The organism is Enterobacter cloacae complex sp. SHL021 (genome assembly GCF_049237765.1).
GTDB classification, from domain to species: Bacteria; Pseudomonadota; Gammaproteobacteria; order Enterobacterales; family Enterobacteriaceae; genus Enterobacter; species Enterobacter cloacae.
Genome location: NZ_JBMKJG010000030.1, coordinates 1 through 56,467 on the forward strand (window position 1 = coordinate 1; position 56,467 = coordinate 56,467).

At 54.5% G+C, this 56,467-nt stretch carries 56 protein-coding genes and 1 pseudogene (1 of these 57 cut by a window edge); 27 read left to right on the forward strand and 30 right to left on the reverse strand.

Translation table 11 applies throughout. The annotated features are described in order from the left end of the window. Positions 1 to 457: 457 nt before the first annotated feature. Positions 458 to 757 (forward strand): helix-turn-helix domain-containing protein, encoded by a 300-nt coding sequence (locus ACOTZF_RS22620; protein ID WP_001097216.1) that lies wholly within the window; start codon positions 458 to 460, stop codon positions 755 to 757. A 563-nt stretch (positions 758 to 1,320) separates the two neighbouring features. Next, complete coding sequence (locus ACOTZF_RS22625) at positions 1,321 to 3,147, forward strand: AAA family ATPase (protein ID WP_001239419.1); 1,827 nt, start codon at positions 1,321 to 1,323, stop codon at positions 3,145 to 3,147. Positions 3,148 to 3,315: 168 nt separating this feature from the next. Here the strand turns inward: ACOTZF_RS22625 and copM are convergent, their stop codons facing one another. The 4 genes from copM to silR all read right to left on the reverse strand — a co-directional run bounded on the left by copM (position 3,316) and on the right by silR (position 6,644). Continuing rightward, the gene (gene copM, locus ACOTZF_RS22630) at positions 3,316 to 3,666 is read right to left on the reverse strand and encodes a CopM family metallochaperone (RefSeq protein ID WP_000647571.1); all 351 of its coding nucleotides are present in this window, start codon (positions 3,664 to 3,666) and stop codon (positions 3,316 to 3,318) included. 147 nt (positions 3,667 to 3,813) lie between these two features. Beyond that, positions 3,814 to 4,245, reverse strand: coding sequence for a silver-binding protein SilE (gene silE, locus ACOTZF_RS22635; protein ID WP_000790485.1), 432 nt, complete (start codon positions 4,243 to 4,245; stop codon positions 3,814 to 3,816). 244 nt (positions 4,246 to 4,489) lie between these two features. Then, entirely contained in the window at positions 4,490 to 5,971 is a 1,482-nt protein-coding gene (gene silS, locus ACOTZF_RS22640) for a copper/silver sensor histidine kinase SilS (protein ID WP_000555736.1), read from the reverse strand. After that, complete coding sequence (gene silR, locus ACOTZF_RS22645; protein ID WP_000697968.1) at positions 5,964 to 6,644, reverse strand: copper/silver response regulator transcription factor SilR; 681 nt, start codon at positions 6,642 to 6,644, stop codon at positions 5,964 to 5,966. The genes silS and silR overlap by 8 nt, the downstream gene beginning before the upstream one ends. 189 nt (positions 6,645 to 6,833) lie before the next feature. Between silR and silC the strand changes: the two genes are divergently transcribed. From silC to ACOTZF_RS22680, 7 genes are all read left to right on the forward strand, one after another. Continuing rightward, entirely contained in the window at positions 6,834 to 8,219 is a 1,386-nt protein-coding gene (gene silC / locus ACOTZF_RS22650) for a Cu(+)/Ag(+) efflux RND transporter outer membrane channel SilC (protein WP_000475506.1), read from the forward strand. 27 nt (positions 8,220 to 8,246) lie between these two features. Further along, the gene (gene cusF, locus ACOTZF_RS22655; RefSeq protein ID WP_001246155.1) at positions 8,247 to 8,600 is read left to right on the forward strand and encodes a cation efflux system protein CusF; all 354 of its coding nucleotides are present in this window, start codon (positions 8,247 to 8,249) and stop codon (positions 8,598 to 8,600) included. Positions 8,601 to 8,713: 113 nt separating this feature from the next. Continuing rightward, positions 8,714 to 10,006, forward strand: coding sequence for a Cu(+)/Ag(+) efflux RND transporter periplasmic adaptor subunit SilB (silB, locus tag ACOTZF_RS22660; protein ID WP_000157620.1), 1,293 nt, complete (start codon positions 8,714 to 8,716; stop codon positions 10,004 to 10,006). Positions 10,007 to 10,016: 10 nt separating this feature from the next. Next, positions 10,017 to 13,163 carry a Cu(+)/Ag(+) efflux RND transporter permease subunit SilA gene (gene silA / locus ACOTZF_RS22665; protein WP_000574029.1) on the forward strand — a complete coding sequence of 1,049 codons (3,147 nt, stop codon included), beginning with the start codon at positions 10,017 to 10,019 and terminating at the stop codon, positions 13,161 to 13,163. Positions 13,164 to 13,249: 86 nt separating this feature from the next. After that, positions 13,250 to 13,690 carry a DUF411 domain-containing protein gene (locus tag ACOTZF_RS22670; protein ID WP_000758225.1) on the forward strand — a complete coding sequence of 147 codons (441 nt, stop codon included), beginning with the start codon at positions 13,250 to 13,252 and terminating at the stop codon, positions 13,688 to 13,690. 126 nt (positions 13,691 to 13,816) lie between these two features. After that, entirely contained in the window at positions 13,817 to 16,264 is a 2,448-nt protein-coding gene (gene silP, locus ACOTZF_RS22675) for an Ag(+)-translocating P-type ATPase SilP (protein WP_001353604.1), read from the forward strand. Between the two features lie 40 nt (positions 16,265 to 16,304). Further along, the gene (locus ACOTZF_RS22680) at positions 16,305 to 16,502 is read left to right on the forward strand and encodes a DUF2933 domain-containing protein (RefSeq protein WP_000843494.1); all 198 of its coding nucleotides are present in this window, start codon (positions 16,305 to 16,307) and stop codon (positions 16,500 to 16,502) included. A gap of 33 nt (positions 16,503 to 16,535) precedes the next feature. Here the strand turns inward: ACOTZF_RS22680 and ACOTZF_RS22685 are convergent, their stop codons facing one another. Together ACOTZF_RS22685 and ACOTZF_RS22690 are read right to left on the reverse strand one after the other, a co-directional pair. After that, positions 16,536 to 17,273, reverse strand: coding sequence for a peptidoglycan DD-metalloendopeptidase family protein (locus tag ACOTZF_RS22685; protein ID WP_000287501.1), 738 nt, complete (start codon positions 17,271 to 17,273; stop codon positions 16,536 to 16,538). Positions 17,274 to 17,561: 288 nt separating this feature from the next. Beyond that, complete coding sequence (locus ACOTZF_RS22690) at positions 17,562 to 18,011, reverse strand: copper resistance protein (protein WP_001023257.1); 450 nt, start codon at positions 18,009 to 18,011, stop codon at positions 17,562 to 17,564. A gap of 234 nt (positions 18,012 to 18,245) precedes the next feature. Between ACOTZF_RS22690 and pcoA the strand changes: the two genes are divergently transcribed. From pcoA to ACOTZF_RS22730, 8 genes are all read left to right on the forward strand, one after another. Further along, on the forward strand, positions 18,246 to 20,063 hold the full coding sequence (pcoA, locus tag ACOTZF_RS22695; RefSeq protein WP_000925240.1) for a multicopper oxidase PcoA: 1,818 nt from the start codon (positions 18,246 to 18,248) through the stop codon (positions 20,061 to 20,063). 5 nt (positions 20,064 to 20,068) lie between these two features. Then, positions 20,069 to 20,959 (forward strand): copper resistance outer membrane transporter PcoB, encoded by an 891-nt coding sequence (gene pcoB / locus ACOTZF_RS22700; protein ID WP_001378118.1) that lies wholly within the window; start codon positions 20,069 to 20,071, stop codon positions 20,957 to 20,959. A gap of 39 nt (positions 20,960 to 20,998) precedes the next feature. Continuing rightward, positions 20,999 to 21,379: a copper resistance system metallochaperone PcoC gene (pcoC, locus tag ACOTZF_RS22705; protein ID WP_000025662.1), complete on the forward strand. Its 381-nt coding sequence runs from the start codon at positions 20,999 to 21,001 to the stop codon at positions 21,377 to 21,379. Positions 21,380 to 21,434: 55 nt separating this feature from the next. After that, positions 21,435 to 22,313 carry a copper resistance inner membrane protein PcoD gene (gene pcoD / locus ACOTZF_RS22710; RefSeq protein ID WP_229692861.1) on the forward strand — a complete coding sequence of 293 codons (879 nt, stop codon included), beginning with the start codon at positions 21,435 to 21,437 and terminating at the stop codon, positions 22,311 to 22,313. Between the two features lie 54 nt (positions 22,314 to 22,367). Beyond that, a complete protein-coding gene (gene pcoR, locus ACOTZF_RS22715) occupies positions 22,368 to 23,048 on the forward strand; it encodes a copper response regulator transcription factor PcoR (protein ID WP_421636204.1) in 681 nt (226 codons plus the stop codon). Further along, positions 23,045 to 24,445, forward strand: coding sequence for a copper resistance membrane spanning protein PcoS (gene pcoS / locus ACOTZF_RS22720; protein WP_129317868.1), 1,401 nt, complete (start codon positions 23,045 to 23,047; stop codon positions 24,443 to 24,445). The genes pcoR and pcoS overlap by 4 nt, the downstream gene beginning before the upstream one ends. 217 nt (positions 24,446 to 24,662) lie before the next feature. Beyond that, positions 24,663 to 25,097, forward strand: coding sequence for a copper resistance system metallochaperone PcoE (gene pcoE / locus ACOTZF_RS22725; protein WP_000723069.1), 435 nt, complete (start codon positions 24,663 to 24,665; stop codon positions 25,095 to 25,097). A gap of 442 nt (positions 25,098 to 25,539) precedes the next feature. Continuing rightward, a complete protein-coding gene (locus ACOTZF_RS22730) occupies positions 25,540 to 26,565 on the forward strand; it encodes a TerC/Alx family metal homeostasis membrane protein (RefSeq protein ID WP_058678241.1) in 1,026 nt (341 codons plus the stop codon). A 55-nt stretch (positions 26,566 to 26,620) separates the two neighbouring features. Here ACOTZF_RS22730 and ACOTZF_RS22735 read toward each other — a convergent pair whose 3' ends face one another. From ACOTZF_RS22735 to ACOTZF_RS22745, 3 genes are all read right to left on the reverse strand, one after another. Further along, a complete protein-coding gene (locus ACOTZF_RS22735; protein WP_013099181.1) occupies positions 26,621 to 27,283 on the reverse strand; it encodes an HAD family hydrolase in 663 nt (220 codons plus the stop codon). A 106-nt stretch (positions 27,284 to 27,389) separates the two neighbouring features. Then, positions 27,390 to 28,184, reverse strand: coding sequence for an SDR family NAD(P)-dependent oxidoreductase (locus tag ACOTZF_RS22740; RefSeq protein WP_020687718.1), 795 nt, complete (start codon positions 28,182 to 28,184; stop codon positions 27,390 to 27,392). A gap of 32 nt (positions 28,185 to 28,216) precedes the next feature. Continuing rightward, positions 28,217 to 29,098 (reverse strand): LysR family transcriptional regulator, encoded by an 882-nt coding sequence (locus tag ACOTZF_RS22745; protein ID WP_045294878.1) that lies wholly within the window; start codon positions 29,096 to 29,098, stop codon positions 28,217 to 28,219. Positions 29,099 to 29,197: 99 nt separating this feature from the next. On the opposite strand from ACOTZF_RS22745, the gene ACOTZF_RS22750 reads away from it, so the two are divergent. The 8 genes from ACOTZF_RS22750 to arnF all read left to right on the forward strand — a co-directional run bounded on the left by ACOTZF_RS22750 (position 29,198) and on the right by arnF (position 37,419). Further along, positions 29,198 to 29,704 (forward strand): phenolic acid decarboxylase, encoded by a 507-nt coding sequence (locus tag ACOTZF_RS22750; protein ID WP_058678240.1) that lies wholly within the window; start codon positions 29,198 to 29,200, stop codon positions 29,702 to 29,704. A gap of 324 nt (positions 29,705 to 30,028) precedes the next feature. Further along, positions 30,029 to 31,168 carry a UDP-4-amino-4-deoxy-L-arabinose aminotransferase gene (gene arnB / locus ACOTZF_RS22755; RefSeq protein ID WP_058650531.1) on the forward strand — a complete coding sequence of 380 codons (1,140 nt, stop codon included), beginning with the start codon at positions 30,029 to 30,031 and terminating at the stop codon, positions 31,166 to 31,168. Between the two features lies 1 nt (position 31,169). Then, a complete protein-coding gene (gene arnC / locus ACOTZF_RS22760; protein WP_013099176.1) occupies positions 31,170 to 32,153 on the forward strand; it encodes an undecaprenyl-phosphate 4-deoxy-4-formamido-L-arabinose transferase in 984 nt (327 codons plus the stop codon). Further along, the gene (arnA, locus tag ACOTZF_RS22765) at positions 32,150 to 34,132 is read left to right on the forward strand and encodes a bifunctional UDP-4-amino-4-deoxy-L-arabinose formyltransferase/UDP-glucuronic acid oxidase ArnA (protein WP_062935253.1); all 1,983 of its coding nucleotides are present in this window, start codon (positions 32,150 to 32,152) and stop codon (positions 34,130 to 34,132) included. The genes arnC and arnA overlap by 4 nt, the downstream gene beginning before the upstream one ends. Beyond that, complete coding sequence (gene arnD / locus ACOTZF_RS22770) at positions 34,129 to 35,031, forward strand: 4-deoxy-4-formamido-L-arabinose-phosphoundecaprenol deformylase (protein WP_062935252.1); 903 nt, start codon at positions 34,129 to 34,131, stop codon at positions 35,029 to 35,031. The genes arnA and arnD overlap by 4 nt, the downstream gene beginning before the upstream one ends. Continuing rightward, entirely contained in the window at positions 35,028 to 36,683 is a 1,656-nt protein-coding gene (gene arnT / locus ACOTZF_RS22775; RefSeq protein WP_062935251.1) for a lipid IV(A) 4-amino-4-deoxy-L-arabinosyltransferase, read from the forward strand. The genes arnD and arnT overlap by 4 nt, the downstream gene beginning before the upstream one ends. Further along, entirely contained in the window at positions 36,680 to 37,018 is a 339-nt protein-coding gene (gene arnE / locus ACOTZF_RS22780; protein WP_062935250.1) for a 4-amino-4-deoxy-L-arabinose-phosphoundecaprenol flippase subunit ArnE, read from the forward strand. Before arnT ends, arnE begins: the two co-directional genes overlap by 4 nt. Then, a complete protein-coding gene (gene arnF, locus ACOTZF_RS22785) occupies positions 37,015 to 37,419 on the forward strand; it encodes a 4-amino-4-deoxy-L-arabinose-phosphoundecaprenol flippase subunit ArnF (protein WP_013099171.1) in 405 nt (134 codons plus the stop codon). The genes arnE and arnF overlap by 4 nt, the downstream gene beginning before the upstream one ends. On the opposite strand, the gene acpT is transcribed toward arnF, so the two are convergent. The 18 genes from acpT to ACOTZF_RS22875 all read right to left on the reverse strand — a co-directional run bounded on the left by acpT (position 37,352) and on the right by ACOTZF_RS22875 (position 52,631). Next, entirely contained in the window at positions 37,352 to 37,969 is a 618-nt protein-coding gene (gene acpT, locus ACOTZF_RS22790; RefSeq protein WP_029883618.1) for a 4'-phosphopantetheinyl transferase AcpT, read from the reverse strand. The two genes, arnF and acpT, sit on opposite strands and share 68 nt — an antisense overlap. 2 nt (positions 37,970 to 37,971) lie before the next feature. Continuing rightward, a complete protein-coding gene (locus ACOTZF_RS22795) occupies positions 37,972 to 39,201 on the reverse strand; it encodes a beta-ketoacyl-ACP synthase (protein WP_129318033.1) in 1,230 nt (409 codons plus the stop codon). Continuing rightward, the gene (locus ACOTZF_RS22800; RefSeq protein ID WP_013099168.1) at positions 39,198 to 39,929 is read right to left on the reverse strand and encodes a 3-ketoacyl-ACP reductase FabG2; all 732 of its coding nucleotides are present in this window, start codon (positions 39,927 to 39,929) and stop codon (positions 39,198 to 39,200) included. Before ACOTZF_RS22800 ends, ACOTZF_RS22795 begins: the two co-directional genes overlap by 4 nt. Continuing rightward, positions 39,926 to 40,399, reverse strand: coding sequence for a 3-hydroxy-fatty acyl-ACP dehydratase (locus ACOTZF_RS22805; RefSeq protein WP_023620062.1), 474 nt, complete (start codon positions 40,397 to 40,399; stop codon positions 39,926 to 39,928). Before ACOTZF_RS22805 ends, ACOTZF_RS22800 begins: the two co-directional genes overlap by 4 nt. Beyond that, positions 40,396 to 41,565 (reverse strand): beta-ketoacyl-[acyl-carrier-protein] synthase family protein, encoded by a 1,170-nt coding sequence (locus ACOTZF_RS22810; protein WP_129252993.1) that lies wholly within the window; start codon positions 41,563 to 41,565, stop codon positions 40,396 to 40,398. The genes ACOTZF_RS22805 and ACOTZF_RS22810 overlap by 4 nt, the downstream gene beginning before the upstream one ends. Position 41,566: 1 nt before the next feature. Then, positions 41,567 to 42,145, reverse strand: coding sequence for a DUF3261 domain-containing protein (locus tag ACOTZF_RS22815; RefSeq protein ID WP_412059310.1), 579 nt, complete (start codon positions 42,143 to 42,145; stop codon positions 41,567 to 41,569). Next, a complete protein-coding gene (locus tag ACOTZF_RS22820; protein WP_129252998.1) occupies positions 42,145 to 44,466 on the reverse strand; it encodes an MMPL family transporter in 2,322 nt (773 codons plus the stop codon). The genes ACOTZF_RS22815 and ACOTZF_RS22820 overlap by 1 nt, the downstream gene beginning before the upstream one ends. Continuing rightward, complete coding sequence (locus ACOTZF_RS22825; RefSeq protein ID WP_094916315.1) at positions 44,435 to 45,040, reverse strand: LolA family protein; 606 nt, start codon at positions 45,038 to 45,040, stop codon at positions 44,435 to 44,437. The genes ACOTZF_RS22820 and ACOTZF_RS22825 overlap by 32 nt, the downstream gene beginning before the upstream one ends. Further along, positions 45,037 to 45,459, reverse strand: coding sequence for an acyl-CoA thioesterase (locus tag ACOTZF_RS22830; protein WP_013099162.1), 423 nt, complete (start codon positions 45,457 to 45,459; stop codon positions 45,037 to 45,039). The genes ACOTZF_RS22825 and ACOTZF_RS22830 overlap by 4 nt, the downstream gene beginning before the upstream one ends. Before the next feature lie 3 nt (positions 45,460 to 45,462). Then, complete coding sequence (locus tag ACOTZF_RS22835) at positions 45,463 to 47,154, reverse strand: glycosyltransferase family 2 protein (RefSeq protein WP_129253001.1); 1,692 nt, start codon at positions 47,152 to 47,154, stop codon at positions 45,463 to 45,465. After that, complete coding sequence (locus tag ACOTZF_RS22840; protein ID WP_129253003.1) at positions 47,145 to 47,498, reverse strand: hydroxymyristoyl-ACP dehydratase; 354 nt, start codon at positions 47,496 to 47,498, stop codon at positions 47,145 to 47,147. The genes ACOTZF_RS22835 and ACOTZF_RS22840 overlap by 10 nt, the downstream gene beginning before the upstream one ends. Continuing rightward, on the reverse strand, positions 47,485 to 48,834 hold the full coding sequence (locus ACOTZF_RS22845; RefSeq protein ID WP_129318034.1) for an AMP-binding protein: 1,350 nt from the start codon (positions 48,832 to 48,834) through the stop codon (positions 47,485 to 47,487). Before ACOTZF_RS22845 ends, ACOTZF_RS22840 begins: the two co-directional genes overlap by 14 nt. After that, the gene (locus ACOTZF_RS22850) at positions 48,827 to 49,423 is read right to left on the reverse strand and encodes a hypothetical protein (RefSeq protein ID WP_032618692.1); all 597 of its coding nucleotides are present in this window, start codon (positions 49,421 to 49,423) and stop codon (positions 48,827 to 48,829) included. The genes ACOTZF_RS22845 and ACOTZF_RS22850 overlap by 8 nt, the downstream gene beginning before the upstream one ends. Beyond that, positions 49,395 to 49,646, reverse strand: a complete 252-nt coding sequence (locus ACOTZF_RS22855; protein ID WP_129253007.1) for an acyl carrier protein — start codon at positions 49,644 to 49,646, stop codon at positions 49,395 to 49,397. The genes ACOTZF_RS22850 and ACOTZF_RS22855 overlap by 29 nt, the downstream gene beginning before the upstream one ends. Before the next feature lie 12 nt (positions 49,647 to 49,658). After that, entirely contained in the window at positions 49,659 to 49,916 is a 258-nt protein-coding gene (locus ACOTZF_RS22860) for a phosphopantetheine-binding protein (protein ID WP_010436544.1), read from the reverse strand. After that, complete coding sequence (locus tag ACOTZF_RS22865) at positions 49,897 to 50,712, reverse strand: lysophospholipid acyltransferase family protein (RefSeq protein WP_129253009.1); 816 nt, start codon at positions 50,710 to 50,712, stop codon at positions 49,897 to 49,899. The genes ACOTZF_RS22860 and ACOTZF_RS22865 overlap by 20 nt, the downstream gene beginning before the upstream one ends. Continuing rightward, complete coding sequence (locus tag ACOTZF_RS22870; protein ID WP_047351937.1) at positions 50,709 to 51,431, reverse strand: beta-ketoacyl synthase chain length factor; 723 nt, start codon at positions 51,429 to 51,431, stop codon at positions 50,709 to 50,711. The genes ACOTZF_RS22865 and ACOTZF_RS22870 overlap by 4 nt, the downstream gene beginning before the upstream one ends. Positions 51,432 to 51,581: 150 nt before the next feature. After that, entirely contained in the window at positions 51,582 to 52,631 is a 1,050-nt protein-coding gene (locus ACOTZF_RS22875) for an AI-2E family transporter (protein ID WP_013099154.1), read from the reverse strand. Between the two features lie 109 nt (positions 52,632 to 52,740). On the opposite strand from ACOTZF_RS22875, the pseudogene ACOTZF_RS22880 reads away from it, so the two are divergent. Then, a pseudogene (locus ACOTZF_RS22880) lies at positions 52,741 to 53,993 on the forward strand (MFS transporter). Positions 53,994 to 53,997: 4 nt separating this feature from the next. On the opposite strand, the gene ACOTZF_RS22885 reads toward ACOTZF_RS22880, so the two are convergent. Next, positions 53,998 to 54,555 carry a DcrB family lipoprotein gene (locus ACOTZF_RS22885; RefSeq protein WP_013099152.1) on the reverse strand — a complete coding sequence of 186 codons (558 nt, stop codon included), beginning with the start codon at positions 54,553 to 54,555 and terminating at the stop codon, positions 53,998 to 54,000. Between the two features lie 72 nt (positions 54,556 to 54,627). Then, entirely contained in the window at positions 54,628 to 55,293 is a 666-nt protein-coding gene (locus ACOTZF_RS22890; RefSeq protein WP_013099151.1) for a 7-cyano-7-deazaguanine/7-aminomethyl-7-deazaguanine transporter, read from the reverse strand. A gap of 167 nt (positions 55,294 to 55,460) precedes the next feature. On the opposite strand from ACOTZF_RS22890, the gene tusA reads away from it, so the two are divergent. Continuing rightward, positions 55,461 to 55,703, forward strand: a complete 243-nt coding sequence (tusA, locus tag ACOTZF_RS22895) for a sulfurtransferase TusA (RefSeq protein ID WP_014833603.1) — start codon at positions 55,461 to 55,463, stop codon at positions 55,701 to 55,703. Between the two features lie 5 nt (positions 55,704 to 55,708). Here the strand turns inward: tusA and ACOTZF_RS22900 are convergent, their stop codons facing one another. Beyond that, positions 55,709 to 56,467 carry the 3' portion of a TRAP transporter large permease gene (locus tag ACOTZF_RS22900; protein ID WP_023621483.1) on the reverse strand. Its footprint extends 528 nt past the window's final position, so only the last 759 of its 1,287 coding nucleotides appear in the window; its start codon lies off the right edge, out of view — the gene reads right to left on this strand; it ends in the stop codon at positions 55,709 to 55,711.

Sequence of the window (56,467 nt, forward strand, 5' to 3'; positions counted from 1 at the left end):
TGAACAGGAGGGACAGCTGATAGAAACAGAAGCCACTGGAGCACCTCAAAAACACCATCATACACTAAATCAGTAAGTTGGCAGCATCACCAACTTCTTCGCTAATTTCACTTCATTTATAAAATACTAAGAAAGCTAGTTAGATAAGGTTTTATATTTTGACTGGGGCAGGAATAAATTATCACTCATAGAGTTTCCCTGGGGGTTACCACCTGTGTATGATGCCGGTTAGCAACAACGTCTAAAAGACCTGCGATCACGTGGGTCCCTCTCCAGCAAAGGGGCAAGGGGTGCTATATAACGGTGTACTGCTTACCCAATACGGCCTTGTATTTGAAAGATGCCGCATCTTGGCAGGATTCGTATTACAGCCTATAGTCTGTTAATGAGCATTACAGCCTATATGCTGTAAATCCCTGCGTTATGCTTGTTAACTCGTCGATACGGAAGGTCACTTATGAACACTCAATACGCTTTGAAGACTTTGAATCAGTTACGTCCTGTTTTAATCGGCTTTCGCAAAGCCAATGGACTGACGCAAAAAGATGTTTCTGAACGTTTGGGTATAACACAGCAAACTTATGCCCGACTAGAGGCCAACCCTGCAAGTGCGGGTTTTGAGCGTTTGTTTAGGGTGTTCAGCGTCCTTGGAGTGGAGATCGTACTTTCATCCAGGGAACCATTGTCAGATGCAAAGCCCGAATACGGAGCTATGCACAATTATTCTTCACTTCCAGCCAGGCGGGAGAAATGGTGACGCCTGGCGCTTCCCGGTCTAATTTTTCTTCAACAAGATTAACCCCTTAGCGGCCTGAAGTATCAGGTTGCGATAGAGCCTTTCATTTCTTCTGTTATGTTAAATACACCATTTTGAGCTATTTCGCTCGGCCTTAAATTATCTCTTCATTCTTCAGTGAAAATTTTATGTCGATCACATTATCGATGAATTTAGGAAATAATCCGTAAATGAAAATCTATCTTCTTTTAAATTCATCAGTGTCAGTAGCAAATATTACGCATAAAAGAATGGTTATTATTATCATTTAAATTATAAAGCTCATGAGTCAATTCCAAAAAATATAATAAGCATTGAAATCATTACCCGTGATTCTGGAGTTTTAACTTTGCCATGTAACCAACCACAAGTTAGTTTCCGGTGTTTTGAGGGGCAGTAAAGTTCTGAAAGCGCGACCAGATCATAATCCCGAAATGTCGTTAAGATATTCTGAATAACGGTTATCCCTGCTTGTTGGCAGGCATTTGAAAATATATTTTGTATTCAGGTTGCAGCAAAACGCTTTCTTACACACAGGACTTCATATGCGGCTCAGAAAATTAAAACTGAAAAACTTCAGAGGCTACAGAAACTCTACTGAAATCATTATTGATGAAAGCATGACGGGTATTGTCGGTCGTAATGACTTTGGGAAATCAACGCTTCTGGAAGCGCTGGCTATTTTTTTTGAAACAGAAGGAATGAAGGCTGACAAGAATGACATGAACTGTTTCAGCCTAAGAGAAGGGGACGGCCGTTTTGAAATAGCCTGTGAATTTGATGACCTGCCCGATTTTATCATGATCGACGACAGGGTGCAGACCACGCTCGCCTCAGAACATCTGCTGAATGAGGACGGCAATTTTGAAATCGTCAAAACGTTTAAAGCAACGACCTCAGGAAAACCGGAGCAGACCTGCATCCGCTGCATCCACCCGGATGAGGAGCCCCTGAGAAATTTACTGGGCATGAAAATTTCTGAGCTCAAGGCGGTGGGAAAAGAAGTTGAAAAAAATGTGGCGGATAAACGCACTGCATCGTTATGGCGTCAGGCCATCAGGGAAGCCGCAGCCCCCTATACCTGTTCGGAAATTATGCTGGATGTCGATAAAGAGTTCGGAACCGACACAAAATCATTATGGGGTAAGATCCTCGATTTGCTGCCCACGTATGCGATTTTCAAAGCCGACAGGGAAAGCAGCGACGGGGATTCCGAAGCTAAAAACCCCTTACAGCAGGCCGTAAAAGACGCTCAGGCTGCGCTGCAGGACAAAATTACAGCGCTGGAAAATGAGATTCAGGACAGCGTCCTGGATGTCGCACAGAGAACGCTGGATAAATTACGTGAAATGGCCCCCGAACTCGCCAGTGAACTGACTCCACGATTTAAGGAGAAACCCAAGTGGACCTTCAATTTCACCCTGGACGGGGAAAATGGCATCCCCATCAATAAGCGCGGCAGCGGGATAAGGAGGCTTATCCTGTTGAATTTTTTTCGGGCTGAGGCTGAAAAGAATGTCGCGGGGACGCCCAGAAATGTGATTTATGCCATAGAGGAGCCTGAAACGTCACAGCATCCGAACTATCAGATGATGCTGATGAAAGCGTTACTGGCACTGGCAGGCCAGCCGCACCGTCAGATTATCGTCACCACCCATGTCCCGGCGCTGGCCGGATTAATCCCTGTCGAAGGCGTACGTTATGTTACCCGAAATGAGGCGGGTGAACCCGTAGTAAAAATGCCGGATGACGCAGTGCTGAAGGAAGCCACTGAAAGCCTGGGGGTGCTGCCAGAGACCGGTATGGAAAGGGCGCAGGGGATTGTTCTGGTAGAGGGAAAGTCGGATGTTACTTTCCTGAGGCATGCGGCCAGTTCATTAAAACAGTCAGGTGCGCTGCCAGCCTCTCTGGAGGACGTGAAAATAGTGCCAGTCCTCATAGGAGGGTGTGGTAGCGTCAAACACTGGGTTACATTGAATCTGGCCAAAGATCTGGGGCTTCCCTGGTGCGTATTTCTGGACTCCGATATTGGGGGAGACCCTGCACAGGTTCTGTCCATCCAGAAGCGTAAAAAAGAAGTAGAGGAGGCCGGTAAGGTATTTTTCGCTACGCGCAAACGTGAGATAGAAAACTATCTGTGCCCGGATCTTATCGAGGAAATTACTGGTGTAGCCGTCACGTTTACGGACACCTGTGACGCTAAAAAAATAATCGGCCGGGCTGTGGGAATGAAACCCGATAATGTACTAGATAAATTCTGGCCTCAGATGACATCAGAAAGAATCATCTCAAGATCAACCTATCATGACGGAACGCAGGAGAGAAGCGAGCTGGTTGAGATCCTGAGCGACATTGTATCCATGACGAGATAATGTATTAAATAAGCATCTCAGGTGCATATATTCCGGTCCTCAACAAAGGACCGGAGTACAGAGTAGTAAAAACCCGAAATTAATCGGGTTTGAATTATATAAAGATTAACCGACTCCCGCGCCCAGGAACGATGTAAAATCACGCTTGTCGTGACATTTCTACAATGTTTACTTTTGACTATCAAGCCATTTATTCATCTGCTCAATTTCACCTTTTTGAGCTTTAATGATGTCCTGCGCGAGCTTTCTCATTTTCGGATCTTTTCCGTATTTGAGCTCGGTCTCAGCCATTGCTATTGCCCCTTCATGGTGCGCTACCATGCCTTTCGCAAAAGCCTTGTCGGGATCGGACTCATTTACGGCAGCCATCATTTTGTCATGCATGTCTTTCATGCCAGCCATATATTCCTGTGACGAAGCCGAGGTAGACATATCAGTCATTTTCATTTCTGAATGTTCTGCTGAAATCGCTGGCAGGGATAACATTAATACTGCAAATAAAGTGTTTCTGGCTTTCATAAAAAATATCCTTTTAGCGTTGATGCCCGTTAACTGTAGCAGAATCTGATAAAAATGCCCCCTGTAGGGGGCAAAGATGTTGCCATATATCCGGTTACGGAAAAATCTATCAAGGAAATAAGGACAGCACAGATACTTCCCTCGCCGTCAGCCTGCACTGAGCATGCGACGATGCGCTTCGGCCATGGCCTGATGTGGGCCAGACTGACCGTTATTCATAAATTCATGGGCAACTGCAGCTCTTTCATGCTCATTCATTGCCGCTAATGACTTCGACGGCCCGGTAGGGGAAACGGTCTGACTTCCCATCATCCTCTGATGACTTTCCACCATTTTCTGGTGCGCATCCGCCGACCCGTTCGTCATGGTTTCATGAGCAATAATGGCCTGTTCATGCTGGTCCATACCGGCCATACGAGGTGCAGTCCCCTGGATCCCGACAGGAGCCGCAGCAGACTGCATCTGGTGAGCAGGTGCCTGTGCATTGTTGACCCGCTCATGGATATTCACGGTTTCAGTGGCCCAGGCCGAAGAAATTAAGCCAAAGCCCAGCAAGGATGCTAATACGATATTTTTCATGATAACTCTCCATTTCTTAATTAGTGATGTCCGGGGGAGTACAACCGGTGTTTTCAGTTCCATAACTGAAACAGGTTCGGAAGTGTTTATTTCTCCGGGAGGGGACTGGATATTCATTTCCTGGCGTCCACTGACGCCGGATATTGATAAAGCAATCCAGCCTTCCTGATAAGTTGCACTAATTATATCGAATGGCTTCTGTTTGCTGCATGACAGGCTAATGACATCTTTGTCATTTAAATCTTTATTCCCAGCACTGGGTGTCCGGAATCATTTTCTCCAGTCTGGGCACGGATAAGATAAAACGCGTTGAGTGTACGTCCGATTCCACCTGCACTCTTCCGTGATGTGCTTCCACGATTGACTTCACAATCGCAAGGCCGATGCCGCTGCCTTCTCCTTTTCGTTGTCTGGACGGATCCACCCGATAAAAACGGTCAAACAACCTTGATAAATGCTCTTCAGGGATTGGTTTCCCCGGATTTTCAATCACAAGGTCAAAAAAGCTCTCCTGCTCTCTTATTGAGACGGTGATTGCCTGTCCCTCCGGGGTATAACGCAGGGCATTGGATAACAGATTATTGATCGCCCTTCTGAACATTTGTGGATCTCCCTCAACCAGGCAGGGCATCCCGTTAAATTTGAGCGTGATATTGCGTTCTTCGGCCCAGGCTTCGAAAAACTCGAAGACTTTCATGACTTCCGCTCTGAGGTCAAACATGACCCTGTCAGGTATCAGCTGATTATTATCTGCCTGTGCCAGGAACAGCATATCGCTGACCATTTTGGTCATCCGGTTATACTCTTCAAGACTGGAATAGAGGACATCCTCAAGTTCCCTCTGTGTTCGATCCTGACTCAGTGCGATTTCAGTCTGCGTCACCAGATTGGTGATGGGCGTTCTGATCTCATGCGCGATATCGGCAGAGAAATTGGCCTGGCGGGTAAAGACATCCTCAATCTTTCCAATCATATGATTGAACGAGATAACCAGTTGCTCCAGCTCAATGGGAACGCGTGTCGGTTCCAGTCGCGCATCAAGATTCTCGGAGGTGATGTTTTTAATGGCATTGCTGACATTACGAAGGGGCAGGTGCCCCTGACGGACAGCGATTCGAATGATCAGAACAATCAACAGGCTTATCACGACGGCAATCGCAATCAGGTTCTTTTTCAGCGCATCGAGGTAATGGAGATGGAAATTAATGGATAGGCCAGTCAGCATGACATAGTTCTGCTGTTTGCCCTGAAATATCGCCTGACCAGAGGAGGCGATAATCCTGTATGTTTCCATCTTCATTTCGGACCCGGTATCCATCGGTCCCGCAGGATCCTCCACCGTCCAGAGAAAGACATCCCGTGCGCGGCTGTGCTCGCTAAAATCTGCTGAATTCACTGCCGGGCGTAGTGCCGCCCCCTGAGCTGAGCTAAAGAGCACTTCCCCCCTGGGATTGAGGAGCAAAAGGGCAACGTTGCGGTAGCTGGCAATTGATTCCTTTATTTTGCTTATTTTTTTATCATCCGGATCCACCGGGGACTGCAGTATACGGTTCAGTGTGGTGCTGATTTGTTGAAGATCGCTGACATCCTGCTCGGCAAAATGATTTTCAACAGAATGCAGCATAAACCAGGTGAATGCGATAAAAGCCAGTATCGTGGACAGGCTGATAAAAAAGGTCAGCCGCAGAGCGAGTGAGAAAGGGCGTCTGGAAGGTTTGCTATGCATCCGGGACCTCCAGCATGTAGCCCACGCCCCGGACTGTCTGGATCAGCTTTGTCTCGTAATCGTTGTCTATTTTAGCGCGGAGTCGCTTTACTGCGACATCGATCGCATTAGTGTCGCTGTCAAAATTCATGTCCCAGACCTGAGAGGCAATCAGGGAGCGGGGAAGAACCTCTCCCTGATGGCGAATGAAGAATTCCAGCAGGCTGAACTCTTTACTGGTGAGCACAATGCGGTTTCCGGCGCGACTGACTTTTCTGGATACGAGATCAATCGAGAGGTCAGCCACCTTAAACTGGCTTTCCGTGATCATCGTGTTTCCCCGCCTCAGAAGGGTTCTCACCCGGGCGAGCAGTTCGGCAAACGCAAAGGGTTTAACCAGATAATCGTCCGCACCCAGTTCCAGTCCTTTGACCCTATGTTCGATCGTGCCGAGGGCTGTCAGCAGTAAGACCGGCATACCCTTTCCGGCAGTGCGCAGCATGCGGATGATATCCCAGCCGTTCACATCAGGTAGCATGATATCCAGAATGACTAAATCATACTCGGCTGTCATGGCGAGATGATATCCGGTAAGACCATTATCAGCGTGATCCACTACGAACCCTGCCTCTGTAAGCCCTTTGCTGAGATATTCACCTGTTTTAATTTCGTCTTCGACGATCAATATTTTCATCTTGCTCCCCGGCTGGCTGCTAATGTCATTCTATTGCGCCCACGATCGTTATCAACGGATTACAGCAAAAATGACAACATTGTCATTATCCTGTCACCCGGCAAACAGAGAGCGTTAGGTAAAGTACCCCTATCAATACTCTGGACTTCATTTGAACCATTTACCAGGTCTGCCTGGACGAGAAGCGTTATGTTCAAATTAAAATTACTCAGCATTAGCACGATATTCATCCTGGCAGGCTGCGTGTCGCTTGCGCCTGAATATCAGCGGCCCGCAGCACCGGTACCCCAGCAGTTTTCACTGTCCCATAACAGCCTGACGCCAGCGGTAAATGGCTATCAGGATACGGGCTGGCGTAACTTTTTTGTCGATCCCCAGGTTACCCGGTTGATCGGTGAAGCTCTGACTAATAACCGTGATTTGAGAATGGCTGCCCTGAAGGTTGAAGAGGCCCGAGCCCAGTTCAACGTCACGGATGCAGATCGTTATCCCCAGCTGAATGCCTCATCCGGGATAACATACAGCGGTGGTCTGAAAGGTGACAAGCCGACCACACAGGAGTACGACGCGAGACTGGAGCTCAGCTATGAGCTCGATTTTTTCGGCAAACTTAAGAACATGAGTGATGCTGATCGCCAGAACTACTTTGCCAGCGAAGAAGCCCGTCGGGCCGTACACATCCTGCTGGTATCCAACGTTTCACAAAGCTATTTCAGCCAGCAACTGGCGTACGAACAACTTCGTATTGCGCGGGAAACGCTGAAAAATTATCAACAGTCCTATGCTTTCGTTGAGCAGCAGCTCGTGACCGGGAGTACGAACGTTCTGGCACTTGAACAGGCGCGAGGACAAATCGAAAGTACCCGCGCCGAAATAGCCAAACGAGAAGGCGATCTGGCTCAGGCAAACAATGCCCTGCAACTGGTGCTGGGAACGTACCGCGCACTTCCGTCAGAAAAAGGGATGAAAGGCGGGGAGATAGCCCCAGTAAAATTGCCACCAAATCTGTCTTCACAAATTTTGCTGCAGCGACCGGATATTATGGAAGCGGAATATCAGCTGAAAGCGGCTGATGCCAATATTGGCGCAGCGCGAGCGGCCTTTTTCCCCTCAATTACCCTGACCAGTGGTCTTTCCGCAAGCAGTACGGAGCTGTCCAGCCTGTTTACGTCAGGAAGTGGAATGTGGAATTTTATCCCTAAAATTGAAATTCCTATATTTAATGCTGGCAGGAATAAAGCCAATCTGAAGCTGGCTGAAATTCGCCAGCAACAGTCGGTGGTTAATTACGAACAAAAAATTCAGTCAGCCTTTAAGGATGTTTCCGACACGCTTGCGCTGCGCGACAGCCTTAGCCAGCAACTTGAGTCACAGCAGCGTTATCTTGATTCACTTCAGATAACTCTCCAGCGTGCCAGAGGATTGTATGCAAGTGGTGCTGTCAGTTACATCGAAGTGCTGGATGCAGAACGTTCCCTCTTCGCTACCCAGCAAACCATTCTCGATCTTACCTATTCCCGGCAGGTTAACGAAATTAATCTGTTTACCGCGCTGGGTGGCGGTTGGGTAGAGTAAATTTATTTAATTAATCAGGAAATTAAAATGCGTAATTCACTTAAAGCCGTTTTATTTGGTGCCTTCTCTGTCATGTTTTCTGCCGGTCTTCATGCTGAAACACATCAGCATGGCGATATGAATACTGCCAGTGATGCTTCGGTACAGCAAGTTATCAAGGGCACCGGTGTCGTTAAAGACATTGATATGAATACTAAGAAAATCACCATTTCGCATGAAGCAATTCCAGCGGTGGGCTGGCCTGCAATGACCATGCGCTTTACTTTTGTTAATGCAGACGATGCTATTAATGCCCTGAAAACAGGCAACCATGTCGATTTCTCGTTTATTCAGCAGGGCAATATCTCCTTACTCAAAAGCATTAACGTGACGCAGTCCTGATTGGCTGTCCGGAGCGATTACATCCTGTGCGCCTGTACATTCACATAGGTATATGTGTGAGTTAACCGTCAGGCGCATATGCCAGGTGTTTTGATTTTTTAGCGGAAAATTGTATGGCTTCTTTAAAGATAAAATATGCTGCAATAATTATCAGCAGCCTCATAGCAGGGGGGCTGATATCGGTTACTGCCTGGCAGTATGTAAACTCAGCACAAAAGACAGAAAAAACAGAACAAAAGGCACCGGAACGAAAGGTGCTTTTCTGGTATGACCCAATGAAACCGGATACCAAATTTGATAAACCCGGAAAATCGCCCTTTATGGATATGGACCTGGTGCCAAAATATGCTGATGACAGTGGCGATAAAAGCAGTGGCGGGATCCGTATCGACCCAACCCAGGTTCAGAATCTGGGATTAAAAACGCAAAAAGTCACGCGAGGAATGCTGAATTATTCTCAGACAATCCCGGCTAATGTCAGCTATAACGAGTATCAGTTTGTTATTGTGCAGGCGCGTTCTGACGGGTTTGTCGAAAAAGTCTACCCCATGACGATTGGCGATCATGTGAAGAAGGGGACGCCACTTATCGATATTACCATTCCGGACTGGGTGGAAGCACAGAGTGAATTCCTTCTGTTATCCAGCACCGGTGGTACTTCCACGCAAATTAAAGGCGTTCTGGAACGGCTTCGCCTGGCAGGTATGCCGGAAGAGGATATTCAGAGACTGCGTTCTACCCGGAGCATTCAGACCCGTTTTACCATTAAAGCACCTATTGATGGTGTCATTACTGCATTTGACCTGCGCACCGGCATGAATATTTCGAAAGATAAGGTGGTGGCTCAGATTCAGGGAATGGACCCGGTCTGGATCAGCGCTGCAGTGCCAGAATCTATCGCCTATCTGCTGAAAGATACGTCGCAGTTTGAAATTTCGGTACCGGCTTATCCGGATAAAACATTCCATGTCGAAAAATGGAATATTCTTCCCAGCGTGGATCAGACAACCCGTACGCTTCAGGTCCGTCTCCAGGTTTCTAATAAGGATGAGTTTCTCAAGCCGGGCATGAATGCCTATCTGAAACTGAATACCAGAAGCCAGGAGATGCTGCTGATACCAAGCCAGGCCGTTATCGATACCGGCAAAGAACAGCGCGTGATTACTGTTGATGATGAAGGCAAGTTTGTGCCGAAACAGATCCACGTTCTGCATGAGTCACAGCAACAGTCCGGCATCGGCTCCGGCCTGAATGAAGGCGATACCGTGGTGGTCAGTGGCCTGTTCCTCATTGACTCTGAAGCCAATATTACGGGCGCACTGGAACGTATGCGCCACCCTGAAAAAACAGAAAGCAGTATGCCAGCAATGTCTGACCAGCCTGTAAATATGCATTCAGGGCACTGAGGAGACGACGATGATTGAATGGATTATCCGGCGCTCTGTCGCCAACCGTTTCCTGGTCATGATGGGGGCCCTGTTTCTCAGCATCTGGGGCACATGGACGATTATTAACACGCCTGTCGATGCCTTGCCTGACCTGTCAGATGTGCAGGTCATTATCAAAACCAGCTATCCCGGCCAGGCCCCGCAGATTGTAGAAAACCAGGTCACCTATCCACTTACCACCACCATGCTGTCCGTGCCTGGCGCAAAAACCGTGCGTGGTTTTTCACAGTTCGGTGATTCGTATGTGTATGTCATTTTTGAAGACGGCACCGATCTGTACTGGGCCCGTTCCCGCGTGCTGGAGTACCTGAACCAGGTACAGGGAAAACTGCCCGCCGGTGTGAGTTCTGAAATCGGTCCGGACGCCACGGGGGTGGGCTGGATATTTGAATATGCCCTTGTCGATCGCAGCGGAAAACACGACCTTTCAGAACTGCGTTCTCTGCAGGACTGGTTCCTGAAATTTGAGCTGAAAACCATCCCGAACGTGGCTGAGGTCGCTTCGGTTGGCGGCGTGGTGAAACAGTACCAGATTCAGGTCAATCCGGTAAAATTGTCTCAGTATGGTATCAGCCTGCCCGAAGTGAAACAGGCCCTTGAATCGTCTAACCAGGAGGCCGGTGGCTCATCCGTTGAAATGGCCGAAGCTGAGTATATGGTCCGTGCCAGCGGTTATCTTCAGAGCATTGATGATTTTAATAACATCGTCCTGAAAACAGGCGAGAACGGCGTGCCGGTTTATCTGCGGGATGTTGCCCGCGTGCAGACCGGGCCTGAAATGCGGCGTGGTATTGCCGAGCTGAACGGCCAGGGCGAAGTCGCTGGCGGCGTGGTGATCCTGCGGTCGGGTAAAAATGCACGCGACGTTATCACGGCAGTGAGGGATAAACTTGAGACGCTGAAGGCCAGCCTGCCGGAAGGCGTTGAAATCGTGACCACCTACGATCGCAGCCAGCTCATCGACCGGGCGATTGATAACCTCAGTTCCAAACTTCTGGAAGAGTTTATCGTGGTGGCCATCGTCTGTGCCCTGTTCCTGTGGCACGTACGTTCTGCCCTGGTGGCGATTATCTCTCTGCCGCTTGGTCTGTGTATCGCCTTTATCGTCATGCACTTCCAGGGACTGAACGCCAATATCATGTCGCTGGGAGGGATAGCGATTGCCGTCGGTGCGATGGTGGATGCCGCCATTGTGATGATTGAGAATGCGCATAAGCGGCTTGAGGAGTGGGATCATCAGCATCCGGGTGAGCAGATTGACAACGCCACCCGCTGGAAGGTGATTACCGATGCCTCCGTTGAAGTGGGACCCGCACTGTTTATCAGCCTGCTGATCATCACCCTGTCCTTTATTCCTATCTTTACCCTGGAAGGTCAGGAAGGACGTCTGTTTGGCCCGCTGGCATTCACGAAAACGTACTCCATGGCGGGCGCGGCCGCGCTGGCCATCATCGTCATTCCGATTCTGATGGGATTCTGGATCCGGGGGAAAATTCCTGCAGAGACCAGTAACCCCCTGAACCGGGTACTGATCAAAGCGTATCATCCATTGCTGTTGCGGGTTCTCCACTGGCCAAAAACAACCCTGCTGGTTGCGGCCTTGTCCATTTTCACCGTTATCTGGCCGCTGAGCCAGGTGGGCGGTGAGTTTCTGCCGAAGATTAACGAGGGCGACCTGTTGTATATGCCGTCGACCCTGCCGGGTGTCTCTCCGGCTGAAGCTGCAGCGCTCCTGCAGACGACGGACAAGTTAATCAAAAGCGTTCCTGAAGTGGCCTCTGTATTTGGCAAGACCGGTAAAGCAGAGACCGCCACGGATTCCGCACCGCTCGAAATGGTTGAAACCACGATCCAGCTCAAACCTGAGGATCAGTGGCGTCCAGGCATGACGATTGACAAGATTATTGAAGAACTCGACAGGACCGTCCGTTTACCGGGGCTGGCAAACCTCTGGGTGCCGCCAATCCGTAACCGTATTGATATGCTCTCAACCGGGATCAAAAGCCCGATAGGTATCAAGGTGTCCGGAACGGTTCTGTCCGATATCGATGCAACGGCGCAGAGTATCGAAGCGGTCGCCAAAACCGTACCCGGCGTAGTGTCTGCTCTCGCAGAGCGACTGGAAGGCGGGCGCTACATTGATGTGGATATCAACCGGGAAAAAGCCTCCCGCTACGGAATGACGGTGGGCGATGTGCAGCTGTTCATCTCATCAGCCATCGGCGGCGCGACGGTAGGGGAAACGGTTGAAGGCGTGGCCCGGTACCCGATTAATATCCGCTATCCGCAGGATTACCGGAACAGCCCGCAGGCCCTGAAACAGATGCCGATCCTGACCCCGATGAAGCAGCAGATCACGCTGGGCGATGTTGCGGATATTAAGGTCGTTTCCGGGCCGACTATGCTGAAAACGGAAAATGCCCGTCCAGCCAGCTGGATTTACATTGACGCGCGCGGCAGGGATATGGTGTCGGTGGTTAATGACATTAAAACGGCGATCAGTCAGAAAGTGAAACTGAGACCGGGTACCAGCGTGTCATTCTCCGGACAGTTTGAACTGCTTGAGCATGCCAACAAGAAACTGAAGCTGATGGTGCCGATGACGGTGATGATCATCTTCATCCTGTTGTATCTGGCATTCCGCCGGGTTGATGAAGCCCTGCTGATCCTGATGAGCCTGCCGTTCGCCCTGGTTGGCGGGATATGGTTCCTGTACTGGCAGGGCTTCCATATGTCTGTCGCAACCGGAACGGGGTTTATCGCTCTGGCCGGGGTGGCAGCAGAGTTTGGCGTGGTCATGCTGATGTATCTGCGTCATGCCATTGAAGCGCACCCGGAATTGTCCCGTAAAGAGACGTTCACACCGGAAGGCCTTGATGAAGCCCTCTATCATGGTGCCGTACTGCGTGTCCGGCCGAAAGCCATGACCGTGGCGGTGATCATTGCGGGTCTGCTGCCAATACTCTGGGGAACCGGTGCAGGTTCAGAAGTCATGAGCCGTATCGCGGCACCCATGATTGGTGGGATGATCACGGCTCCGCTGCTGTCCCTGTTCATTATTCCTGCCGCCTACAAATTAATCTGGCTGCGCAGACATAAAAAAAGCGTGTCCTGAACCTGAAAGGGCACCCCCTGTGGGTGTCCTTCTTTACTGATTCACCCTGACGTCAGGGTTTAAATCGATAATATACAGAGGTGAGTATGAAAAAAGTGGTTCTGATGGCGCTGGCTCTCGGCCTTTCACTGCCCGCGATGGCGAGTGAAAAAGTGATTGATATGTACAAATCTGAAAACTGTGGCTGTTGTTCCCTGTGGGGCAAGGCGATGGAAAAAGACGGGTTTGAAGTACGAACTCACGTCATGAATGATCAGGCGCTGTCAGCCCTGAAAGAAAAGCATGCTATTCCTGCAGGACTGCGAAGTTGTCATTCCGCGGTTGCCGGTAATTTGATCATTGAAGGCCATGTGCCTGCGACAACGATACATAAGGCAATGCAGTCTGGTTCAGGTATATACGGTCTCGCCACCCCCGGTATGCCAGCAGGAAGTCCTGGAATGGAGATGGGAGCCCGAAAAGAGGCTTACGATGTTATCGCATTCTCACCGGATGGAAGTAAAAAAGTCTTCCAGCGAATCGAATAGTCAGCGGAACGGCTGATAACGGGACGCCGGTAGCAGGCACTCCTGTGCCGGCGATATTCGTGGTAATCGCATCCATGACATACCCTGAAGACAGAAGATGCTTCGGTATGCATAAGGAGAGTTACTGTGAAAAATGACAATGCAGTGCAACACAACAACCAGACTGCTTCTGAGCAGACATTATCCCCGGACGAGGGCCACGTATTGCATAAGGTGAGAGATCCCGTGTGCGGGATGGCCATCCTGCCCGACAGGGCGCACAGCAGCATTCGATACCAGGACCATCAACTTTATTTCTGCTCCGCCAGCTGTGAGAGTAAATTTAAAGCCCATCCCGATCGTTATCTTACCGAAGATGCCAGTGAACATTCCCATCACCATCACCACGATCATCACGAAGTCAGCCCTGATCAGATAAAACAGCCTCACCACCAGGCGGAAAAAGAGAATTCTGAAGGTGTGTGGACATGTCCGATGCACCCGGAGATACGCCGCAGTGGTCCCGGAAGCTGTCCTGTCTGTGGAATGGCACTGGAGCCGCTCGTAGCTACGGCATCCACGGGGCCGAGTGATGAACTTCACGACATGACAAGACGCTTCTGGCTGGGGTTGTTGCTGGCGTTTCCGGTTCTGGTACTCGAAATGGGATCTCATCTGTTTCCCGAGTTGAGGAATACAGTACCGCCACAGTACAACACATGGCTGCAGCTGCTTCTGGCCTCCCCTGTCGTGTTGTGGTGTGGCTGGCCATTCTTCGCCCGGGCCGGAATGTCGTTACGTAACCGCTCCCTGAATATGTTTACCCTTGTTGCAATGGGGACCGGCGTAGCCTGGGTTTACAGCGTCATTGCAACCGTCTTCCCCTCCTGGTTTCCTGCATCGTTCAGAAACATGGATGGCCTGGTGGCCGTTTATTTTGAAGCCGCAGCAGTTATTACGGTGCTTGTTCTGCTGGGACAGGTTCTTGAGCTGCGGGCACGGGAACAAACCTCAGGCGCCATTACTGCGCTTCTGAACCTTGCCCCCAAAACCGCCAGACGGCTGGATCATGACGGTCATGAAACGGATATTAATGCGGAAGATGTCCTGCCTGGCGATAAGCTCCGCATCAGACCTGGAGAGAGTATTCCGGTCGACGGTATCGTGATCGAAGGCAAAACAACCGTTGATGAATCGATGGTGACCGGGGAATCTATGCCGGTTACCAAAACGGAGGGTGACCCTGTCATCGGGGGGACCATTAATCAGACAGGGAGTCTCATCATCCGTGCAGAGAAAGTCGGTGATGAAACAATGCTCTCACGAATTGTTCAGATGGTCGCTGATGCACAGCGTTCGCGTGCCCCCATCCAGAGAATGGCTGACAGCGTTTCAGGCTGGTTTGTTCCTCTGGTGATACTTATCGCGGTTGTTGCTTTCGTGATCTGGTCTGTCTGGGGGCCCGAGCCCAGGATGGCGCACGGTCTCATTGCGGCTGTGTCGGTCCTGATTATTGCCTGTCCCTGCGCGCTGGGGCTGGCCACGCCGATGTCGATAATGGTGGGGGTGGGCAAAGGAGCCCAGGCCGGGGTGTTAATCAGGAATGCCGAAGCCCTTGAGCGTCTTGAAAAAGTGGACACGCTGGTTGTCGACAAAACAGGCACGCTCACGGAAGGTTCGCCTACGGTGACAGGGATTATCAGTCTCAATCCGGGTGGGGAAACATCTCTTTTGCGTGTAACAGCCGCAGTGGAAAAAGGCTCGCAGCATCCGCTGGGTATGGCAGTAGTTAAAGCAGCACAGGAAAAGGGGATCGCAATACCCGCAGTCACTCATTTCGATGCACCGTCGGGTAAAGGTGTCTCAGGCGATGTCGAAGGTCAACGGGTTGTTATTGGTAATGAACTGGCTATGCAGGAAAACAGTATAGTTATTGATAATCAAAAGGCCGTTGCGGATACGTTGCGGATGGAAGGCGCTACCGTTATCTATGTGGCCACAGACGGGGACCTTGCAGGCCTGATAGCTATCTCGGATCCCGTGAAAACAACCACGCCGGATGCGCTTAAAGCTTTGCGTCAGGCGGGGATCCGCATCGTTATGCTCACCGGGGATAACCAGCTTACTGCTGAAGCAGTCGCACGGAAACTGGGAATAGATGAGGTTGAAGCCGGAATTCTGCCGGATGGCAAAAAAGCAGTGATAACCCGACTGAAAGAGTCTGGCCATGTGGTTGCGATGGCCGGAGACGGTGTGAATGATGCCCCGGCGCTGGCAGCGGCTGACGTGGGTATAGCCATGGGAACGGGTACAGATGTGGCAATTGAAAGTGCCGGAGTCACCCTTCTCAAAGGCGACTTGATGATACTGAACAGGGCCCGTCATCTGTCAGAGATCACCATGAAAAATATCCGTCAGAATCTGTTTTTTGCATTTATCTACAACGCACTTGGCGTGCCTGTGGCTGCAGGTCTGCTTTATCCTGTGTATGGAATACTGCTGTCGCCAGTTATTGCGGCGGCGGCCATGGCTCTTTCCTCCGTCAGCGTCATTGTGAATGCGTTGCGTCTGAAAAGTGTCAGGCTCGGGAAATAACACTGAGTGAAGGGTCAGTTACGAACAGAAGGAGTCCAGTATGAAAAGTACCACCTATGCGCTTATTGCTGTCGCCGCGATCGCGGCATTTGCCCTCCTGCGCGAACACTGGTCACATGTGGCAGGTTACTGGCCATATCTGTTATTGCTGGTCTGCCCGCTAATGCATCTTTTCCACGGCCACGGAGGGCATGGAGATCATCAACATCACGGAAGTGAAAACGATAAAAAAAATTAATCCGGCAGACGGGGCCGCGTCGCGGTCCCGTTATCAGTCCAGGTATCGTTCGTAGTCTCTGGCATGCGCAAAGGCATGCTGTTCGAGTTTGTTATCAGCGGGTGCCGCTGCCCGGAACGCCAGAGAGTTAACAGGGTTGTTATTGATGACCAGCTCGTAATGCAGATGAGGACCGGATGAACGTCCGCTGTTACCGGATAACGCAATAGCACCTCCCCGTGTAACCCTGGCCCCTTTAGTAACGAGTATTTTATTGAGGTGGAGATAGCGAGTTTTAACACCGGCTTTTCCCGTTACTTCAACAAAATATCCCATGGTACTGTTGTATTCGGCCCGTGTGATTTTTCCGTCGATGACGCTGACTATTTTCGTGTTCATGGGCATGGAATAATCAATGCCATTATGGGGACTCACTTTTCCCGATACCGGGTTAAGTCTTGCAGGATTGAAAGGCGAACTGAGTCTTGCTGTGGCCGGTAACGGATAATCGAGACTGCCTTTCCCGGAAGTATCGGAAAGGTTATAGAACTTTTTATCTGATATACGATACGCCGTGTAATTAAATGAACCGGACGTAAATTTATAGGCCACGACACGTGATTTTCCCGCTTTCTTTTGCAGTACGAGTTTTAATGATTCATTTTTTTTCAAATGCCGCAGATTAAACCGGGAAGGCAAGGAGCGCTGAAGAGTAGCGATCTCGTTCGATTCCAGCCCCGAGCGGGTGGCTGAAAGGTAGGCATTTTCTTTTACGACATCGGTAGAATACATTTACTGGAATTCGCCGTTAGCATGAACACTGCGGCGTATGCTAGGGGTTTTCAGGAGGCGTGTCATCTGTCAGTTAATCGGGAGCACCGTTGATGGTCGTCATTTTTGTAACATATCTTGTTTCCCGTTTGCTCCTGAAGCTCTGGGAACTGTATGACCAGCCCGACGGTGATGATTAACGGGACTGAAACAGGTTACGGCAGAGCAATATGGGGCTCATGTCCTGCTACGTAACCCGTCAGTAAAGCCCTGCTGCGCACCTGACGCTAAGCACTAACCCGCCTGCAGTTACCTGGTCGAATACAGCCCGCGAAGCTTTCTTGCCTGCGTCTGATGTGCTTCCGCACCGGCATTATTGACCTGCTCATGCACGAGAGCGGCTTTTTCTCCGGCATTCAGTTCGTTAAAAGAAGAAGACGAGGTCTTTGAATTTGCATCACTGCCGGACAGCATTTTTTTATGTTCCTCAATCATTTTCTGATGCGCATAGGACGCGCTGTTGTTCATAAATGAATGAGCAACAATGGCCCTTTCATGTTCATTCATTTCAGAGAATGAGGGCGTGTTGTTTTTATTAACCCTGTCCGGTAAGTTTTCATGCGTCGAGGAATTCACATGACTGACGGCTGAGGCATTATTAACAAATCGATGTGCTTCATGGGCAATATCACTGGACTGAGCAAAAGCTGCCCCACAAAATAAAGCTGTAAACGCAGTGGTCGTGATTAATATATTCATGTGTAATTACCTTCTGAGGTACATAAAAGATGTCCTTATGATCATATATAAAAATAATCAACCTGTGGGGAAGATGACGTAAATGTAATACAGCTATGTACATTACACGATTGTAATGAATTTGTTTCTTAAGGTGTGCTAGATTCATTTCATTGTAAGTGGATGAACCAGTAATTTAATTTAAATCGGTTCTCGAATTCTGTCAGTAACCATACTTTAAATAAGGGAATGCGCATGCTGTTGAAAACGTCTCGACGAACTTTCCTGAAGGGGTTAACCCTCTCTGGCGTAGCCGGAAGTCTTGGCGTATGGAGTTTCAATGCGCGTTCCAGTCTGAGCCTGCCAGTTGCCGCATCCCTGCAGGGTACTCAGTTTGACCTGACCATTGGTGAAACGGCCGTCAATATCACGGGCAGTGAGCGTCAGGCCAAAACAATCAATGGAGGCCTGCCGGGGCCCGTTCTTCGCTGGAAAGAAGGTGACACCATTACCCTGAAGGTCAAAAACCGTCTTAATGAACAGACGTCCATTCACTGGCACGGCATTATTCTTCCGGCCAATATGGATGGTGTTCCGGGGCTGAGTTTTATGGGCATAGAGCCTGATGATACCTACGTTTACACCTTTAAGGTTAAGCAGAACGGGACTTACTGGTACCACAGCCATTCCGGTCTGCAGGAACAGGAGGGGGTATACGGTGCCATTATCATCGATGCCGGGGAGCCAGAACCGTTTACTTACGATCGTGAGCATGTGGTCATGTTGTCTGACTGGACCGATGAAAATCCTCACAGCCTGCTGAAAAAATTAAAAAAACAGTCGGATTACTACAATTTCAATAAACCAACCGTTGGCTCTTTTTTCCGCGACGTGAATACCAGGGGGCTGTCAGCCACCATTGCCGATCGGAAAATGTGGGCTGAAATGAAAATGAATCCGACTGACCTCGCGGATGTCAGTGGCTACACCTACACCTATCTCATGAACGGGCAGGCCCCGCTGAAAAACTGGACCGGACTGTTCCGTCCCGGTGAAAAGATACGCTTACGGTTTATCAACGGCTCGGCAATGACCTATTTCGATATCCGTATCCCCGGGCTGAAAATGACGGTCGTGGCTGCAGATGGCCAGTATGTAAACCCGGTTACCGTTGACGAATTCAGGATTGCCGTTGCCGAAACCTATGATGTCATTGTGGAGCCTCAGGGTGAGGCCTATACCATCTTCGCACAATCCATGGACAGGACCGGTTACGCTCGAGGGACACTGGCCACGAGAGAGGGGTTAAGTGCTGCCGTTCCCCCCCTCGATCCCCGTCCTCTGTTGACCATGGAAGATATGGGTATGGGGGGAATGGGACATGATATGGCAGGAATGGACCACAGCCAGATGGGAGGCATGGATAACAGCGGAGAGATGATGTCTATGGACGGTGCTGACCTTCCGGATAGCGGGACATCCTCCGCGCCCATGGATCACAGCAGCATGGCCGGTATGGATCATTCCCGGATGGCCGGAATGCCGGGTATGCAAAGTCATCCTGCGTCAGAAACGGATAACCCACTGGTTGATATGCAGGCGATGAGCGTCTCTCCGAAGTTAAATGATCCGGGTATTGGTCTTCGAAATAACGGAAGAAAGGTTCTCACGTACGCGGATTTGAAAAGCCGCTTTGAGGATCCTGACGGACGTGAACCTGGCCGTACCATAGAACTGCATTTAACCGGCCACATGGAAAAGTTTGCCTGGTCATTTAACGGAATCAAGTTTTCAGATGCCGCACCGGTGCTGCTGAAATACGGTGAGCGGCTCAGGATCACGCTGATCAACGATACCATGATGACTCACCCCATTCACCTGCATGGTATGTGGAGCGATCTGGAAGATGAAAACGGTAATTTCATGGTTCGTAAACACACAATAGATGTTCCCCCTGGTACAAAACGCAGTTACAGAGTGACAGCAGATGCGCTTGGCCGCTGGGCGTATCACTGCCATTTGCTCTATCACATGGAAATGGGAATGTTTCGTGAAGTCCGGGTGGAGGAATGATGCGAATGAAGAGAAATTTGAAGGCCATACCTGTTCTGGTCGCCGGTTTGTTTACCTCACAGCTTTCTATTGCGGCGGGCTCCGTCTCTGCAGATCCCCACGCCGGGCACGACATGTCTGCCATGCAGATGCCAGCAGATGAGAATTTCACTGAGATGACGTCAATGGAGCCCATTGTAACTGAGAGCAGAACGCCAATTCCGCCTGTTACCGATGCCGACCGGAAGGCTGCATTCGGCAATTTACAGGGGCATGCGATTCACGACAGTGCGATTAATTATCTGGTTCTGCTGGATCAACTGGAATGGCAACGGTCGGATAACACCAACAATTTCAGCTGGAGTGTTAACAGCTGGATTGGAGGCGACACAGATCGGATTTGGCTAAAGAGTGAAGGTGAACGAAGCAATGGGGAAACGGAGGCGGCTGAAGCGCAGTTACTCTGGGGACATGCGGTTGGCCCATGGTGGGATTTGGTTGCGGGTGTCAGGCAGGATTTCAGACCTGCTTCTGCCCGGACCTGGGCTGCTGTCGGTTTTCAGGGGCTGGCACTCTATAATTTTGAGTCTGAAATTACGGGTTTTGTCAGTAATGGCGGAAAAGCAGCCCTTCGTCTGGGAGGAGAATACGACGTTTTACTGACTAACCGGCTCATACTCCAGCCATCCTATGAGGTGAATTTCTACAGTCAGGATGATGAATCGCGGGGTCGCGGCAGGGGACTGACTGACACAGAGCTGGGGCTCCGGCTGCGCTATGAAATACGCCGTGAGTTTGCACCCTATATAGGCGTTTCCTGGAATCAACTTTACGGGAAAACATCCGATATGGCGAAAAGAGAAGGTGAGAAAGACCATCAGGTAGTATTCCTGGCGGGAGCCAGAATCTGGTTTTAACGCACTGATATAAAACACTCAACTAAACAGGTAAATAAAATGTCGATTTTAAATAAAGCCATTCTTACAGGTGGCCTCGTTATGGGCGTTGCTTTCTCTGCTATGGCCCATCCGGAATTAAAAAGCTCTGTGCCACAGGCTGATTCAGCCGTAGCGGCCCCGGAAAAGATTCAGCTTAATTTCTCGGAAAATCTGACCGTGAAATTCTCAGGTGCAAAATTAACGATGACGGGTATGAAAGGCATGTCATCACATTCTCCGATGCCGGTCGCGGCAAAAGTGGCGCCAGGCGCTGACCCTAAATCGATGGTCATTATTCCGCGAGAGCCTTTACCCGCTGGCACTTATCGTGTTGACTGGCGCGCGGTTTCTTCAGATACGCACCCTATTACCGGTAATTACACCTTTACAGTGAAGTAATATTATGAACGACCTGATTATGATTGTTATTCGTTTTCTTCTTTATCTGGATTTGATGGTAATATTTGGATTGCCATTTTTTCAGATATATGGAATAAGCGGTGTCAGACATGAAACCTATAACCTGACTAATTTCAGGTCGTTTATAACTTTTGCTGTTGTTACAGGCATCATTCTTACTGGCATTAATATGCTCCTGGTATCTAATGCCATGAGTGGAGTAACTGACCTCAGAGAATTATCCATCCATGTTATCGAGATGGTGATAGAAGAAACTGATGTGGGTATTAGCTGGATTGTCAGGCTCTGTGCCCTGTTTACCACACTCGGTGCTTTGTTCCTTTACACTAATAAGAGAGTATTGTCCTGCCTGCTGATGACGATGAGTGGGGGCGTGGCGCTGGCTACACTTGCCTGGGGAGGACACGCCGTTATGCATGACGGTCTGCATTACTATCTCCATTTACTGAGCGATCTGACCCATCTCGGCGCTGCAGGTGCCTGGACAGGTGCTCTGGTTGCATTTGCTATCCTGCTGATGCGCAGAAACGAGCATAATGCACAGAGCGTCATTGTGATATCTGACTCCCTGGCAAAATTTGCCACGGCAGGAACGGTGATTGTTGTAGCCCTGATCCTGAGTGCGCTGGTCAACTATCTGTATATTGCTGAGGGTAACTTAACTCCCTTATTCAACAGTTCCTGGGGGAGGATATTGCTTGCCAAGACGGCTCTGTTTGTTCTGATGCTTCTTCTGGCTGCAGCAAACCGGTTTCACCTGGGTCCCCGGCTTGAAGTTATGGTCAGGGAAGGGAATTATGATCGCAGCGTTGCCCTGATGCGAAACAGCATCCTGACAGAATTCGTTGTTGCGATTATCATTCTGGGCGCCGTAGCGTGGCTCGGAATGCTTGCTCCGTCTCAGGTCAGCTAGGGGACAGCCAAAGCTCATGCGTGAGATTTTTACTTTCATATCAGCGAGTTGACCATGCAGCGTATTTTAATCGTTGAAGACGAACAAAAAACAGGTCGTTACCTGCAGCAGGGACTGGTTGAGGAAGGCTATCAGGCCGATCTCTTTAATAATGGCCGCGATGGTCTCGGGGCCGCGTCGAAGGGACAGTATGATTTGATAATACTGGACGTGATGCTGCCTTTCCTCGACGGGTGGCAAATCATCAGCGCACTGAGGGAGTCCGGGCACGAAGAACCGGTCCTGTTTTTAACCGCAAAGGACAACGTGCGGGACAAAGTGAAAGGACTGGAGCTTGGCGCAGATGACTACCTGATTAAGCCCTTTGATTTTACGGAGCTGGTTGCACGTGTAAGAACCCTACTGCGCCGGGCACGCTCGCAGGCCGCAACAGTCTGCACCATCGCCGATATGACCGTTGATATGGTGCGCCGGACCGTGATCCGTTCGGGGAAGAAGATCCATCTCACCGGTAAAGAATACGTTCTGCTTGAGTTGCTGCTGCAACGCACCGGAGAAGTGTTACCCAGGAGTTTTATCTCGTCCCTGGTCTGGAACATGAATTTTGACAGTGATACGAATGTGATTGATGTCGCCGTGAGACGTCTGAGAAGTAAAATTGATGATGACTTTGAGCCAAAACTGATCCATACCGTTCGCGGTGCCGGATATGTCCTGGAGATCAGAGAAGAGTGAGGTTCAAAATTTCCCTGACCACACGCCTGAGCCTGATTTTTTCTGCGGTGATGCTTACGGTATGGTGGTTATCAAGTTTTATCCTGATTAGCACCCTTAATGGCTATTTCGATAATCAGGACCGCGATTTTCTGACAGGTAAACTTCAGCTCACCGAAGAGTTTCTTAAAACAGAGACGTTCAGGAACAAAACGGATATTAAGTCATTATCAGAAAAAATAAACGATGCGATGGTGGGGCACAATGGCTTATTCATTTCTATAAAAAACATGGAAAATGAAAAAATTGTTGAACTCTATGCCAAAAATTTTGTTGTTCCAGCGGTCCTGCTTAATAAGTCGGGTGATATTCTCGACTATATGATCCAGACGGAAGAAAATAACACCGTGTACCGCAGTATCTCGCGGCGGGTTGCCGTGACGCCGGAACAGGGTAAAAGCAAACATGTCATCATTACGGTTGCCACGGATACTGGGTATCACACCCTGTTTATGGACAAACTCAGTACCTGGCTGTTCTGGTTCAATATCGGTCTGGTCTTTATTTCTGTTTTTCTGGGCTGGCTGACCACACGTATTGGTCTGAAACCGCTACGGGAAATGACCAGTCTGGCTTCCTCCATGACCGTACACAGCCTGGATCAGCGTCTAAATCCCGATCTGGCTCCGCCGGAAATCTCTGAGACCATGCAGGAGTTCAATAATATGTTTGATCGCCTGGAGGGGGCATTCCGGAAACTGTCAGATTTCTCGTCTGACATCGCGCATGAGCTGCGCACACCAGTCAGTAATCTGATGATGCAGACGCAGTTTGCACTGGCTAAGGAAAGGGATGTTTCGCATTACCGCGAAATTTTATTCGCTAACCTGGAAGAACTGAAAAGGTTGTCACGAATGACCAGTGACATGCTTTTTCTGGCACGTTCAGAGCATGGTCTGCTGCGGCTGGATAAACATGATGTGGATCTGGCAGCCGAACTGAATGAATTACGTGAGTTGTTCGAGCCCCTGGCAGACGAAACAGGAAAGACAATCACGGTTGAAGGAGAGGGCGTTGTTGCCGGAGACAGCGATATGCTCCGACGTGCTTTCAGTAACCTGCTTTCCAATGCAATCAAGTATTCTCCCGATAACACCTGTACAGCGATACACCTTGAGCGTGACAGTGACTGTGTGAACGTGATGATTACGAATACGATGTCCGGCCAGGTTCCCGCTAATCTGGAACGTTTGTTTGACCGGTTCTATCGCGCAGACTCATCAAGGTTCTACAACACGGAAGGCGCGGGGCTGGGATTATCAATTACAAGGTCGATCATTCATGCTCACGGCGGCGAGCTGTCAGCAGAACAGCAGGGGCGTGAAATTGTGTTCAAAGTGCGCCTGTTAATGGATTAATCCCGTTGTTCAGGAGAAACCTGGAAGGTGACAAAATTGTCATCATTCAGTCACGCGATAAACAGAGGCGGTTTTTTATAATTATTCATAAATCAGGAGCAGCGTGATAACACAATCACCTGGTTCCTGGAGTGATGATTAACCCGCCCTGAGATCAACTGCTTTCTCTGTTATAAGCCATTGATTGTTTGGGTATGTAAACACCGGAGACCCAACCATGAAAAAGATTCTCGTATCATTTGTTGCCATTATGGCTGCCGCTTCATCTGCCATGGCTGCAGAGACAATGAACATGCATGACCAGGTAAATAATGCACAGGCACCTGCCCACCAGATGCAGTCATCTGCTGAAAAAAGTGCAATTCAGGGAGACAGCATGACAATGATGGATATGAGCAGTCACGATCAGGCCGCAATGTCCCATGACATGATGCAAAACAGCAATTCTGCTGCCCACCAGGACATGGCTGAAATGCATAAAAAAATGATGAAAGCTAAACCCGGAGCTACCAACGAAACAGCAAAGTCATTTTCTGAAATGAGCGAGCATGAGAAGGCCGCAGCTGTACATGAGAAGGCGAATAATGGTCAGTCTTCCGTTGTTCACCAGCAGCAGGCTGATAAGCATCGCAGTCAGATCACCCAGAATTAACCCGCAGCTCCACTTGTTAGACCCTCATTTGACGCCGAAGTCACTGGCTTACGCTCCCGTCCGGGAGCGTTTTTTTTCCCATATATCAAACTTTAACTCTGAAGAGGTGGAAGTATCTGACCAACACTGTCACGTAACGCCAGATAACTACAAAAACACCTTTTTCCTCCTGTAAATTGCAGTTCCTGCAAGAACATCAAGGCATAATGTTGGAACAGCGTGTGATACACACTTAGCATCATGTTTTGTATGTGTTTTTTTAAAACTTTACAACTTTAAAGTCTTTTTCAGGTTAAAGGATACAACTTTAATGTCTCTACACAGCCGAAAAGAACGTTTAAACTTTTACTTTTCAGAGTGATGTGCCCAGAGCACCACTCTTTTTCTCTGCTGGCATATGCCAGTCTGCATGGTTTTTGTGTTTTGCCTCTAAGGGTTGTGTATGTCTACTGCTCATCTCGGTTTCCCGACGGAAACCGTTGTTGTCTTTGTGGTGATGGCTGTCGGGGCGATGTTTATCGACCTCTTCATGCACCGTCACGATAAGCCTGTCTCGCTGAAAAGTGCCGCAATGTGGTCCGTTTTCTGGTTCTCAATGGCGATGGCGTTTGCCGGGTTCCTGTATGTTCACCACGGTGCCGAGATGGCGAGCCTGTTCCTCACCGGCTACGCGCTGGAAGAGGTACTCTCGGTCGATAACCTGTTTGTGATGATGGCGATTTTCGCCTGGTTCGGCGTGCCGGATAAGTACCGTCACCGCGTACTCTACTGGGGGGTGCTGGGGGCGATTGTCTTCCGCGGTATCTTCGTGGCCATTGGGACCAGCCTGCTGAGTCTGGGGCCGTACGTGGAGGTTATTTTCGCGCTGGTCGTTGGCTGGACGGCGGTAATGATGCTCAGGCGTAACGAAGAGAGCGACGAGGTTGAAGATTACTCCGGTCACCTGGCTTATCGCCTGGTGAAACGCTTCTATCCTGTCTGGCCGAAAATCAGCAGCCACGCCTTTATTCTGACCCAGAAAGAGGTGGATGCGGAACTGGAAAAACCAGAAAACCAGGACGTAATGGTTGGGCGCGTCAAAAAAGCGAAACGTTACGCGACGCCATTATTACTATGCGTGGCGGTCGTGGAGCTGTCTGATGTGATGTTCGCGTTTGACTCCGTACCGGCCATTATCGCCGTCAGCCGCGAGCCGCTGATTATCTACAGCGCCATGATGTTTGCCATCCTCGGCCTGCGTACGCTCTATTTCGTACTGGAAGCGCTGAAGCAGTATCTGGTTCACCTGGAGAAGGCAGTGGTCCTGCTGCTGTTCTTCGTGGCGTTCAAGCTCGGGTTGAATGCAACAGATCACTTCTGGCATCACGGCTACAGCATTGGCGCGACGACAAGTCTGTTCGTGGTATTAGGCGTGCTGGCGCTGGGGATTATTGCGAGCGTGATGTTCCCTGGGAAACGTGAGGCCTGATGCTCTTCTCCCTCTCCCTGTGGGAGAGGGCCGGGGTGAGGGCACCAGACCGCACCTAACCCTTAATCGGTGAGTTGCGGCGCTTGCGCGGTGGGTGGAAGTGCCGCCAGTGTGGATCCTGCGCTGCGGCCAGCAGCTCGTGGTCGCCACGGGTATCCCCCCAGGCGCGCAGGTGGTACTCGTTCAGATTGCCATACACCTTTTCCAGTCTGGCGACTTTCTGGGCGCAGCGGCAGTTGTTGCCGGTAATGCGCCCGGTCAGCTTACCGTCTTTCACTTCCAGTTGTGTGCCAATCAGCTTGATGCCAAGCTTGTCAGCCCACGGCTGGAGCACCAGTGCCGGAGAGGCGGAACAGATGGTCACTTCCGCGCCAGAGTTCACCTCCGCCGCCACCGCCAGCACCCCCTCGGGGCGCATCAGCTTGTTCCAGTATTTTTCGCAAAACGCTTCCGCCTGCTGACGTAACCAGTGTTCATCCACCCCCGTCAGGAACGTTTTGATCAGCACCTCTTTTAGCTCATCACGCGTTAGCTTGCGGCGTACGCAGTGGAGCGTCGGCAATGCCATACGCACCAGTCGTCCCGCGAAGTAACGTTTCCCGAAGGCAAAACGCAGGAAAGGGATGAAGCTGTCGTGGTGTGTTAACGTTCCATCAAAGTCGAAGACAGAGAGCACGTTAGATTTGGCCACGGTCTCGTCGGCAATCATATTGGTCATAAATACGTCTTAGCTGAAATACACATTCTGCTCGTTAGTTTACCTGCTTTGGCGCCACAGTCCTTAAACCTCACGCTTTTTTTCTCATTCTTGCGGCCTGAGCCACTCAGATAATGTCATCCACCACGCCACCGTCGACGCGCAACGCCGCGCCAGACGTGGCGGAGGCCTGCGCTGAGCAGACATAGACCACCATATTGGCGACCTCTTCAACCGTGGCCGCTCGCTGGATCACCGAGCTGGGGCGGTTGGCCATCACAAACTCTTTTGCCAGCTGTTCCAGCGATTTACCGGTCTTCTCGATCTCGTCTTTCATCATCTCTGCGAATCCGTCAGACATCGTCGGCCCCGGCAATACGCTGTTGACCGTCACGCCGCTACCCGCCACGAACTTCGCCAGCCCGCGTGCCAGCGAGAGCTGTGCCGTTTTGGTCACGCCGTAGTGGATCATGTCCGCCGGGATATTGCAGGCCGACTCGGAGGAGATAAATACCACGCGGCCCCAGCCTTTCTTCACCATGCCGGGAAGCAGCGCGCGGGAGAGACGCACGCCGGACATCACGTTGGTCTGCCAGTAACGTTCCCAGGTGTCATCGTCGGTGGCATAGAAATCCTGCGGCCCGTAAATCCCGGCATTGTTGACCAGAATGTCCACGTTGTTCGCCACCTTCAGCAGCGACTCGACCCCTTCCGGCGTGCTGAGATCGGCTATCGCGGCACGCACCTGCACGCCCGGCACCACCTGCTGCAGCTGCTGAATACCTTTATTCACCGACTCGGTACTGCGGCCATTGACGATCACTTCCGCACCGCTTTCTGCCAGCCCTCTGGCAATGGCGAAGCCAATTCCACCCGTTGAGGCGGTGACCAGCGCCACTTTCCCCGTAAAGTCGATTTTCATCATCTGCTCCTTATCGTTTTAACGTTCGGACCTTAAAGCGTAGCAGGTGACGATGACGGCTCCTGGCTAAAAAGGCGCAATAGCGTCTCAACCTGTTCGTCCAGCGGGCTAAGCGAGCGCTTCACAATCAGGTGCAGCGGCGTGGCTCGCCGCACGCCATGGCTGAGCGGCAGCATCTTCAGTACCCCTTGTTCCAGCTGAGTCTGAATGCGCTCCTCCGGCAGCCAGCCGTAACCCACCTGCGACATCACCGCCTCAATGGCCGCGTCAATGGTGGAAAAGGTCCACGAGCCACTGGCGGAGTGCGCCGCGGTCTGGTTGTCCGCAATTTTAATCAGCGGCCACGGGCGGAGCATGTCGTCGTTCAGCGGCGCGTCGAGCTGAAAGAGCGGATGCTGATGATGGGCCACGGCAACAAAGTCGATATTCATCAGCCATTCGCCAAGCCCGGTCATATCCTGGCGGCGGGTTAAGACCATCACATCGGCTTCATCATTGATGGCATCGGCGCGGGTATTTTCCAGCACTTCGGTGAGACGGACCTGAGTCTGCGGATACTGCTGCTGGAACTGACGCAGGATGGCAAACAGACGACGGCGGGGAAAGATATTGTCCACCACCAGATCCAGCCGCGTGCGCATTCCGTTACGCAGGGTAAGCGCGCGTGTCTCAACGTACGCGAAGGCTTTCAGCAGCGGTTTGACCTGGTTGAGCAGCAGTTCCCCGGCAGGGGTCAACACCGCCCGACGGCCTTCCTGCACCAGAAGCGCCACCCCCAGCCGTTCCTGCAGTAGCGCCAGGTTATAGCTGACGGAAGACTGGCTGCGGTGCGTCTCTTCCGCGGCTCTGGCAAAACTGCCCGCATCCACCACCTTCTCCAGCAAGGACCATTGTTCGAGCGTCGTCTTGTGCATAATCAATCTAAAATTTGGATGAATTTGATTCAAACATAGCGTTATTCATTCATTTTTTGAAGGGGTAGGATCGTCTCATCAAAACAAAGGAGACATTATATGAGCACCTTCGACAAACACGACTTAAGTGGCTTCATCGGCAAACATCTGGTTTATACCTACGATAATGGCTGGAACTACGAGATTTATATCAAAAATGAAAATACCATCGACTACCGTATTCACAGCGGCCTGGTGGGGAATCGTTGGGTAAAAGATCAGCAGGTGTATGTTGTTCGCGTAGGTGAGAGTATTTATAAAATTTCCTGGACTGAACCCACCGGCACCGACGTTAGCCTGATTGTGAACCTTGGGGACAAACTGTTCCATGGCACTATCTTCTTCCCGCGTTGGGTCATGAACAACCCGGAAAAAACCGTCTGCTTCCAGAACGATCACATTCCACTGATGAACAGCTATCGCGATGCAGGTCCGGCCTATCCAACAGAAGTGATTGATGAATTTGCCACCATTACCTTCGTGCGCGACTGTGGGGCCAACGATGACAGCGTAATTGCGTGTGCGGCCAATGAATTGCCCGCTGACTTCCCAAATAATTTAAAATAAGCGCGACAATTAACTAAAAAGAAAAGTTCCCGGTTATTTCTGTTTTTAAAGAAATAACCGGGATTTTTTTTGTTTGTTGAGCTTTGGTTTAAACGTTACATTTTGAAAAAATTGAGTGCTGTCACAAAATAAATAATTCATAATTTTATAACTTTATGTTTTTAAAGATATTTATATTCATGTGAAAACATTTTAATTCCCTCTCTTAATTTTTCCCTAAGAAATGAGCGCTACCTTGATATGAGTTTATGAACCGTTGAAATAAACGGTCCGCTAATTGGTTAATATCAAAAGCATGCCATTCTTATTGCAAGGAAATTAATGATGAGTGATTTTTTGCCTTTTTCCCGCCCCTCAATGGGTAATGAGGAAATCGCGGCGTTGCAGGAGGTATTAACCTCTGGCTGGATCACGACCGGGCCGAAAAATCAGGCGCTTGAAGAGGCATTTTGTCAGCTGACCGGGAATCACCACGCCATTGCCGTCAGTTCGGCAACGGCCGGGATGCACGTCACCCTGATGGCGCTGGGTATTGGCCCTGGCGATGACGTCATCACCCCCTCCCTGACCTGGGTCTCCACGCTGAATATGATCGTTCTGCTGGGGGCAAACCCGGTGATGATCGATGTGGACAAAGATACCCTGATGGTCACCCCGGACGCGGTAGACGCCGCGATTACGCCGCGTACCAAAGCGATTATCCCGGTGCATTACGCCGGTGCGCCGTGTGATATCGATGCTATCCGCGCGGTGGGGGAACGTCACGGTATTCCGGTGATCGAAGATGCGGCACACGCCGCGGGCACGTACTACAAAGACCGTCACGTGGGCTGGCAGGGCACGGCAATTTTCTCCTTCCACGCCATTAAAAACATGACCTGCGCCGAGGGCGGTCTGGTGGTGACGGATGACGAACAGCTGGCACAAAAAATCCGCAGCCTGAAATTCCACGGTCTGGGCGTCGATGCCTATGACCGCCAGACCCACGGCCGCGCGCCGCAGGCCGAAGTGATCGCGCCCGGCTTTAAATACAACCTCGCGGATATCAACGCCGCGCTGGCGCTGGTGCAGTTGGGCAAACTGAAACAGGCCAATAAACGCCGTCAGGACATCGCCGAACGCTACCTGCGCGAGCTGGCCGACACGCCGTTCCAGCCGCTCACTATTCCATCATGGCCGCATGTGCACGCCTGGCACCTGTTTATTATTCGCGTGGATGAAGCCCGCTGCGGGATCTCCCGCGATAACCTGATGGCGGCCCTGAAGGAGAAGGGCATCGGCACTGGCCTGCATTTCCGCGCAGCACACACCCAAAAATACTACCGCGAGCGTTTTCCTGATGTATCGCTCCCGCATTCTGAATGGAACAGCGCGCGTATTTGTTCTCTCCCACTTTTCCCGGACATGACTCATGACGACACAACCCGCGTCATTACCGCGCTCCATCAGCTTGCAGGACATTGATATGTTCAGTGCGCCGCCTGTACAAAAAGTTTCTGTGGTGATCCCCGTTTATAACGAGCAGGAGAGCCTGCCCGAACTGATCCGCCGCACCACCGCCGCCTGCGAGACGCTGGGCAAAGCCTACGAAATCCTGCTGGTGGATGATGGCAGCAGCGATAACTCCGCCCTGATGTTGACCGAGGCTGCGCAGGCCGAAGGCAGCCATATCGTCGCGGTGCTGCTTAACCGCAACTATGGCCAGCACTCGGCCATTATGGCCGGGTTCAGCCACGTGACGGGGGATCTGGTCATCACGCTGGATGCCGATCTGCAAAACCCGCCGGAGGAGATCCCCCGGCTGGTCGCCAAAGCCGACGAAGGGTACGACGTGGTGGGTACGGTACGGCAGAATCGTCAGGATAGCCTGTTCCGCAAGCTGGCTTCCCGCACCATCAACCGCCTGATCCAGCGCACCACCGGCAAAGCGATGGGCGATTACGGCTGCATGCTGCGCGCCTATCGCCGCCATATTGTCGACGCCATGCTGCACTGCCATGAACGCAGCACCTTCATTCCGATTCTGGCGAATACCTTTGCCCGTAAGGCGACGGAGATCCCGGTGCTGCACGCCGAGCGTGAGCACGGGGAGTCGAAGTACAGCTTTATGCGTCTTATCAACCTGATGTACGACCTCATCACCTGCCTGACCACCACGCCGCTGCGCCTGCTGAGCGTCTTTGGCAGCATTATCGCGCTGGCCGGGTTCACGCTTTCCGTTTTGCTGGTCGTCCTGCGTCTGGTCTTTGGCCCCCAGTGGGCGGCGGAAGGGGTGTTCATGCTCTTTGCCGTGCTGTTCATGTTCATCGGCGCCCAGTTTGTCGGGATGGGCCTGCTCGGTGAGTACATTGGCCGTATCTATAACGATGTTCGCGCACGTCCGCGCTACTTTATTCAACGTGTTGTCCGCCAGGAACACAAAGTCTCTCAAGAGGAAAAACACCCATGAAAGCTGTTGTCTTTGCCTATCACGATATGGGGTGCGCGGGCCTGCATGCCCTGCTTGAAGCGGGTTATGATATCGCTGCCATCTTCACGCATCCGGACACCGCAGGCGAGAATAACTTCTTTGGCTCCGTGGCGCGTATCGCCGCCGAGCGCGGCATTCCGGTCTACGCGCCGGACGATATCAACCACCCGCTGTGGGTGGATCGCATTCGCGACACCGCCCCGGATGTCATCTTCTCGTTCTACTACCGCAACCTGATTTGCGACGATATTTTACGTCTGGCGACGAAAGGGGCATTTAACCTTCACGGCTCATTGCTGCCCGCCTACCGTGGCCGCGCGCCGCTGAACTGGGTGCTGGTGAATGGCGAAACTGAAACCGGCGTGACCCTGCACCGCATGGTGCACCGCGCTGATGCGGGCGCCATCATTGCGCAGCAGCGTGTTGCCATTGATGCGGATGATACGGCGCTGCAGCTTCATCAGAAACTCTGCTCGGTGGCACAAAGCCTGCTGCGCGATGCACTGCCAACCATCCTGAACGGCACCTTCAGCGAGACCGCTCAGGACGAGAGCAAGGCGAGTTGTTTTGGCCGCCGCACGCCGGAAGACGGCCGTCTGGACTGGAACAAGCCCGCCCGCCAGCTGCACAACCTGGTGCGCGCGGTGACCGACCCCTGGCCGGGGGCGTATAGCTTTGCCGGCGTCAGCAAATTCATCGTCTGGAAATCCCGCGTGCGCGACGATGTCCCGGCCGCGAAACCGGGCACTATCGTCTCTGTCTCTCCGCTGATTGTCAGCTGCGGCGAGCAGGCGCTGGAGATCGTGACCGGTCAGACCGACAACGGCGTTTATGTGCAGGGCGCGCAGCTGGCGCAGTCTCTGGGGCTGGTTCCCGGCGCCTTGATCACCAGCGCCCCGGTGGTGGCAATTAAGCGCCGCACCCGCGTGCTGATCCTCGGCGTAAACGGTTTTATTGGTAACCACCTGACCGAGCGTCTGCTGAAAGACGATAACTACGAAATTTATGGCCTCGACATTGGCTCCGATGCCATCAGCCGTTTCCTTGACTGCCCGCGCTTCCATTTCGTGGAAGGGGATATCAGCATCCACTCCGAGTGGATCGAGTACCACATCAAAAAATGCGACGTGGTGCTGCCGCTGGTCGCCATTGCCACGCCGATTGAGTACACCCGCAATCCGCTGCGCGTATTCGAGCTGGACTTTGAAGAGAACCTGAAGATTATCCGCGACTGCGTGAAATACGATAAGCGCATCATCTTCCCGTCCACCTCCGAAGTGTACGGCATGTGTACCGATAAAAACTTCGATGAAGATACCTCTAACCTGGTAGTCGGGCCGATCAACAAGCAGCGCTGGATTTACTCCGTCTCTAAACAGCTGCTGGACCGCGTAATTTGGGCCTACGGCGAGAAAGAAGGGTTGCGCTTTACCCTGTTCCGGCCGTTCAACTGGATGGGGCCACGTCTGGATAACCTGAACGCGGCGCGCATTGGTAGCTCCCGCGCCATTACCCAGCTGATCCTGAACCTGGTGGAAGGCTCGCCCATTAAGCTCATTGAAGGCGGTAAACAAAAACGCTGCTTCACCGACATCAGCGACGGCATCGAAGCCCTGTTCCGCATCATTGAAAACAAGGATGGCCGCTGCAACGGGGAGATCATCAACATCGGCAACCCGGATAACGAAGCGAGCATTCGTGAACTGGCCGAAATGCTGCTGGCAAGCTTCGAGCGCCATCCGCTGCGTAACCAGTTCCCGCCGTTTGCAGGATTCCGCGAAGTGGAAAGCAGCAGCTACTATGGCAAAGGCTACCAGGACGTTGAGCACCGCAAGCCGAGCATTCGCAATGCGAAGCGCTGCCTGAACTGGACGCCAACGGTGAAGATGGAGCAGACCATTGATGAGACGCTCGATTTCTTCCTGCGCACCGTGGAGCTGTCGGAACAGGCCTCATGAAAAAAGTCGGTTTACGCATTGATGTCGATACCTTCAGGGGAACGCGTGACGGCGTTCCCGGACTGCTGACGCTGCTGAGCAAGCACGATGTGCGTGCCAGCATCTTCTTCAGCGTGGGGCCAGACAACATGGGACGTCATTTATGGCGTCTGGTTAAACCGGCATTTCTGTTCAAAATGCTGCGCTCGCGCGCAGCATCGCTCTACGGCTGGGATATTTTGCTGGCCGGTACCGCATGGCCCGGCAGGCGTATTGGCGCGGGTAACGAAGCCATCATCCGTGAAGCGGCGCAGCACCATGAGGTCGGCCTGCATGCCTGGGATCACCATGCCTGGCAGGCCTGGGCGGGCGTCTGGGACATTCCTCGCCTGGCCCGGGAAATCGAGCGTGGTCTGCGGGAGCTGGAGGCCATTATCGGTCAGTCGGTGCGCTGCTCTGCCGTGGCCGGATGGCGTGCGGATCAACGCGTCGTGAAAGCCAAAGAGCCGTTCGCGTTTCGCTACAACAGCGATTGCCGGGGCAGCGGACCGTTTTTACCGCAGCTCGGTGAAAACCGCGTTGGCACGGTGCAAATCCCGGTCACACTGCCCACCTGGGATGAAGTGGTGGGGCGCGAGGTGACCGCCGACGGCTTCAACCGCTACATTCTGGACCGTATACATCGCGACACCGGCACGCCGGTCTACACCATCCACGCCGAGGTGGAAGGGATTGCGTATCAGCATGATTTCGATGCGCTGTTGACGCTGGCGGCGCAGGAGGGGATTCAGTTCTGCCCGTTGATCGACCTGCTGCCAGACGATCTCAGTACGCTGCCCGTCGGCAAAATTGTGCGAAGTGAAATGGCTGGCCGGGAAGGCTGGCTTGGCTATCAACAAACCGTGAGTCCGGTACCATGAAAGTCGCCCGTTATGGCTTAGGGCTTTTCGCCCTGTTTATTGTTTACTATCTCATTCCGGTTGATATCCGTCTGTTATGGCAGCCTGATGAAACGCGCTATGCGGAAATCAGCCGTGAAATGCTCGCCTCCGGCAACTGGATTGTGCCGCATTTTCTGGGGCTGCGTTACTTTGAAAAGCCGATTGCGGGCTACTGGGTCAACAGCCTCGGGCAACTGCTGTTTGGCCATACAAACTTTGCCGTGCGCGCAGGGGCCATCTTTTCCACCGGCCTGACGGCGCTACTGGTTATCTGGATGGCCTGGCAACTCTGGCGCGATAAACGCGTTGCCCTGTTCTCCGGCCTTATCTTCCTGACGCTGTTTCTGGTCTATGGCATTGGCACCTATGCCGTGCTCGACCCCATCATCTCCCTGTGGCTGGCGGCGGCGATGTGCAGTTTCTGGCTGGCCTCGCAGGCGCAGACCCTGGCTGGCAAAGCGGGGGGCTACATCGTGCTGGGGCTGGCCTGCGGCATGGGGGTGATGACCAAAGGCTTTCTCGCCCTGGCGGTGCCGGTCCTTGGCGTCCTGCCGTGGGTGATTACCCAAAAGCGCTGGAAAGAGGTGCTGAGTTTTGGCGGGCTTGCGATCCTGAGCTGCGTGCTTATTGTCTTGCCCTGGGGGCTGGCGATTGCCCAGCGTGAACCCGATTTCTGGCGCTACTTCTTCTGGGTTGAACACATTCAGCGTTTTGCCCAAAGCGACGCCCAGCACAAAGCCCCGTTCTGGTATTACCTGCCATTCATGGTCGCGGGCAGCCTGCCGTGGCTGGCGCTGTTGCCCGGTGCGCTGCGTCTGGGCTGGCGTGAAAAACATCCGGCAGGCGGCGGGCTTTATCTGCTCGGTTGGGTGGTGATGCCGCTTTTATTCTTCAGCATTGCCAAAGGCAAGCTGCCTACCTACATCCTGCCGTGTTTTGCCCCGCTGGCGATACTGATGGCGCGCTATGCCTGCCTCGCTGCGGAAAAGGGGGCCAGCGTGTTACGCATCAATGCCGGGATCAACCTGGCGTTCGGTACCCTCGGTGTCATCGCGGCGTTAGTCGTGTCGCCGTGGGGGCTGGCTAAGCACCCGGTCTGGACGTCGGTCGAGCTGTATAAAGTCTTCTGCGCGGTGGTGGCCTTCCTCGTCTGGGCCGTGGTGGGCTGGTTTAGCTTCAGACGGAGCCAGCAGCGCTGGTGGCTGGCGGCGCTGTGCCCTGCCGGGCTGGCGTTGCTGATTGGTTTTGCCATTCCCAACCTGGTGGTGGACTCCAAACAGCCACAGTCGCTGGTGGATACCGTGCGCGACCCGCTCCAGCAGAGCCGGTTCGTGCTGGCCGATAACGTCGGCGTGGCGGCAGGGCTGGCGTGGGAGCTTAAACGTAATGACATCATCATGTTTGGTCAGAGCGGTGAGCTGCGTTACGGGCTGGATTATCCGGACGTGAAAGACCGCTTTATCACTAAAGATGACTTTGCGCAGTGGCTGGCGAGGCATCGCCAGCAGGGGAGCGTGTCGCTGGTGACCCTGCTGTCGAAGAACGACGATCTGAACCGGGATAACCTGCCAAAGCCGGACTACCTGTATATCCAGGGGCGGCTGGCTTACCTGCAGTATCTGCCGCAATGATGACCTGGCTTTGGCTGGTGCTGGCAAGTCTGCTGACCTGCGCGGGACAGCTCTGTCAGAAGCAAGCGACCCGTCCGGCGAAAATCGGGCGGCGTGGCGCGCATATTGTGCTGTGGCTGGGGCTCGCCTTGCTGGCGCTGGGCTGCGGCATGCTGGTCTGGCTGGTGGTATTGCAGCGTCTTCCCGTCGGGGTCGCCTATCCCATGCTGAGCCTTAATTTTGTCTGGGTGGCGCTGGCGGCGAAGGGGCTCTGGCATGAGAAGGTGGCCCGACATCACTGGCTGGGCGTAGGGTTGATTATGATCGGGATTGTTCTGCTGGGAGGAAGCCTGTGAAAGGGGCGTGCTGGGCGTTATGCAGCGTGGCGTTAGTCAGTGCCGCGCAGTTGCTGCTGCGCAGCGCCATGCAGGCGCTTCCGCCCGTCGGCGAGGCGCTGGCATTTTTCAGGGCTCTCTGGCATTTTTCGTCCGGTACCGGCGCGCTGCTGCTGGGGCTGATGGGCTATGTGGCCTCTATGGGCTGCTGGTATCTGGCGCTGCATCGCATGGCGCTCAGCAAAGCGTATGCCTTGCTGAGCCTCAGTTATATTCTGGTGTGGGGCGCGGCGATCCTGCTGCCCGGCTGGGGCGAGTCGTTCTCGTGGCAGGGGCTGGCGGGTGTCGGGTTGATTATGCTGGGCGTGCTGGTGATATTCCTGCCCCGGACATCTCGTGGTGAAAAATCGCCCCGGGGGTAAGGGTGAACGGAGTGGGCGTGCAGACGGCGAGACTCAGCGAGCCAAACTGAAGCTGGCTGACCGAGTGGGCCTCAGAGGTACTGTCGATGCTGACAATCTGCCAGGCGCTGCCGCCTCGTTGCTTCACAATCGCCTCTTTACGCGTCCAGATCCCCCAGAAAGCCGGGAGCTTCGCTTCCTGCGCTTCGCGTTCCAGCTCTGCATGCTCCGCCACGCTGAAAACCGCGTTCGCCAGTGCCTGCCAGTTTTCACGCGGGCGTATCACTTCGATATCGCAGCCTACTTCACCTTCATCGCTCACCAGCAGGGCAATGTCGTCCCCGCTGTGGCTCAGGTTAAACCAGAGCCGATGATCTTTCGCAAAGGCGGGTTTCCCCTGTTCACCGTACACAATGTCGGGCAGCGGAGACGGGGATAATGTCCGGGCGAGCAGCGTCCTGCCTGCCAGCCAGGAACGGTTTCGCGCACCCTGAGGTGCCATATCTGCGAGCGTTGACGCCAGCGGGTCCGCGCAAAGGGTGGAGATTTTTCCCAGTATAAACTGGTACATAGTTACGCCCAGCGTTTGATAATGATTGAGGTATTGATGCCGCCAAACGCGAAGTTATTGCTTTGCAGATACTCGCAGTCAATCTGACGGGCTTCCCCCATAATATAATCTAAAGCACCACATTGCTCATCCGGTTGTCTTAAATTGAGCGTCGGGGCAAACCAGCCTTCACGCATCATCTGCACGCTCATCCACGCTTCCAGCGCACCGCAGGCACCTAACGTATGACCAAAATAGCTCTTCAGCGAGGAGAGGGGGACCCTGTCGCCAAAGATGGCCGCAGTGGCCTGGCTTTCGGCGATATCACCCCGATCGGTGGCGGTGCCGTGGGCGGAAATATACCCGATGTCTGTGGCGCCTAAACCGGCCATTGCCAGCGATTGCTCCATGCAAATCTGCATGGTTTCACGCTGCGGCTGGGTGATATGCGCTGCATCGCAGTTGGTGGCAAAGCCCACGATTTCGCCGTAGATGGTCGCCCCGCGTGCTTTGGCGTGCTCCAGCTCTTCCAGAATCAGCGTGCCTGCCCCTTCGCCGATGACCAGACCATCGCGCGCGGTATCGAAGGGCAACGGCGTGGTTTTCGGCGCGTCGTTGCGCTGGCTGGTGGCGAACAGCGTATCAAATACCGCCGCCTCTGAAGGACAAAGCTCCTCGGCGCCCCCGGCGACCATAACGGTCTGATAACCATGGCGAATGGCTTCCCAGGCGTAACCAATCGCCTGGCTGCCGGAGGTACAGGCACTCGACGTGGGAATGACGCGCCCCCGCAGACCAAAGAACAGGCCGGTATTGACCGCGGTGGTGTGCGGCATCATCTGCACATAGGTGGTGCCGGTGATGTTGTTGGTGTGTTTTTCCATCAGCATGGAGGCAAAGTCGCTTACCGGGCCCGTGCTGCCCGTGGACGACCCATAGGCGATGCCGGTTTGCCCCTGCGTCAGTACCGGGTCATCGATCAGGCCCGCCTGCTCAAGCGCCAGTTCGGTGGCGCGGGTGGAGAGCAGCGACACGCGGCCCATGGCGCGAATGCGCTTGCGGGTATAGTGTGCCGGAAGGGTGAAATCCTCGATGGGGGCGGCCAGCAGCGTTTGCAGACCGGCATACTCTTGCCACTCCGTCATGGTGCGCACGGCGTTTTCGTAGCCGAGCAGCCGCTGTGAAATGGTCGGCCAGTCCTCGCCAAAGGCGGTCACGCCTCCCATTCCCGTAATCACCACCCGACGCGTCATAACATCCCCCCGTTGATCGAGATCACCTGGCGTGTCACATAGCCTGCCCGGTCTGACATCAGATAACTCGCAAGACCGGCCACCTCGTCCGCCTGACCCATGCGCTGCATCGGGATCATGGACATGGCCTCTTTCAGCGCGGCCTCTTCCATCTCGATCATGCCGGTATCAATCAGCCCTGGCGCGATGCAGTTGACGGTAATTTTGCGTTTTGCCAGTTCAATGGCCAGCGCTTTGGTGGCGCCGATGATACCGGCCTTGGCGGCACTGTAGTTCACCTGTCCGCGGTTGCCCATCACGCCTGACACGGACGACAGGGTGATAATCCGCCCGCCCTTGCGGGTTGCGATCATCGGCATGATGCAGGGATGAATAACGTTATAAAAACTGTCGAGGTTGGTGTGGATGACGCTATCCCAGTCCTCGTCGCTGAGCGCCGGAAACGCGCCATCGCGGGTTATCCCGGCATTGCTGACCACGCCATACCATGCGCCAAAGGTGCTGATTTCCTGTTCCAGAACCTCGCGGCACTGCTCGCGGTTGCCCACGTCAAAGGTCAGTAAACGACCCGTTCCGCCAGCCTGAACAATGGCCTCCAGCGTCTCATGCGCACCATCAGCATCGCGATGGTAATGCACGCCTACGGTGAAACCGTCAGCGGCAAGCTGACAGGCGATGGCGCGGCCAATGCCTTTGCTGGCGCCGGTGACCAGTACGGAACGTGTCATGATGAAGCTCCCTGAGAGAAAAGTGAGGTTAATTCGTCCTCGCTGGGCTGGAACGTATTCACACGGCCCGTGGCAAGGGGGGCGTTATCCGTCTGGATTGTGCATTCAAAGCTGCCAAAGCGTTCGTCCTGCATCAGGCGCTCGATGGTAATGGTTAACGTAGTGCCTGCAGCAAAGCGGCCCGTGCTGCACACCAGCTCGCGCGCACCCAGCACCATGCCCAGCGGGCTGTGGGGCAGGCCTTTTTGCAGACGGTGCCATTCAGACCAGACGCCCACGGTCTGGGCCATCAGTTCCAGCGCAAACCAGCCCGGCAGATCGCCGTCAACGTTCAGGAACGGCGCAAGCACACCGTGCCCGTCGACCGTGACGCTGCACACCGCGCTGCTGTCGGTGACACGCTCAACGCGCTCCAGCAGCATCATCGGTGCGTCGTGAGGCAGGTAGTCGGCGGGGGATAAATAACTCATGACACTCTCCCCAGCAGAAGGCTGGCGTTGTTACCGCCAAAGGCGAATGAGTTCGATAAAATCACCGGTTTTGTCAGCGGCGCATGCTGATGCAGCAGGCCGCAGGGCGGCAGCGTGTCGTCCGGCGCGTAGCGGGAAAAATCCTGCGGCGGCAGCGGCAGGTCACGGGTCAGGATCAGCCAGCTTAATGCGGCTTCAGTGATCCCGGCCGCGCCAAGCGTATGGCCGGTGAGGTGTTTGGTGGAGCTGCACGGTACCCGGTCGCCAAAGAGGGCGTTAATCACGTGCGCCTCAATCCGATCGTTGAGGGGAGTGGCGGTGCCGTGCAAATTAATATAACCCACGTCATCTGCCGTCATGCCTGCCTCCTTCAGCGCCTGGGTAATGGCGCGAATGGCGCCTTCTCCCTCGGGATGTGGGGCAGAGATATGGTACGCATCGCTCGATTCACCCGCCCCCAGCAGCACAACCTGATCCGGTTCGCGCGTCAGCACCATAAGGGCCGCCGCTTCACCGATGGTGATCCCCCGGCGGTCTCGGCCAAACGGTTCGCACTGCGTGGGCGAGAGCGATTCAAGGCTGTTAAAACCATTGACCGGCATACGGCTTAAGCTGTCTGCCCCGCCTACAAGGGCGACGTCCACCAGTCCGGCCTCAATCAGACGCTGTCCGCTGATGATCGCCCGGGCGCTGGAGGAGCAGGCAGTCGAAATGGTATACGCCGGGCCATCCAGCTGCAGCCAGTTGGTGAGGAAGCGGGAGGGATCGCCCAGTTCCTGCTGCGGGTACTGCCATTGCGGGCTGCGTTCGCCGTTCAGGGAGAGGCGCACGTACTCATCGCCTTCATCCAGCCCTGAGGTGCTGGTGCCCAGCACCACCGCCACGCGGTCGCGGCCCACGCGGGCGATGGCTGCCTCAACGGCAGGCTGAATCTGTGCCAGCGCCGCCAGCAACAGCTGATTATTACGGCTGCGGTGTGCTGCCAGGCTATCCGGTATCGGCGGCAGTTCACCCTCAACGCCGCCCAGCATGGCATCAGGTAATCCTTGCAGCCATCCGGCGCGATGACGCATACCCGGCGCAATCCCGGCGTTCAGGTTGGCCGCGATCTCATCGGCCGAGTTGCCCAGCGCGTTGACCATGCCAACAGCGGAAATGTAAATCATCTCAGTCACCCAGATATTGAATGGTGATGTGGTATTTAAAGACGTGCTGCGCAATGCTGATCGGCTCGCGCTTACCGTTGCGTTGCAGGTAGACAATCTCGGTGACCAGCTTGCCGTCAGGGTTACGCAGTTCGCGTCGGGTGCCAGTATCCTTTAGCGTCCATCCCTTCGGCAACTGCGGCTGCCAGGCGCTGAGCGGCCAGTGGCTGAGCATCACATCCGCCAGCACCTGGCTGGCGGGCGGTAGCTGGGGCATAACGACCGACTGCTCGGTATGGATCCCGGTGTTGTCATAGGTCGCGAGAAACAGGCGGATCCCCACCGACGAGAGCCCGGCAAGCGTCACTTTTTGCCCGTCAGCTTTCAGCAGAACCAGCAGCGACTGAGTCTGACCGTTAAACCGGCCGGTCAGCAGCTGCTGAGAACGGATGGCTGGCGTAATGCCCGGCGGTGGCAGCGTCACCTGCGTGCCCGGCTGAAGCCAGGCCAGCGGTCGAGTTTCTTCAGTATCGGTCGAATGGCTGCAGCCTGCCAGCAGCAGCGTCGCAGCCAGCGCGGCGGCGCGGTAAAAAGCGTTCATCATGGTTTTCTCTCGTTCCTGGCCGGCATCGCCAGCGGGGCCAGCAGGAAGGCGGTGAAAATACCGCTTACCAGCACAATTCCAAAGCTGCTGATGGCCTGCGTCGCGCTGAACACCAGCATGCCCAGCGTCAGCAGCGTGGTCATCATCGCCAGGGTGATAGCCAGCATCGACGTCAGCGGCGTGCCGCGCGGGTTGCTGAAAAACAGCGTGTAGTTGATGCCAATGCCGAGCACCAGCACCAGAGCCAGCAGTGAAAACAGATTGACGGAATGCCCGGCGACGGCCAGCGCCGCCAGCCCACAACTGAGCGACAGTACCGACGGCACCAGGCTGATAAGCCCCTGACGCCAGCCAAGTCGGATTATGGCGCCGCAGGCAATCGCCGCCAGCGCTACGCACAGTAGCCCCGTCAGCAGGGTGCGGTAGAGGGCAAACAGGCTGTCAAAACTGGCCTTACGATCGATCCAGACGACCCCTTCATGCTGTGCCGCCCGTTCACTCAGCGCCGCACTGTTTTTGACGCCGTCCACCGGGACGAGCACGCCGCTTTCGCCGCCCGGCAGGGTCAGCCAGAGCAGACGCCAGCCTTCGCTGGCCGGGCTGGTAAGCCAGGTGTCCACGCTGACAGGCATAGGCGTCAGATCCGGTGAGACGGTGTTCAGTCCGGCGCTGTGCAGCACGTTCATTACTGCAGGCGCAGCGTGGTGCAGCAGCGCCAGATCGCTTTTTTGACGCTTCATGGAGTTCAGCGGCAGGGTTCGCCAGCTTGCCAGTTCACCCGCTTTTTGCGCCTGCGCCAGCGCAGGGATAAAGGCCTCCAGCCGCTCCAGCGTCTGCTGGGCTGACGTACCGTAAACCACAAACCATTTCTGATCGACGCGCTGGCCGGTCAGGGCGGTAATGGTCTTCTCCTGCGCCAGAATCGTTTTCGGCAGCGCCTGCAACTGGGCGATATCGTCGTCCACCTTCAGGGTGGCAATACCTGCGGCGGAAAGGAGCGCCAGCGTGACGGGCAGGCCAACCGCGAGTGTTTTATTACGTCGCCAGGCGGTCAGCCAGCGCGACATCGCTCTGCTGGCTGGAACCGGGCGTACCGGCAATCCACGGCACAGCCAGGGGTGCCAGAATATCACCGTCAGGCACGAGGCGCTCAGCCCCACGGCGGCAAATAGCGCCATCTGGCGGATCCCGGGGAAGGGGGCCAGCATCATAATCAGGTACGCCACGACGGTCGTCAGAAGCGCCAGCAGCAGGGCATTACGCACTTTATCCAGACTTTGCCACGGCGAGTTTTCGCCACCGTGCACCAGCCGTTCGGTCAGGTAGTAGAGGGTGTAATCGGCCGAAATACCGATGATGCTCATGCTCATCACCAGCGTCATCAGATGCAGCTCGCCAAAGAACAGCAGGGTGGCGACCGTGCCCGCCAGCGCGCCGATGCCAATGGAGATCGCGCACAGCAGCAGCGGACGCAGGGAGCGGAATGTCGCCACAATCAGCAGGAGTACGCCCAGAAGGGTGGCGACACCCAGCGTGGAGATATCCCGTTTGGCCTGCTGGCTGGCGTAATCGCTGTAAAACACCGTGCCGCGAGACAGCAGTTGCGCCTGTGGGTAATGCGTTTTCAGCGTCGCCTGCAGCGCGTTCAGGGTGGTCACCAGCCGGTGGGTTTGCTGCATATCAAAAGAGGAACCGGCCAGCTCGCCGTGCAGCAGATACCAGTAGTTTCCGGCGTCATCCTGCGTCACCAGCCAGCCGTCCATCAGCCGCAGCTTCTGGCCGTTTTGCGCCAGCGCGAGCTGCGCGCCGCGCATCAGCATCAGCGGATCGTTTTGCAGCTCCTTGCCGCTCACGCCGGAAAAGGCCGAGTAAAGCTGAGATAAAACCCACTGCGCCTGCGCTTCACCGCCGTTTTGCAGGCGGGCGCGGGTGGCGGGGTCAATCATCCCGTTGCGGTGCTGCCAGAAAAACTCGCCCCAGGCTTGTTGCCCGGCGGCGTCCATGGGCCCTTTGACCTCGCTCAGCGCTCCGCTGCGTTGCAGCAGCGTCAGCCACTGCTGCGCCACGCGCGGATCGGGTTTTTTGCCGGGGCTGACCAGCCAGACCAGTTGACGGTCGAGCCGCTGCATAAAGCCGACGTTGAGCGCCGGAGGGATCGCCCCCAGCGTCTGTGTCGGCAACATGGCCAGCACGCTGCTGTTCAGGCGCGCGCCGGGCAGCAGCGATACCAGCAGGCCCAGCATAATCAGGCATCCCGCGGCCCACAGCAGCGCCGGGCGCAGCGATTTACGGTGCGGCAAAGCGTTGGCGTTCGTCATCGGTCAGGCTGGCGGGTGTCAGTCGGTGACTGGAGAGGGTGATATCCGTACGGTCGCCCTGTTTGTCGTTAAGACGAATAGACTCCAGAAAGGCCGCACCGCCCAAATCGAGGGTGGTGAAAATGGTGTTCAGCGGCGTCGTGGTGGGCGTGAGCACCAGCGACCAGCGGCCCTCTCCCAGGTCTTGAAAATCGATGCGGAAATTCTCTTCCAGCACCTTGCGGTCGGCCTGGAACAACGCCCGCAGCAGGTGGTTGAACTGGAACATCTGCGGATTATTGTCGGCGGTAATGGTCTGCGGCGGCTGGCCGTTGATGGTCTGCACCATCCGTTTGTCATCCAGCAGCAGCGTCATGGGGAACGGGGCTTTTTGATCCCACAGCAGGCCGCTGTCACGGGCGATCACCATCTCGCCCTGCGAACGCAGCGGCTGCGGCATGTCTTTGATCGTACGAACCTGCTCGAAGTGAGCGCGCACCACGGGCTGTTGCGTAAACCGCTGCTGCAGTTCATCCAGCGTCACGGCGCTGACCAGCGGGCTAAACATCAGTGCCAGCAAAGGCAACCATTTCATGGCGTGACTCCCATACGTTCAAACAAGATCTCCGGGCTGACAAAGCACATTTCGCGGGTGGCTGCGTCGACCGCCACCTGGATGGTGTAACCGGTGGTGGTGCGTTTACCGGTCTGCGCGTCGAAGATTTGATAGGCAATGCGCAGACGGTTTTCATACTCTTCAATCTGCGCCCGGACCCGGATGCGTTGTTCAAAGGTCACCGCATCGCGGTATTTCACCCGCGTATCGACCACCGGCCAGACATAGCCGGAGGCTTTCATCTGGCGATAGCCGTAGTCGAACTGATTGAGCAGCGCTTCGCGGGCTATTTCAAAGTAGCGGAAATAGTTGCCGTGCCAGACCACGCCCATCATGTCGACGTCGTGGAACGGGACGGTGATTTCAACTTCCGTCGTAAAGCGGGGATCGGTCAGCACCCTTTACTCCTTCTCGCTGATTTCGGGCAGTTGCCAGAAATCGAAAAAATTAAACCAGTCGAGCGGTGACAGTAAGGCGTAATGTTCCAGCCGCTGCGCGTAGCGATCGACGGTATGTTGCAGCGCCTGCTGACGTTCACCGCGCGGCAACAGCAGCGGGTCGGCGAACGGTTCGCAGTGCAGGGTCAGCGTCCCCTGCTGGCTGAGGGCAAAAATCAGCACCACCGGACAGCGCAGAATGGAGGCCAGGATAAACGGCCCCTGTGGGAACGGCGCGGGCTGGCCCATAAACGCGCTCCAGATCACGCGCCAGCTGCCGCCGCGCTGCGGCGTGACGGCGATACGATCGCCCACGATGGCCACCCATTCGCCGCGATCCAGCTTTTCTTTGATCAGGATAGCGGTCTCCGGGCCGATGTCAGTGACGGGCATCAGGTGAATGCCCGCTTGCGGAGCCATCTCTTCCATAATCTGCTTAAAGCGTTGGGCGTTATCGCTAAAGACCAGGGCGTTGATGGTTTTCCCCCCTTCACGCTGCGCCAGCGCCCGGCAGGCTTCCACGTCGCCAAGATGCGAGGCCAGCAGCAGTTTACCCTGTGGATCGTCCAGCCCCAGCGCCTCGCGGGCACCCGGTGCAAACACCAGATCGCGATGCAGCTTCATCTCGCCGCGCCAGCTGGCCACCTTGTTCAGCATGGCATGACCAAAACGCAGGAAGTGAAAAAAGCTGTTCAGCCGGGGGGGCGGTGGGATCTGTCGCTGTGCCATGACCTCTTTAACCCGCCTCAGCCATTGCCGCGACGCCTGACGCGCCGCACGGGCGGTAAGCCAGTAAACGGCGGTGACCGGCCACAGCAGGAGGGTGAAGGCCTTGCGCCCAAGCAGTTGCCAGACGCGTAACATCAGGCGCATTCCCCATAGCCCTTTGACCTCCTGCTGTTGCGCCCAGTGCTGCGGGCGACGGCGCATCAGCAGGGAAGGGATGCGCGGCAGCATCCCCAGGAACAGACGGGTATGCATCAGCGAGATGCGCACGTTGTCTTTTAGCGCATCGAAGTGGGATACACCGTCTGCCGGGTAGGTAACGCGGGTGGGCAGAAAATAGCTGGGCGTGCCCTGCCAGTAGAGGCGGACCATCACTTCAGTATCAAAGTCCATGCGCTTGCCGAGCGGGGTACGTGCGGCAAGCTGCATCACCGGCGTGATCGGATAGACCCGAAAGCCGCACATGCTGTCTTTAAGCTGCAGGGACAACGTTTCAATCCAGACCCAGACGTGCGTTATCCAGCGTCCGTAAAGGCGCGAACGGGGTATGGAGTCATCGTAAACGGGCTGACCGGAAATCAGCGCCTCGGGGTGACGTTGCGCCAGCGCCAGAAAGCGGGGGAGATCTTCAATAGCGTGCTGGCCGTCGGCATCCACCTGGATTGCATGAGTGAAGCCGCGCTCTGCGCAGGCTTTCAGCCCTGCCATTACCGCCGCGCCTTTGCCGCTGTTTTTCGTCAGACGCAGCAGCGTAACCTGCGGATGCTGCTCCGCTAAGTGCGCCAGGGTGTGGCGCGTGCTCTCTTCGCTGCCATCGTCAACCACCAGGCACGGGAGGTCAAACGGTGCCAGACGTGCGAGCACCGCGGCCATCATCGCACCGTGGTTGTAGCAGGGGATCAACACGCAGGGGCGGAACGTTACTGACATAGGCGAATCTTCCCGCTGCTGGCGGTATGGCGTTCACTGCCCGCATGGCGCTGGTAGCTGAAGCTGAGCATCTGACGGGCAGGGTGCCAGTCAAGGATCAGCGTCACCGTGTTGTCCGGCAACAGCGGGGCCGCAAACTTCACATTCTGAATGCTGTGAAAACGGTAGCCTGGTGCCATCAGGGTGGTAGCGTAATGCATCACCCAGTCGAGTTGTGCAACGCCAGGGAGCAGGGGCTGGACAGCAAAATGTCCCTTAAACCAGAGCAGGTCAGGATCAAGATAAAGCATTATCTCCAGATGCTCCGGATGAGTCTGGTGGCGTTCGATTTCATGAATCTTCATGAAATAACTCCTGTAGCTGTGCAGTCACACGCTTGTTCATGCTGTTGACCGGGATTTCATCGACAATGCGCCAGTAGCGGGGCACGGCAACCGGTTCAAGGCAGGGGCGAAGGGCGCGACGCCACGCGGATTCCTGGGCATTTTTACCCCCGTTGTCTCTGTGCAAGCGCGCCGCGTCACTGAGTACCAGCAGCACGCCAATGGCCTGACGACCACGGCGAGTGACCGCCAGCGCGGCGGCGTCGCAGATGCCGTCTAGCGCCAGTAACCGCTGCTCAATCTCATCGAGCGAAATGCGTTTGTCTTCAATTTTGACTACCCGGCCACGGCGGCCGATGATGTTGAACTTCCCGTCAGCCGCGAAATGCAGGATATCATCCAGCACGACTCCTTCAGCCTCGCGGATCAGTGGCGACGTCACCCGATCGCCGTGGAACGTCACGCCGGGAAACGGCTGCCAGAGCGTTGCCTCATCCAGACGGTGACGCCAGGCCATAACGCCCGTTTCGGTGCTGCCGTAAATTTCATCAGGCCAGACGTTCAGCCAGTCATGACAAGGGATGATGTCGCGCCAGGGCAGTTCGCCCCCGGCTGAGAGCAGCAGGGCAACCGGAGGCGGCACAAGCGAGGTGTCGAGCCGCTTGAGGAATGCCGGGCTGCTGATAAAGAGGTACCGTTTGTCCTGCGGCAGCGCTGATAGCTGTTCTGCATACTGCAGCAGGGAGGCGTGCAGCGGCAGACCAAGCGCCATGGGTAAGACAACACGAAACGTCAGGCCATACAGATGATGCAACACCACGGAGGCCACGACGTGACAGCCTGTCAGCCGTTCGCCAAACCGATCGGCGAGCAGACGGGCTTCCCGATCCAGGCCGATCACCGGCTTAATCACCCGCTGCGGCGTGCCGGTGGAGCCAGAGGTAAAGAGCTCGATAACGCGCGTCTCGTCAATGGCAGGCAAGGGGGAAAAGGGGGTGTTTGTCGGCGCAGTGGCGATGACCAACCGCAGTCGCCCTGAAAACTCGAGCGTGGTGTCGCTCAGGACGCCGCTGAACATAGCCCGCTGTTCGTTAAGCTGCGCCCCCCGGCTGTGCCCGGGGAGCACGGGGGTTTTACCCGCATGAAGCGCCGCCAGCAGGGCGACGATAAAAAGATAACCGTTTTCAAAACAGAGCGCCCAGCGCTCGCCCTCTTCCTGACGCAGCGCGTCGACCAGCTGCGTAACATCGTGGCGCAGATCGCCCAGCGTCCAGATACGATCGTCAAGCCAGGCGACAGGCGTCTCATCAGGACGCGGGGCATTTAGCCACTGGCTCAGAGGAAGCGGTTTATCCATCGTTTTTTATTACCCGTTGTCGCACCAGCCATTCACCCGCCATTAACGTTCCCATCAGGATGTAGGAAAGCATCCCGTTCCACAGCGTCCACAGGCGCAGGTCGGCGTACAGCACGGTAAACAGCGCGACTGCGCCATTGCCGATAAAAAAGCCGCACCAGACTTTCGTCACTTTACGCGTGTAACGAACCCCGGCAGGAGACAGCTGGGGCTCCCGTATCCGCGCCAGCCGTTCCACCATCGGCATGGACGTCCACAGCGAGCCCCCAAAGACCACCAGCATCACCAGATTAACGACCACCGGATAAAACAGCACCCACAGGTGAGCGTGAAAAAGGCTCGCCACGCACAGCACTGCCCCGGCCAGCGTCACGCTCAGGAAAACGTAGCGCAAGGGGCCGCGCTGCTGGCGCGTCTGCCAGACACGCAGCAGCAACACCAGCGCCATCAGGGGCAATATCCATTGCAAATGGTGACTTGCAAGGCCATAGCCAATCAAAAACGGCCAGGCCAGCAGCATCAGGCCCGTCAGTATCGGGATGAGCGGAATGGCAGGCACGTCAGGCGTCGCGCTGGAGTTGTTCCACAACGTCGACGATGTCCTGAACGGTACGCACCGCTTTGAAGGTTTCAGGCTTAATTTTATGCCCCGTCTTCTTCTGCAGGTTAACCACCATATCTACGGCATCAATGCTGTCGAGATTCAGGTCTTCGTAAAGCCGGGCCTGCGGCGTAATGAGCTCAGGGTCGAGTTCAAAAAGTTTAATAAGAAGCGCAGAGACTTCCTGATAAAGGGTTTCTTGTTCTGTCATAGCGGGTCATTCTCAGGCGCGTTGTTGATGAATAAAAGCGGCGAGCGTGGCAACGGAATAGAAGTGCTGACGCATCTCGTCGCTCTCGGCAGAAAGCACTACGCCGTACTGATTTTTCACAGCCAGCCCCAGCTCCAGGGCATCAATAGAGTCCAGACCCAGTCCATCACCAAACAGCGGAGCGTCGGTGTCGATATCCTCTGGGGTAAGTTCTTCCAGATTCAGCGTAGAGATAATGAGATTCTTAATTTCAAGATAGAGCGCTTGCATCTTTCATTCCTGACAAAGATTGAAGACCGGATGTTAATTGCTGCTGCATATGCCGGTTTAGCTGCCTTGCCGCCAGCGCAGGTTCGTGCTGGCTCGCATCGTAAAAATCATGAATGTTGATGCGTTCGCGAACATCCACGGTAAAAATGGGTTTTTTGGGCGGCACATTGTACCAGCGACTCTGTTTATCCAGCATGCGTTCGCTACAGTGGATCACCACCACGCGCAGAGAGCTGTTGCAACGAACGGCAATATTCGCCGCTCCCCGCTGCAGGGTAATGGCTTCGCCCACGCGGGTGCGGGTGCCTTCCGGGAAAATCAGCAGGGTGTCGCCCTGCGCCAGACGCTGCTGGCTGGCACGAAGCAGCGTTTCTGCTTCGCTGTTGATCAGGTAATCGGCTGCACGGATCACGCCGCTGACAAAGGGGTTACGCAGCAGCGCGCTTTTCACCAGACAGTCGGTTTCGTTCATCACCGAGGCGAGGATCACATAGTCCAGCAGCGAAGGATGGTTGGCTATCACCAGGCAGCCGCGCTCGGCGCGCAGAACATCCAGATTGTTAAAGCGGTAATCCAGCACGCCGGTTCCGCGAACGACCGCCAGGAACAGCCGAAAACTGGCGGAGATGCTGCGTCGCGCCAGTCGGCGGCGTGCCGTGCGATCGCGCTGAAAAATCAGCAGCAGGTTAAACCAGACCAGCGACAGCAGTAGTCCGCCAAGGCCAAACAGGGCGAAGCAAAACCCGGTCATCAGCATGCGCCATAACCGATCGAGGCGGGAGAGGAGCCGGCTCATTGGCGCGTCCACTGCCACTGCAAACGCTCGCCCGCCAGGGCAAATTGCCGCGCGTCGCTCAGGTAATGTCGCAGGAACTGAAGGCTTTGCGGCAGCGCGGGCTCTTCCCCTGTGCTTTCGCGATGGGTTTCACAGCAGAGCGCGTCACCGGCTTCAATCACCAGCGCAAGGGCGTAAGGCCAGACGGGCATCTGCGGCGGGAGCCCGGCGTGATAAAACGCGGGCAGGACGCCGTCAAAATCCACCAGCAAAACGCGGGAGTAGCCCGCGTGAAGCAGACTCAACACTTCGCACAAACTTTGCTGGAAGGTGTCCATCCCGGCGGAGACCGAGGATGAGACAATCGGCTGACCTGCGGTGATGGTAAGATTGCCGACCGCGGCGTTATGAACAGACATTGCAAAATCGGTGGGGGAGACGGGTTGCTCCGTCGCCAGCGCTTGCAGAATACGGTAGTTGCGTTCCAGCTCGCCATGGCGGCTGCTGTAGACCACGGCATCGATACGATGTTTGCGCAGCATCGCAAGACCAATATCCACCGCCAGCTTACTGCCCGAATTAAGGCGGCGGGCGGTCATCATCGGCAGATCGGTCAGTTTTGCAAGCGGCGCGGCGGGATCGATGGCGTCAGACTGGCGCGACCATGCCTGCCATGCGTCGGCATCGCTGAGTCCTGGCGCTCTGGCCTGCCAGTCGATAATGGTGAGGGTAAATTTCATCTACGCGCGTCCGCGATAAACCTGTTTCTGTGATTTTTACTTCGCAAGCGCGATGTTACAGCGTACATCGTACAGTGTTGTCGCAGGCTTGCGAATAACGTTTCTCCTAAAAATTTCCCGTAGCGTCATGTTCCGTCTCACCCCAGACGATTAACCGGGAAGCCGACTCTTGGGTCGGCCCGGCCCCAGCAGTATCGCCAGTTTGCTGCCGCCCTTGGTGGTCTCCATCCAGATTTTACAGACGCTGGTGAGCGGTACCGACAGCAGCATCCCAACCGGGCCCAGCAGCCATCCCCAAATCAGTAAGGATAAGAATACCACCAGCGTCGACATGCCCAGCCGGTGGCCCATCATCCGTGGTTCAAGAATATTCCCCAGCACCATATGCACCACGAGGAACAGCGCCCCCACCAGCATGCACTCATAAAAGCCATTAAACAGAAACGCCTGAATCATGGGCGGCACGGCGGAGAGTACCGCGCCAATGTTGGGCACGTAGTTCAGCAAAAACGCCAGCACTCCCCACATCAGCGCGAACTGCACGCCCATCAGCATCAGCCCCAGCCAGACAATCACGCCGGTCCAGACGCTCAACAGGGTTTTTAAGGCCAGATATTTGGAGACGCCCTTTAACGCGCGGTGTAAACCGGCGATGTGAATTTGCGGATTATTCAGCGCAAAGCGCAGCTTATAGGGCACGTGGCGCACTTCGAACAGCATAAACACCACCGTCATGACCAGCAGCAAAATGCTGGCCATAGCGCCGGACAGGCCGGTCATCAGCGTGGTGGCGTAGGTCATGATTTTTTCGGAATCCATCCGGCGCAACATCCGTTCCGGCGAAATATGCAGATTCAGAAACGGCATCATCTCCTGAAGCGCCACGATCTTGCGCGTCAGCTCTTTGTTGTATTGCGGCAGCATCGTGGAGAATTCGCTCAGCGAGGCGGCCAGCACGCCGAAAAGAGCGGTGAGGGCAATCAGCATCACGATAACCACAATGGTTATGGCCACCGGGCGGCTGATACCCCGGCGCAAAAACCAGGTCACCAGCGGGTTAAGCACAATGGCAAAAAAGAGCGCCAGCAGAAGCTGGACAATAATATCGGCGGCAGCATGGATACCGGCGAGGATCACCACCAGAGAGGCGAGTTTTAACAGGATGTGGAGTCCTGCTTTGTCGGGCGGGTTAGGGGTCATTCGTGTTCCTTAATGTGATTGCCCGTTAAGTGTAGTGCGCGGGTTTCGCTTCGTCTGGCACCGTTAATCTGAAAGTCGCTGCTGATTTTCTGCTGGCGTCGTGGTAATAGTGAAACACTGTTGCAAAAATCCAGGTAAAACCTCATGCCCGAACCCGCCGCCGAACCGGCATTAAGCGGATTACGCCTTAATCTGCGCATTGTCTCCGTTGTGATTTTTAACTTTGCCAGTTATCTGACGATTGGCCTGCCGCTGGCGGTGTTGCCGGGCTATGTGCATGACGTGATGGGGTTTAGCGCATTCTGGGCGGGGCTGGTGATTAGCCTGCAGTACTTCGCCACGCTGTTGAGCCGCCCGCATGCGGGTCGCTACGCGGATCTGTTCGGGCCGAAGAGCATTGTGATCACAGGATTATGCGGCTGTTTTCTCAGTGGCCTGAGTTACCTGCTGGCGGCAACGACCAGCCACTGGCCGTTGGTCAGCCTGGTGCTGCTGTGCCTGGGCCGGGTGATCCTCGGTATTGGGCAAAGCCTGGCAGGAACCGGCTCGACGCTGTGGGGCGTAGGCGTGGTCGGGGCACCGCACATTGGCCGGGTCATCTCCTGGAACGGCATTATCACCTACGGGGCAATGGCGCTTGGCGCCCCGCTTGGGGTGATGTGCTATGCGTATGGCGGACTGTACGGGCTGGCGGGCACCATTATGGTGGTCGCGCTGGTGGCGATCCTGTTTGCCCTGCCGCGCCCGAAAGTGAAGGCCAGCAAAGGTAAACCGCTGCCGTTCCGGGCAGTGCTGGGGCGCGTCTGGCCGTATGGTATGGCACTGGCGCTGGCAACTACCGGCTTTGGGGTGATCGCCACCTTTATCACGCTGTTTTATGACGCCAAAGGCTGGGATGGGGCGGCCTTTGCGTTAACCCTGTTCAGCTGTGCGTTTGTGGGTGCCCGTTTGCTCTTCCCGAACGGTATTAACCGCCTGGGCGGGCTGAATGTGGCGATGATCTGCTTTGCGGTTGAGATTGTCGGGCTGCTGCTGACCGGTATAGCGACCGCGCCGTGGATGGCAAAAGTTGGCGTGTTCTTCGCCGGAGCCGGTTTTTCGCTGGTCTTCCCGGCGCTGGGTGTGGTGGCGGTGAAAGCCGTGCCGCCGCAGAATCAGGGGGCGGCGCTGGCAACCTACACGGTGTTTATGGATATGTCGTTGGGCATTACCGGGCCGCTGGCAGGGCTGGTCATGGCCTGGGCAGGTGTGCCGGTTATCTATCTTGCGGCTGCGGGTCTGGTGGTGATGGCCCTGATGCTCACGTGGCGGCTAAAAAAATGGCCCCCGGTGCAGGCACCGGAGGCCACGTCATCATCCTGACGTGTTACTGAATCACGATGGTGTTGATGATGTTTTCAGCGGCAGTCTGCGCTTTCTGCTGATCTTCCGCTGGCAGGGTGATCTGCAGGGTCAGCAGTTTGTTATCAACCTTACCCAGCACCACGGAAGAGTAAGCTGTCTGACCTTTTGCAGAGATAATGCTGTCCAGCTGCTGCAGCGTGTGGCCTTTCAGTTCGATGGACTTGTTCGTCACCACCTGCAGCTGCGGGTCGCGGCTGCGCTGCTGATCTTCCAGACGTTTGGACAGCACGGCCAGGTCTTCGCTGGTATCGTCGCCCACAATCACAATCACCGCTTTCTGCCCGGTTGCATCGGAATAGACGTGCATGTTGTTCGCCTGGGTACCCAGCTTGCCGCTCTGGTCAGTCATATCCGCTGGCAGAGAGAAGCTGAGTTTACCGTCCAGCAGGTTCACCGGCTGACCGGTTGCGTTGCTCTCTGCAGACGCGCCCTGAGCAGGCGTTTTCGTGTCGCTGTTATCACAGGCTGCAAGGCCGACAACCAGCAGGCCAATCCCGACATATTTAACCAGATTGCGCATTGACTTCTTCCTTTCGATAAACGGCCATAACGGCTCATTTGTCCATCTTATCACAACTGATAAAGCGAACCCTTAACCAGCCTGCAATGCTGTGATTTCAGATTTATCTGCCAGTCTTTTCAGCAGCATATTCAGCAGCACGCCGTACATCGGCAGGAAGAAGACAATGCTGATAAGCACCTTGAAGCAGTAGTCCACCAGCGCAATTTCCATCCAGTGTTCGGCCATAAACGCATCCGGGCTGTGCCAGAAGGCAATGAAGAAGAAGGCCAGCGTATCGCTGACGTTGCCGAACAGCGTCGAGGCGGTGGGGGCCATCCACCAGCGGTGATTCTGACGCAGGCGGTTAAATACGTGCACGTCGAGGATCTGCCCCAGCGCATAGGCCATAAAGCTTGCAGTAGCGATTCGGGCAACAAACAGGTTGAAGTGGGTTAACGCCTCAAAGCCCTGCCAGCTCCCCATGTAAAACAGGGAGGAAATAACGTACGACACGAACAGCGCCGGCAGCATGACCGCAAAAATAATGCGGCGAGCCAGCGGTGCGCCAAAAATACGCACGGTCAGATCGGTGGCGAGAAAAATAAACGGGAAGCTGAACGCGCCCCAGGTGGTATGGAAACCAAAGATGGCAATCGGCAGCTGCACCAGATAGTTACTGGAGGTGATCACCAGCAGATGAAAAAGCGAAAGCCAGAACAACGCTTTTACGCGCTGCGATTCAGAAAACGGCGTCATATTGTGACCTTTTTATACGTTGGGGTGAGGGAACCCAATAAAAACCGCAGCATGATACTGCTTTGACGGGACTTTGCAATGGTTAGTTTTTACGCAACCGTTAACCTGGTTTGCATTGCTGGCAACGGGGCGTAAACTACAGCCGTTTTTATCTGACCGAGAACACCATGACCGATCTGTTTTCCACTCCAGACCACACCCTTGATGCGCAGGGCCTCCGCTGCCCTGAGCCGGTAATGATGGTGCGCAAAACCGTGCGCAATATGCAAACCGGCGAAACGCTGCTGATCATCGCTGACGATCCGGCAACTACCCGCGATATCCCCGGTTTTTGTACCTTTATGGAACATGAACTGGTGGCACAGCAGACCGAAGCGCTGCCGTACCGGTATTTGATCCGCAAGGGGTAACCCCCTTACTGCATGCCTAACAATCCCGGCAGCCACAGCGAAATCGCCGGGATGTACGTTATCATTCCCAGCACCAGCAGCAGCATGCCGTAAAACGGTAGCATCGCGCGCACCACATGCTCGATTTTCTGCTTGCTTACCGCACTGGCCACAAACAGCACCGAACCCACTGGCGGCGTGATAAGCCCGATCCCCAGATTCACCATCATGATCATCCCGAAATGGACAGGGTCGATCCCAAGCGACTGGGTCACCGGCAACAGCACCGGCGTCAGGATCAGAATGATCGGCGCCATATCCATCAGGGTGCCAATCAGCAGCAGCATGATGTTGAGGTACATCAGGATCACGTACTTGTTATCCGAGAGCGAGGTGAAGAACGCCGTGATGCGCACAGGTAACTGCATGTAGGTCATCACCGCGCCAAACGCCGCCGCAAAGCCAATCAAGATCATCACGATAGTGACCGTTTTGACCGTCCGGCACATCAGCTTCGGCAGTTCGCTCCACGTGTAGTCGCGATAGATGAACATGGTGACAAAGAATGCCCACAGACAGGCGACCGCCGCGGATTCGGTGGCGGTGAATATCCCGGACATGATCCCACCGAGGATAATTACCACCGTCATCAGCCCCCACAGAGCGTCCAGCAAAATCTTCAGCGCCTGTTTAAAGGGGATCTTTTCGCCTTTTGGATAGCCGCGCTTATGGGCAAAGCACAGACACAGCGTCATCAGGCACAGTCCCAGCAGCAGCCCCGGCAG

Bases quoted from the DNA above. Each gene is read 5' to 3' on its own strand.
- ACOTZF_RS22620 (WP_001097216.1), top strand. From the start codon at position 458: ATGAACACTCAATACGCTTTGAAGACTTTGAATCAGTTACGTCCTGTT.
- ACOTZF_RS22625 (WP_001239419.1), top strand. From the start codon at position 1,321: ATGCGGCTCAGAAAATTAAAACTGAAAAACTTCAGAGGCTACAGAAAC.
- copM (WP_000647571.1), bottom strand. From the start codon at position 3,666: ATGAAAGCCAGAAACACTTTATTTGCAGTATTAATGTTATCCCTGCCA.
- silE (WP_000790485.1), bottom strand. From the start codon at position 4,245: ATGAAAAATATCGTATTAGCATCCTTGCTGGGCTTTGGCTTAATTTCT.
- silS (WP_000555736.1), bottom strand. From the start codon at position 5,971: ATGCATAGCAAACCTTCCAGACGCCCTTTCTCACTCGCTCTGCGGCTG.
- silR (WP_000697968.1), bottom strand. From the start codon at position 6,644: ATGAAAATATTGATCGTCGAAGACGAAATTAAAACAGGTGAATATCTC.
- silC (WP_000475506.1), top strand. From the start codon at position 6,834: ATGTTCAAATTAAAATTACTCAGCATTAGCACGATATTCATCCTGGCA.
- cusF (WP_001246155.1), top strand. From the start codon at position 8,247: ATGCGTAATTCACTTAAAGCCGTTTTATTTGGTGCCTTCTCTGTCATG.
- silB (WP_000157620.1), top strand. From the start codon at position 8,714: ATGGCTTCTTTAAAGATAAAATATGCTGCAATAATTATCAGCAGCCTC.
- silA (WP_000574029.1), top strand. From the start codon at position 10,017: ATGATTGAATGGATTATCCGGCGCTCTGTCGCCAACCGTTTCCTGGTC.
- ACOTZF_RS22670 (WP_000758225.1), top strand. From the start codon at position 13,250: ATGAAAAAAGTGGTTCTGATGGCGCTGGCTCTCGGCCTTTCACTGCCC.
- ACOTZF_RS22680 (WP_000843494.1), top strand. From the start codon at position 16,305: ATGAAAAGTACCACCTATGCGCTTATTGCTGTCGCCGCGATCGCGGCA.
- ACOTZF_RS22685 (WP_000287501.1), bottom strand. From the start codon at position 17,273: ATGTATTCTACCGATGTCGTAAAAGAAAATGCCTACCTTTCAGCCACC.
- ACOTZF_RS22690 (WP_001023257.1), bottom strand. From the start codon at position 18,011: ATGAATATATTAATCACGACCACTGCGTTTACAGCTTTATTTTGTGGG.
- pcoA (WP_000925240.1), top strand. From the start codon at position 18,246: ATGCTGTTGAAAACGTCTCGACGAACTTTCCTGAAGGGGTTAACCCTC.
- pcoB (WP_001378118.1), top strand. From the start codon at position 20,069: ATGAAGAGAAATTTGAAGGCCATACCTGTTCTGGTCGCCGGTTTGTTT.
- pcoC (WP_000025662.1), top strand. From the start codon at position 20,999: ATGTCGATTTTAAATAAAGCCATTCTTACAGGTGGCCTCGTTATGGGC.
- pcoD (WP_229692861.1), top strand. From the start codon at position 21,435: ATGGTAATATTTGGATTGCCATTTTTTCAGATATATGGAATAAGCGGT.
- pcoR (WP_421636204.1), top strand. From the start codon at position 22,368: ATGCAGCGTATTTTAATCGTTGAAGACGAACAAAAAACAGGTCGTTAC.
- pcoE (WP_000723069.1), top strand. From the start codon at position 24,663: ATGAAAAAGATTCTCGTATCATTTGTTGCCATTATGGCTGCCGCTTCA.
- ACOTZF_RS22730 (WP_058678241.1), top strand. From the start codon at position 25,540: ATGTCTACTGCTCATCTCGGTTTCCCGACGGAAACCGTTGTTGTCTTT.
- ACOTZF_RS22735 (WP_013099181.1), bottom strand. From the start codon at position 27,283: ATGACCAATATGATTGCCGACGAGACCGTGGCCAAATCTAACGTGCTC.
- ACOTZF_RS22740 (WP_020687718.1), bottom strand. From the start codon at position 28,184: ATGAAAATCGACTTTACGGGGAAAGTGGCGCTGGTCACCGCCTCAACG.
- ACOTZF_RS22745 (WP_045294878.1), bottom strand. From the start codon at position 29,098: ATGCACAAGACGACGCTCGAACAATGGTCCTTGCTGGAGAAGGTGGTG.
- ACOTZF_RS22750 (WP_058678240.1), top strand. From the start codon at position 29,198: ATGAGCACCTTCGACAAACACGACTTAAGTGGCTTCATCGGCAAACAT.
- arnB (WP_058650531.1), top strand. From the start codon at position 30,029: ATGAGTGATTTTTTGCCTTTTTCCCGCCCCTCAATGGGTAATGAGGAA.
- arnC (WP_013099176.1), top strand. From the start codon at position 31,170: ATGTTCAGTGCGCCGCCTGTACAAAAAGTTTCTGTGGTGATCCCCGTT.
- arnA (WP_062935253.1), top strand. From the start codon at position 32,150: ATGAAAGCTGTTGTCTTTGCCTATCACGATATGGGGTGCGCGGGCCTG.
- arnD (WP_062935252.1), top strand. From the start codon at position 34,129: ATGAAAAAAGTCGGTTTACGCATTGATGTCGATACCTTCAGGGGAACG.
- arnT (WP_062935251.1), top strand. From the start codon at position 35,028: ATGAAAGTCGCCCGTTATGGCTTAGGGCTTTTCGCCCTGTTTATTGTT.
- arnE (WP_062935250.1), top strand. From the start codon at position 36,680: ATGATGACCTGGCTTTGGCTGGTGCTGGCAAGTCTGCTGACCTGCGCG.
- acpT (WP_029883618.1), bottom strand. From the start codon at position 37,969: ATGTACCAGTTTATACTGGGAAAAATCTCCACCCTTTGCGCGGACCCG.
- ACOTZF_RS22795 (WP_129318033.1), bottom strand. From the start codon at position 39,201: ATGACGCGTCGGGTGGTGATTACGGGAATGGGAGGCGTGACCGCCTTT.
- ACOTZF_RS22800 (WP_013099168.1), bottom strand. From the start codon at position 39,929: ATGACACGTTCCGTACTGGTCACCGGCGCCAGCAAAGGCATTGGCCGC.
- ACOTZF_RS22805 (WP_023620062.1), bottom strand. From the start codon at position 40,399: ATGAGTTATTTATCCCCCGCCGACTACCTGCCTCACGACGCACCGATG.
- ACOTZF_RS22810 (WP_129252993.1), bottom strand. From the start codon at position 41,565: ATGATTTACATTTCCGCTGTTGGCATGGTCAACGCGCTGGGCAACTCG.
- ACOTZF_RS22815 (WP_412059310.1), bottom strand. From the start codon at position 42,145: ATGAACGCTTTTTACCGCGCCGCCGCGCTGGCTGCGACGCTGCTGCTG.
- ACOTZF_RS22820 (WP_129252998.1), bottom strand. From the start codon at position 44,466: ATGACGAACGCCAACGCTTTGCCGCACCGTAAATCGCTGCGCCCGGCG.
- ACOTZF_RS22825 (WP_094916315.1), bottom strand. From the start codon at position 45,040: ATGAAATGGTTGCCTTTGCTGGCACTGATGTTTAGCCCGCTGGTCAGC.
- ACOTZF_RS22835 (WP_129253001.1), bottom strand. From the start codon at position 47,154: ATGTCAGTAACGTTCCGCCCCTGCGTGTTGATCCCCTGCTACAACCAC.
- ACOTZF_RS22840 (WP_129253003.1), bottom strand. From the start codon at position 47,498: ATGAAGATTCATGAAATCGAACGCCACCAGACTCATCCGGAGCATCTG.
- ACOTZF_RS22845 (WP_129318034.1), bottom strand. From the start codon at position 48,834: ATGGATAAACCGCTTCCTCTGAGCCAGTGGCTAAATGCCCCGCGTCCT.
- ACOTZF_RS22855 (WP_129253007.1), bottom strand. From the start codon at position 49,646: ATGACAGAACAAGAAACCCTTTATCAGGAAGTCTCTGCGCTTCTTATT.
- ACOTZF_RS22860 (WP_010436544.1), bottom strand. From the start codon at position 49,916: ATGCAAGCGCTCTATCTTGAAATTAAGAATCTCATTATCTCTACGCTG.
- ACOTZF_RS22865 (WP_129253009.1), bottom strand. From the start codon at position 50,712: ATGAGCCGGCTCCTCTCCCGCCTCGATCGGTTATGGCGCATGCTGATG.
- ACOTZF_RS22870 (WP_047351937.1), bottom strand. From the start codon at position 51,431: ATGAAATTTACCCTCACCATTATCGACTGGCAGGCCAGAGCGCCAGGA.
- ACOTZF_RS22875 (WP_013099154.1), bottom strand. From the start codon at position 52,631: ATGACCCCTAACCCGCCCGACAAAGCAGGACTCCACATCCTGTTAAAA.
- ACOTZF_RS22885 (WP_013099152.1), bottom strand. From the start codon at position 54,555: ATGCGCAATCTGGTTAAATATGTCGGGATTGGCCTGCTGGTTGTCGGC.
- ACOTZF_RS22890 (WP_013099151.1), bottom strand. From the start codon at position 55,293: ATGACGCCGTTTTCTGAATCGCAGCGCGTAAAAGCGTTGTTCTGGCTT.
- tusA (WP_014833603.1), top strand. From the start codon at position 55,461: ATGACCGATCTGTTTTCCACTCCAGACCACACCCTTGATGCGCAGGGC.